The following is a 57,671-nucleotide window of genomic DNA, read 5'->3' as shown; positions in this document are numbered from 1 at the left end:
CGTTGGTTTTCGATGATCCATTGGATCATGCCCAGTACTAATGCTGAATCGGTGCCCGGTTTGATCGGTAGCCAGTTGTTGCGATCGCCCGCAGCAAGGCTTGAAGATCCAGCTGGAAGACTTGGAGTCACTATGGTGTAGCTCAGTTTTCCGTTGGTACGAGCCTCAGCCAGTTGTCTTGCTTGGCGCTTAAACGGGTTACCTGCTTGAGCCGGAGACATACCGATGAAAAGAATGAACTCTGCGTTGTTGAAGTCAGGCTTTAAGTGCGAGAACTTGTCTAGATCATTCATGATCGCACCTGAACCTGCGCGGAACGCGTAGCCACAGTAAGAACCGTGGTGACCAAAGTTGCGAGTACCGTAGCTGTTAAATGCAAAGCGCTTCAAGATGTCGTCACGGCCTTCATTACCGGCATTGGTCACAAGCAGTTGGTTGGCTTTTGGTCCGTATTCAGGGTTGTTTGGATCGAGTGGTGTTTCGATGTCGCGAATCGATCGTAAGCCTTCAACTTCACCTTCACCGAATAAGTCACCACCCTCGGTGATCTCAGAGATTAGTTGCTCGTAGCTGATCGGTTCCCACTTACCTTCACCACGTTTACCGACACGTTTGAGCGGTTGAGTGATTCGGTATGGGCTGTTTTGAATCTCTAACATGCCGTTACCTCGGGCGCAGGCTGTCGAGCGGTTATTGATACCGGATTCACCAGACAAGCCAATGTAGGCGTCTTTTACAGGTGTTTTGAACGGGATCTGTTGGTCGCTTGATAGCGGGTGGTAAGGGTTGCCCGAGATGCGCAAAATCTCGTCATTGCGATTATCGATACGCACACGCAAGCCACACAATGTCCAGCAGCCAAAACACATTGATGGTGCAACGCGTTGGTTTGGATTCGGCGAAATCTTACCTTGCTCATCCACACTGTATTCCGTCTCGAGTGAGTTACCGTGATGGATGTGATTGGTTTTCTTACCTGCGGTGCCATCAATAGCACCGTGAACCATGTGTTTTGTGGTTGTCGCATAACCTGCAGCAAAAGCTCCAACACCACCGGCAGCAAGGCCTGTTTTCAAAAATTGACGACGTTTGTTATCCATGATGATTCCTCAGACTACAAGCTATGTGAGCGGTTAAGTGGTGACGGTGTGTTTTGGTTTGGCTTAGATGCTGTCTTTGTTGCAGAGCCAGTTGTTCTTGACGATCCAGTAGCCACGATTTCAGAAGCGAACAACGCAAGCGCTAACCAAAGGCCGCACATACCAATAATGCCAAGTAACCCAGCGCTACCCATAGGCAGTTCATAAGGGAATGGGCCTACATCAAAACGTGGAATGGTTTGAACTTCCATTATGGTGACCCAACGTACCGCCCATGCTGAAATCATGGTCGCAAGTGCTACACAGATAATTCCTAGCTTGCTTTGCGATAAGCGTTGTAGGGGGAGCACTAAGATCATGCACAGCAAAATACTGGTGGTCATGATGCCTAGATTGATTCCCCAAGCGTTGTTCTCATAGAGATTGAAGTGACCATGGTTAGATGCCCAAATCGACGTGAGAATGATGGCAAGGCCACCTGTTAAGGTAATGGTTCTTTGTATTAGAGCTAGGTCTGTTGGTTTTAAGCTTGGTTTGCTTGAAGGCAGCAGAGCCCAAATCAATAGAGTTAAACCCGTTGCAGCAAAGAATGCGGTCGTGAACCAAAGTAGTGGAGAAGCCGGTTGATGCCAAAGCGGTCGGCTCGCCAAAATCGCAATCTCTGCGCCTGTGTAAAGCGCGATGCTTAGGCCCGAAATAGCCGTCACAGCAGCGAGTGCAATCATCAGCTTTGACGATATTTGCCATTGACCTAGCGTCAGCCAAGACAAACGTTTTAGAAATGGGTTTTCACTTTGTTTAAGCTGTGCGATGTCGTCACGCAGGTAAACCCAAGCAGTCGCGACAGCCAGACCAGAGAATAGAGGTAGAAACAAAGAGCCTAATGACATCCATGACCAAGGCGTGATGTGGGCGTAAAAGTGCCAAGCACGTCCCGGTTGGTGCAAATCACCGGTTAATGCTAATGGCCCAACAATCGCGCCGATGGCCATCACAAGCACAAGGGCAGAACGGAATTGATGGCTGGTTGAGTTTTTGAATATCAGTGCAATCAAAAACAGAATAGCCGCCGCATAAGCCGAACCGATGTAGAAGAAATATTGAACCGCCCACGGTAGCCAAGCGATCTCTTGAGCGGGAACTAACACCTCAGTGATATTCATGCTGTCTCTCCTTGTTTGCCTTGTGTCGCGATTGCCAATTCTTGTTTGCTAGAGGATGAGTTATCGATGGAGGCTGGATCATAAATCGTAGGTTGGCCTTCGATATGGCTAACGAATCGCTCGTTCATGCCGATATAGAAAACATGTGGGTTGGTATTCTGCTCTGGCTTGAGCACCTTGATGTCGTCTTGGTTTTCATTGAGCAGACGATTGATTTCACTGTTTGGATCTTTAAGGTCGCCAATGACACGCGCGCCACCGACACAGGTTTCTACACAAGCGGGCAGTAAGCCGTCTTCAAGGCGATGTGCGCAGAAGGTACATTTGTCGGCGGTAAGCGTATCGTTGTTAATGAAACGAGCATCGTAAGGGCAGGCTTGAACGCAATAAGCACAGGCTACGCAGCGCTCGTTATCCACCATCACAATGCCGTCTTCACGCTGGAAGGTCGCTTGAACAGGACAAACCTTGATGCAGGGTGCGTTGTCACAGTGATTACATAGGCGAGGTAACATGAATGATTTCACGTCTTGTTGAGCTGTCGAACCATCATCAAGGGAGACTTCATACTGTTTTACGGTGGTTCTGAACTGGCCAATCGGCGCTTGGTTTTCCACGCTGCAGCCAACAGTGCATGCCTGACAGCCAACGCACTTACGTAAATCAATCGCCATCGCGTAGCGTTTGCCTACTTCGCCTTTGCGGTCAGGCTGGTTGTTATTGCGAATGGCTGTGCTCGCGACTGCGGTGTTGATTCCGGTAATGGGAATGAGCGCAGCGCCGGCGGAAACTTTACCGAATTGGCTGAGAAACCGTCTTTTCAATGAGTCCATAGAGGTACCTATAAATGGGTATTCGATCTGTTAGGCTCATTGTCAGTTTTTGACCGCACACGGGGTATTGTGGATTTCCACATACCCAGATCAAAGTTGATCTAGAACAAATGTGGTTTTCGCTATCTAGCTGTTATGCTTTGTTTTAGAGGCTTATTTAAGGCGATCTAAGGCATAAGTTAAGCTTAAACATGTCGTCAGCGTGAGACGAAGTGAAATGACGACAGAATAAAATGAATAAACAGTCGGTTTGGAGAAAGAGATTTTAGTGACCGTTCGAAAACTAATGACAATCGTTAGCCTTTGCTGGTTAAGCCTAACCGCGGGTGCGTGTTTCGCGGCTCAATCTGAACAAGCGATAGCAGCTTCAAGCACAACCCCAAACCTAAAGATCACTGAACCCGACCAGATTATCGAGGTTGGCGTGTTGGCGACCCGAGGCAAACTTTCGGCACAGCAGCGTTGGCAGCCAACCATGGATTGGTTGTCTGAGCGTATTGCGGGTAAGCACTTTGTTCTCAAGCCTTTCAACTTGGAAGAGATGGCCGAAGCAGTGAAAGGAGTCACTGTCGATTTTGTTATTACTAATCCAGGACAGGCGGTTCGATTAGGACGTCAGTACGCGCTCTCTTGGATGGCGACCATGACCAGTCATAACTTTGAACAACCGGGTGCCAATAATACGCAAAGTATTGGTTCGGCCTTGGTGGTGAGAAGAATGTCGCCTTATATTTCTTTTGAACAACTGAGCGGTAAGCCGATTGCAGCGGTCTCGGAAAATGCATTTGGTGGTTACTTAACAATGCGTTACCAAGTGATGCAAGAAGGGCTTAATCCCAACCACTTTTTTTCCAATACACAGTTCTTAGGTTTCCCTATCGATGCCAGCTTGTACCAACTGCGAGAAGGACACATTGAAGCGGCTGTGGTGCCAGCTTGTTTGGTCGAGAGCATGATCAGTGAAGGCTTGCTGGTGGCGGGTCAGTATCGCGTTATCGGTAATCAAGCGCCTGAAGGCTTTCGATGCCAAGTGTCTACGCCTCTGTATTCCAACTGGTCGTTTGCCAAAACAGAGCGAGCCTCTTCGGCATTAGCTAAGCAAATGAGTCAGGTGCTGTTTTCAATGCCCAAAAGCAGTGTGCCAGCCATTGCAGCGAATGCCTCGGGTTGGACGTCACCCACAAGTTTGCTCTCAATCGACAAGCTTTATCAGCAACTCGACATGCACCCACTACAACAACCTTGGTGGAAGGAAGCGTTAATCTGGCTTAAATACAATCAACAGTGGGCTTGGGCGTTCTTTATTTTTGTAGTGTTACTGAATGCTTACCACTTCTGGTTAGAGTACAAATTCAGCCGCAGTAAAAAACAGTTAGAAGCGACGCTACACAAGCTGAAAAGTAAGAGTGAACAGCTGGAACATTCGCAACGTATCGCGGTGGTTGGTGAACTGGGAAGCAGCTTGGCACACGAGATCAATCAACCTTTGGCGGCCATACGCAACTACAGCGAAGGCGGTTTATTACGGATTGCGAAGAACAAACCATTGACCGATATTGAACCTGTGTTTGAGAAGATTCAGTCTCAAGTGGATCGTGCAGACGCGATCATCAAACGCTTAAGAAACATGATAAAGAAACGCTCATCGGAAAAATCTCAGACGGACATCGAGCAGTTACTCACAGACACCATTGAGTTGCTCCAATTTCGATTACAGAAACACAAGATAACCATTGAGCGCCACGCTGTAGGTAAGCCTATCCAACTGCATGTCGATCCTGTGGGATTGCAGCAAGTGATTGTAAACCTGATCAACAATGCGACTGACGCGTGTAACGCACAACAGCACCGCGAACAAAGCGCTGCGTCTGATATTGATAACAAAAACAGCGAACCACCAACAATTAAAGTGATTACCGAGTATCAACCGGATAAAATGATGCTGTCGGTTATCGATAACGGAACGGGTTTAGATTTAACCGAACAACAAGTCACTCAAGCCTTTGTGAGTAGCAAAGAAAATGGCTTGGGTTTAGGGCTTGCGATTTGCCAAGATGTGATTGAAGACCACAGCGGCCAAATGACCATCAAATCATTAACTCCTCATGGCTGTCACGTCGCTGTGACGTTACCTTTTTCTCTTTCAAATGATTCATAAGGAATCTTGTTATGTCTGAACTTCATCAAACGTTGCCGGTCTATGTGGTTGATGACGATGAGTCGATGCGTGACTCATTGGTGTTCCTATTGGAAGAGCATGATTTCACGGTGTCAGCCTATGAAGATGGCCCAAGCTTTCTGGATTCAGTGGATTTGAGTGCTGCTGGGTGCGTGGTGTTAGACAGCCGAATGCCTGAAATGAGAGGGCAACAAGTTCATGAATTGATGGTGAAAGCGCAGAGCCCATTGTCGGTGATTTATCTGACGGGTCACGGCGATGTGCCAATGGCGGTAGAAGCCTTACAAGCGGGCGCGGTGAACTTCTTTCAAAAACCGGTTAAAGGCAGCGAATTGGCTACGGCAATCAAGCAAGGGCTAGAGGCTTCTGAAAAGCACTTACATATGAATGTGTATCGCCAAGCGTATGCGTCGCTAACCGAGCGTGAAATAGACATACTAAAGCAGATCATAGATGGCAAACGTAACCAGAAAATTGCCGATGAATTATGTATTGCCATGAGAACGGTGGAAGTACACCGAGCGAGTTTGATGAAGAAGTTTTCGGCGAAGACGGTTGCCGAGTTGGCTTACATATACGGTCAATTGACCTAGGCATAGAGCTGTCTCTTTATCCAAACGAAACTAAAGCTGTACGGCAGTTGCACGAAATTGTTGATGAAAAAAAAATCAATTGCGTCACCAAGCTTTAGGACTTTTCTGATGAAAGGCAGCCTTCATGATTTATCTATATTGAAGCAAGATCACATCGTCTATGGACTGCATACGGATTGAACCCCCTAGGCTTCTTATCGCAATGTAATCCTGAGATACTGAACTAAGTTCATTTTAAGGCGGAACGTGTAAGTAACTGCACTTTTCCCTGTAATTCGAAACATAACATTCACTATGGGTAGAACACACTCTCAACGTCGAGTCTTGTATCTGCCGAGTTAGGTTAAAATATTTTATGAGTACAATGGGAATCGCAATTGGTGCGACGGCTCTTTCGTTAATACTTGTGGCCGTATGGTTGGTTTCTTTGTCGTTAAGAAAGCAGCGAGTGGAACAAGAACGTAAAGCTCGTGCTGTCGCTTACCGAAAGGCGATTGAAAAAGCACGCATCCAAGAGCAAAAAGAGCGTAACTTCAAAGCCGAAACTGGACATGTTCCATCGATTCTGTATTTGGCGAAAGAGGCTGAACGTAACAATATTAAAGAAGCCCTATATTGGTACGACAAAGCCGCGCATTTAGATAATGTCACCGGCATGTACGGCATTGTACGCATGAGTATGAAGCGTAAAGAAGACCTAATTTTGAGAGAAAAAGCCAACTTTTGGCAGCTCGCGATCTCAGCTTTAGATAACGATATGGGCGCGAAGTTTGAGATGGGTAAAGCACTCGTTTTTGGTCGCGGAACCGATAAGAACATTCCCAAGGGTTATACCTACATCGAAGAGTCAGCAACGGGCGGAAACACTGAGGCGATGCTGTTTATGGGTGAGTGGTGTCTAGACAAAGAAAACCCAGATTACTCAGCCGAAAGCTCATTTGAGTGGTACCAAAAGGCCGCAGATAAAAACAACTTAGACGGAAAAATCAAACTAGGTTTGAGTTATTTGAATGGTGTTGGTGTCGAGCCCAATCATGGTGAGGCTGTTTACTGTTTTGAGACTGCCGCGGAAAAGAACAGTGCAGAAGCCATGTTTAGAGCCGGTGAAGCTTGGATTGACCATGGTGAACACGGTAATGCGATTGCCTATATTTGGTTATTTTTGTCCGCTCATTTTGGTTATTCAGAAGCAAAACAGTTGAGGGATAAAGTTGGGGGTGAACTTGGAGTTGATGCTGTCGTAGGACTGCAGGCTCTCACGAAACCAATCATGACCAAATTGACTCAAGAAGCCGTCACCAAACACTCGGTTATTAAGGCGTTGAATAAACTCTACAAACGTAACATCCCGATCCCTAAAAAGGTGAAAGAGGTTACTGAAGAAGAGGAAATTGACGAGTCGAATGTGCAAGGCAGCGATGTTGAAATGAGTTTCGAGATGAAAACCCCGAACTCCAACCCAGAGCACAACCAACAATATTCTCCAGAGCAACACGCAGCGTCCCAAACGGGTTCGGCTCAAACCACAGATAATGCATCGTCACCAGCGCCTAGCAGTGCGTCTTTAGACTTTAGCCAAACCAATTGGAGTAACAAAAATTAAGTCAGTAGCTTGATGAGATGAGCGTTAGAGCGAGTTGAACTCTCATTTAGGTCAGCTCAGCTTGTTTTAGTCACACTCCATTGGAGACGGGACACTCTGAGTTAGGAATGACAGGATCAAAAAAGGGAAGCTGATGCTTCCCTTTTTATTGGCTCCTCAAAACCACCGCCTAGGGCGGTGGTGATTGTTCCTCTAGGCTATAGCCTGAAGAAGTGCCCATGTTAGAAGTAACCTCTTATTCACCACAAGTAAGAGGAAACAACCACATGGGCGATTACAGAAGTTCATCACATGTCTATTGGCGTTGCAAATACCATATAGTTTGGACTCCAAAGTATAGATATAAGATTTTGAAAGATAAGGTTGGAAAGGAGCTTTATCGTTCAATTTATATTTTGTGCAATATGAAAGACTGCGAGGTTTTAGAGTTAAATGTTCAACCAGATCATGTTCATCTTGTTGTCATTATTCCTCCCAAGTTGTCGATCTCGAGTTTGTTAGGAGTTTTAAAGGGCCGGACAGCAATTAGACTTTTCAATAAATTTCCACATATACGTAAGAAACTATGGGGAAATCACTTTTGGGCTAGAGGGTATTTTGTAGATACGGTCGGTGTGAATGAAGAAGTCATTCGACGATATGTCCGACACCAAGATAAACAGGACATAGAGTATGAACAACAACTGCAGTTATTGAAGAACTGATAGCGTGGACGCCCCCTTCTAGGGGGTTATAAAGCAAAACCGCCTTCTAAGAAGGCGGATATTTTTTTATGTGCTATTTGTTGTTAGAGCTTAGAGCTTAGAGCTAAAGGCCAAAGCTAATACCTAAAAGCTTATTAAGCTTTGTTTTGCTCAGCTTTACATACAGCCGCAGTGAACACGACGTCTGTTGAGCTGTTAAGCGCTGTTTCAGCTGAATCTTGAATCACACCGATAATGAAACCAACCGCTACAACCTGCATCGCTACATCGTTTGAGATACCGAATAGGCCACATGCTAGTGGGATAAGCAGTAGTGAACCGCCAGCAACACCTGATGCGCCACATGCAGATACAGCAGCAACAAGGCTTAGTAGGATTGCAGTGAAGATATCAATCTCAATACCCATTGTGTGTACAGCTGCAAGTGTTAACACAGTGATGGTGATTGCAGCACCCGCCATGTTGATCGTTGCGCCTAGAGGGATAGATACAGAGTAAGTATCTTCATCTAGTTCTAGCTTCTTACAAAGGTTCATGTTCACTGGGATGTTTGCAGCACTTGAACGAGTGAAGAATGCCGTTACACCAGACTCACGAATACATTGCAGTACAAGTGGGTATGGGTTCTGTTTTGTTTTCACAAAGACAAGCAGAGGGTTAACCACAAGTGCGATGATCAGCATTGAGCTTAGAAGAACTGCTAGCAGTTGACCGTAGCTTGCCAGTGCATCGAAGCCTGTTGTTGCGAAGGTAGTTGAAACAAGACCGAAGATACCAAATGGTGCAAGACGGATAATGAAGCGAACAATGTGTGAAACACTGTGGCTTAGGTCTTCGAAAACCGCTTTGGTTGTTGCAGATGCGTGGTGCAGTGCAAGGCCAAGACCGATTGCCCAAGCAAGAATACCGATGTAGTTCGCGTTCATTAGCGCGCTAACTGGGTTATCGACAAGCTTGAATAGAAGGGTATGAAGAACTTCAGCAATACCTTGAGGAGGATTAGCACCTTCAGCACCAGCAACCAGAGTCAACGTGGTTGGGAACATGAAGCTCAATACTACTGCTGTTAGTGCAGCAGAGAACGTACCAATCAGGTAAAGCACAATGATTGGACGCATATGAGTATGCTGACCTTTCTTTTGGTTTGCGATAGAAGCTGCTACAAGAATGAAGACTAAAATTGGGGCTACAGCTTTCAGCGCACCAACAAACAGACTACCTAGTAGACCTGCATCTTGAGCAGCTGATGGAGAAACCATGGCGAGAACGACACCGAAAACAATACCAGCAAGGATCTGTAGAACGAGATTTCCACGAGCGATGCGGGCGAACATGTTGTGATTTTGCATAAAATACCTGCAATTGTTAATTTATTATAGTGATGTATCTTTTTATAAAGTTGTACCAAATCCAACTATACACTAGTGGAATGGGCGGTCATATTAGCGGGATCCTACGGAGTGTCTAGGAATAGTTTAGATTTAGGGTGATTGTTTGCGCTACGTGGTGTTTTTAGAGCTAAATGTTAAATTTTTGTACTCTGATTGAGATATAAATCTGTGTGATAATACTCATTCGGGTCAATGTTCTGGTGAGAGTGGTGTCAGTGTCCAATCACGAGATCATTGTGTGCAGAAATGATCCCATCGAGTTCCTGTTAATACAAAGAAGCCCTGTTGATGCAAAGAAACCCCGCTGATACAAAAAAGCCCCAAGCCTAATGCGTTAATAAGCTAGATAAGCTAAGGCACGTTAGGGACATGGGGCTTAATTATGTGCTGTAAAACCTACTCTAAGAAACGGCTATTTAGACGATTTCTTGATATTACGGCTCTCTGATTGCACGGTTTTGTACATTTTAGAAAGCTGTTTACTGCTCGCTCTCTGTTCTGCCAATGACGCTCCATTTCTTGCTTGCTCTCTGAGTAGCTTCTCATAGTTAGAGAATCGTCTTTCAGAAAGCTCACCGCTTTCAATGGCTCTGCGTATTGCGCATCCTGGTTCTGACTCATGGCTGCAATCAGAGAAGCGACAATGCATGGCTAACTCTTCCACATCGGAAAATGTTTCACTTACACCCTCGGCACAATCGGCGAGTTGTAGCTCACGCATTCCCGGTGTATCTAACAACAAGCCTCCAGATGACAATAAATGCAATGATCGTGATGTTGTCGTGTGGCGACCTTTACTGTCGTCTTCTCGAATGCCACCAGTAGCTTGCTGAAAGTCACCAAGCAACGAGTTGACCAAGGTCGATTTACCTACACCGGATGAACCCATTAAAGCAACGGTCTTGCCTGTTTTACACCAAGGCGACAATACTTGAGTCGAGTCTTGGTCTAGGCTGTTCACCGCTTCGATCATCAACATCGAATCTAAGCTTTGCACTTGTTGTACTTTGTCTTCGTAGTCGTCACACAAGTCTTTCTTAGTGAGGACGATAACCGCTTCAACCTGCGCTTCGTTGGCGAGCGCTAGATAGCGTTCGATGCGGCTCAGATTAAAGTCATTGTTTAACGAGACCACGATAAACACGGTATCGATATTGGCTGAAATGTACTGTTCTGCTACGCGACTGCCCGCCGCTTTACGGCTGAAGATCGACTGACGTTCTAGCAAGCGGTCGAATTGTAGCTCAGCGTTTAATATCACCCAGTCTCCAACCGTCATTGCTGGCTGGTTTTGATGAACGGGTAGAACGATTTCGCCTTGTTCTGACGCCAGAGTATAGCCGCTGCGATGGTGTGCGGTAATACGAGCAATGACGGAGTTGTCATAGTCTTCGAGTGTCAGTTGTTGCTGAAATACAGGTTGCCATCCAAGCTGTTGAAGTGACATTGGATGAGAAAATGCTGTTTGTGAATTCATGTTTATTTACCCAGACGTGCGAGCTTTCTTTTCTTGTGAGAGCATTAACATCTTGTGAGACCTCTTATTTGTTGATGAGATCAAAAGAGGTAATGAGACCAAAAAGTATTGCTGAGATTAAAAAGCGTCGAGACGTCAAAAATGTTTGAGCTTGGGTCGAATTCAAATAGATAGGACCCCGGATTTAGTCATGCGCTATTGGCATGAGAGATTGATCTCTTACGGATCAATAGCAAACCGGGTAAAAGTGTGCGGTAGTCAACGGGTGACGAGATGTTGGTCGATCGATATTTAAGTTGGATTAACCAAACAAATTAACGCGTTACTTTTACTGCCAGTTTTAGTGTTTTGATTACAATCATCTTCTATTCTCCTTGGGTTATTAATGGGTTCAGGCTTCAAATAGAAAGCGAACCCAGTTTAACAAAAAGCCACGATGGCGAGAAGTCATCGTGGCTTAATTTTGTCTAATTTTTGTCTAATATTCACTTCTACTTATAATCAGTATCGTTGAACATCAAGTGGTGCCAAATTAGTGATGATCGTGATCCATCTTTTTCATGCCGCTCATTACTTTCTTCACTGGTGCATCGAATGTCTGAGTTTCACCGTTTGCGTAAGTCAGTGTCATTTCGATTTTCTCGCCTTCTTTTAAGCTGCTTGCTAGATCGAATAACATGATGTGTAGGCTGCCCGGTTTAAGTACCGCTTCACCATTTGCAGGGATCGTGATCTGCTGAACTTGGCGCATTTTCATTACATCGCCATCCATGATGACATCATGAAGTTCTACTTTACCTGCTGCAGGTGTCGTTGCCGCTACGATAGAGCGTTCTTTATCGCTGTGGTTCATTAGGGTGGTGAAAACAGCGCTGTTGACCGCTGAAGGTGGTGTTGCGCGAGCGTAAGCGTCGTGAACCATAATGTCACCTTTAGCATGAGCAAGAGGTGCAAGCAGTAAGCCTGCTAGAGCAAGAGCTTTTAACTTCATGTTGTTGTCCTTAGTTTTTATGTTTTGGTCTGGGACCTGACTTTTTTAGTTCGAACTTTATTGAGTAAGTTCTTTATTTTTACGTTTTACTGCGTCAATTTGTTGATGGCCTCAACAATTGGCGCTGGCGTTAACGTATGCGGCACTTTGGTAATCAGTGTGCCGTCGGGCTTTAAAAAATAAAAATATGAGCTGTGGTCGAGGGTGTATTCCAACTCTGAACCTTCAAGCTTTGTTTTTCTGAAAATAACACCGTAGTTATGCGCAAGCGTTGTTGTTACATCTAACGGGCCACTTAACCCTTCCATCATTGGATGGAAGTATTGCGCGTATTCGTAAGAGGCTTCTGCTGCATCACGTTCAGGATCAAGCGAAACAAACATCGGGCGAATTTTCGCTTTTGCTTCGTCAGAGACTTGGTTAAGTGCTCCGGCTAACATCGCCAAAGAAGTCGGGCAGACATCTGGGCAACGTGTGAAACCGAAGTAAACGATACGAATTCTGTCATCGGTTTGGTCAAAGATTTTCGTTGGCTGGTTGTCCTTGCCGAAAAGAGTCGTTGCGGAGAACTCTTGTTTTGCTGCGTGTTGTTCTTGAACTTCGTTTTGTCCATCAAGATAGCTTTTGACACCAAAGCCAAGTACAAAAGCGACAACCAATGCTAACGACCAATTTCTACTCATCTTGCCATCCTTATTGCAGGGTTTACAGTATCGACACCATCAGTGAGCTCACCGACCCATGTCATTTTATCTAAAGTACATACAGGTAAAATTACATCACCTTCATAGGTATTATTGCCAATGCTCTTTAATTGAAAACGCGCAGATCCCATTTCCATCTCTAAGCCAATAAGTGACAGCATTAATGTGTCAGAAGCTGCGCCTTCCCAAACTACTTTGATTTTGCTTGGAACGAGTGGCTGAGCTGTTTCACTATCGAGTGTCATCGCAACCGCATTTTGCTCACACGATGTGGTTGAAAGCATGCAGTAATCATCTAAGTTAACGTCAGCAGAGGCTTGCTCCATCGCTGATTTAAATTGCTGAATTGCTTGCGGCCCATAAAAGCCTGCCACGAGAGCGATCCCAAGAGCAGCAACCTTTAATGCAGAGTGCATGTCGTGTTCTCATCTAATTTTATAAGAGCGGCGATGTTATCACACCCCTCAATACGTGCTTGTATCAAAAAGCAATTTTGTGCGTATGGTAGAACTAAAAAAGCGAAGCCATAGGCTTCGCTTTTATTTAAATAATAGGGATGTTGAACTCAGTATTTACGGGACTCATCCATGTAACACGTTTCCCATTTGTTTTCTGAATAGCTAGTCCGCGTTGCGCTCTGCAAATTTCTCTAACCCAAGGACCAGAGCAATCGCTACAAGCATCATCACAATTGCCAACACCAACTGAGAAGGCTGAGAGGTCACTGCTTCAAAGTCGAATGGCGATAGGTTTTCTTGAATCAGAGGAACTTGTTCACCTTTTGAGTTAGTGCGCCAGCTGATGGTCTCTTTCCAAGGCCAGATCTTAGGTAGCGTGCCAATCATCAAACCGGTTAAGAACACCAATGTGAAATCGCGGAATGAGCGTAGTAGCCATGAAAGTACGTGTGAGAAGGTTAATAGCCCAAGCACACAGCCGCTAAGAAATAGCGCAAGCACATCGATTTGGAACTCTTTTACGGCACCTAACACAGGGCTGTACATGCCTATCAGTAATAGAATAAAGCTGCCGGAGATACCAGGTAAGATCATGGCACATATCGCAATCGCGCCCGCAATCAGCAGGTTTATACTCGTTGGCTCCATTTGCAGAGGCTTAAGCACAGTAATGCTATAAGCGAAGGCAACACCAAGCAGCAAAAATACGAATCGAATCATATCGCGCTTTTCTACTTGCTTAAGAATATGGAAAACCGACACCAGGATAAGGCCAAAGAAGAACGACCACAAAGGAACCGGGTGCGTGACCAATAACCAAGAAATCAGTTTTGCGAATGTCGCAATACTGGTGAAAACGCCAGCGAACAGTGAAATCAGGAAAAATCCGTTGATGTGGTTAAACGCAGCTTTGAAGCCTTCGCGTTTCCATAAGCCAAGAACGCTAGGGTTAATTCTGCGAATGCTTTCTAGCAGCGTATCGTAAATACCAGTGATGAATGCGATGGTTCCGCCCGACACGCCAGGGACAACGTCGGCTGCGCCCATTGCCATGCCTTTGAAAAAAGTACTTAAGTAGTTCATTGCTTCATAGAGTTGAGGGTGATTTTGTGCAGTATACAAACTTTAGTGTAAAAAAAGTATGAATATGCCTTTAGCGAGGCGCTTTTATTACCTTCTTAATTGTAAGGCAATAAGTTGAAGTGAACATTTGCCTAATATTTAAAATACAAGCACTTAGTGATTTGTCATTAAGGGTATTGATGAAACTGGTATCTTATCGATATTGCATCGTGGTTGCATTATGCAAATGCACTTTGCAATTCGCATGTTAAATTCGAGGGTTTTATGCGATGCAGAGCTTATAAAACGCCAAATTAAAGTTGGCACGCTAACTGCATTGTATAGATTGACCCTTCTTAAGCCGAGGGTCACCTAGCCAACTGACGTTGTTAGTGAACTTTTGATTTGTTCACATATATATAGAGCCAATCGCGATTATTGCGGTTGGCTATTTTTTTGCCTGTCATTTGGTTCTCTGCTCTCTGTTGTCTGCTATTTCCTGAATGTCCAAGCGAAAAAAAAGCCAGCCACCATTAGTGACTAGCTTCTGCTTTCTCACGAATCTCGAATCCGTTTTAGTATCCCATCAACTGCAACAAGTTTTCTGCTGTGCTGATCGCTTCTTTACGGTTGGCAATGTTAAGCTTTTGGTAAAGGTTACGGATGTGAGTCTTGATAGTCGTACCTGCTACGTCAAGTTCTTGAGCGATCTGCTCATTACTGAATCCAGAGTAGATCAGACCAAGCACCTGCCATTCCCGCTGGGTGAGTGGGCTAGTGCGCACAAGTTCTGGAATATTCGGGTGATTAACCAGATTCTCCACAAAGTCTTCGTCAAAATGAACCGAACGGCTACGTTGAGTCGTCGAGATATCTTTCATGATCTGCTGAGCACGGTGACGTTCTAAATCGCCTAGGCCTGGCTTGCTACTCAACTTATCCAATATGTGCCCGATAGTGCCACCGTCGACCAAAAAGTTACCTACCATTCCGGTTTGATTGGTCATATGAAGCGCTTCTTCAAGCAATAAACGAGCGCTGTCTTCATCGTTGATCTGTGTGCGCAGCACGGCTTCAACAATCAAGTTTCTATTGGTATCCGTGATCAGGTGTGAACGCTGTGCTTCGCTTTTCAGGAAGGTCAGCGCTTCTTCCGCTTCTTCATATTGTTCAAGAATGATGTGAGATCTTACGATGTTTCGCCACTGAAGCTGGCAGAAGTGGTTACTCGCCGATTCAGGACGAACTGCAACACTTAGCCAGTCACGGATGGCGTCTTTATCACCTTTTACCTGCCAGAATAAGATCAATGAAAGTGATGCATTCGCTGTCCAATCCACGTGGTAAGTTGATTGGCGTAACAAGTGCTGAATTTGGTCGATAAACTTAGATGCTTTATCAATTTCACCACGGCTAAGCGATATGCGAGCCAACATTGAATAGCTGTGCAGGTGCTTACTTGGTGAGTGGTGGCCAAGGATGTCTAAGCCCTTGTAACAACACTCTTCCGCTTCATCTAATCGGTTCCAGCACCAGAAGATTTGAGCTCGAACACGCAGTAAGAACTCATGCAGAGGCACGTATTGCAGCTGGTGTTCTTCAATCAATTTGAACGCGCTGTCTTGCAGCTCAAAGGCCGCTTGAACATAACCTTGAGCAATCAGGATTTCGCTCTGTTGCAGAATTGCCCACAGTGCTTGATGGTAAACCTGATACTGGCGAGCCAGTTTCTCCGTTTGTTGCATCATCGGCAGAGCACGGCTCAGGTTACCCATTACGTGGTTCACTTCACCAACAACAGAGGTCGCAACAATGCGGCTACGATAAACGGTGGTGTTCAACTGACTCAACGAAAGCTCAGCTAATTCCAATGCTTTCTCTGGCTCATTGCTGTTAATAGCAACTTGCGCACGCAGGGCGTTGTATTGACCTTGTTGCTGAGTATCCAGTTCGATGTTTCGAGCTTGATACTGCGTTTCCGCTTCTTCTAAAAGAGTGCCCACTTGATCATAGCGATGCTGACTTTGTGCCAGCCAAGCGCGCAGCATCGATAGCTTCGGCTCACTGTATAGCTGATCCGTGGTTAGCTGTTTGATCGCCATCTCTAACGAAGATAACTCACCCTGGTTGAACATCGGCCAACCGTGTTCCGTCAGGATTTGAATGATCAGTTCTGGATCTTCAGCACGTTGTGCATGTCGCAGTGCTTGATGAGGCGTTTTCTGTTTGATCCATGCTTTAGCGGCACTTCTGTGCAACTCGGCTTCTTGTTGTGGAATTCGAGCTTGGCGTTCGTGGGCAAGAAATTCACCGAACAGATTGTGGAATCGGTACCAGTTCTTCTCGCCTTCAAGAGGGTAGATGAATAAGCCAAATCGGTTGAGTGATTCGATCATACCCAGCGCGTCTTCACGTTGTGTAAGCGCGCAGACTAATTCGTCATTGAAATGATCAAGCACTGAACACTGCATCAAGAATTGTCGGGTTTCTTTGTCTAGCAGGTCGAATACTTCTTCAACCAAGTAATCCCAAAGGTGGGCATGGTTAAAGTGAGAGAAAGATTCAGCAGACTGTGCCAGCGTGCGTTTTTGATGTTGAGCTTGAAGGGCAATAAGCTGTAACGCCGAAGGCCACCCCTCAACATAAGTACAGATACTGCCAGCGGTTGTGTCATCTACGCCATCGGCGACACGTTGATTGAAGAAGCGCGTCGTCTCTTCTGTATCAAAAGCCAGAGAGTCGTTGCCAATTTCAATCATCAAATCACGAACGCGGAGGTTTGCGGTGCCAAGTGGTGGTGTCCCACGGCTAGTCACAACAAGCGTTAGATTGTCGGGCATGTGCTTGAGGAAAAAGCGCATCGCCTCGTGAATGTCATCGTTATTAACTAAGTGGTAGTCATCCAGCACAAGGAAACATTCTTGGTGGAATTCAGACATCTCGGCGAATACTTCGCTTAACAAAGAATGCAGTGATGAGAACTGTCGCTTTTCTGCCAATTTTTGGGCATTAGGACAGGCATTTTGAGTCGCTTTGTTAAGAGATTGAAGTAAGTAGTTGATATAGCGAAAGGCATCATTGTCACTATCGTCAATGCTGTACCAACCCACATTGGGTTTATCTACCAGCCATTGCGCAGCCATAGTGGTCTTGCCATACCCCGCAGGAGAGCGGAACAATACGAGCTTGTAGCAATCTGCATTCTGAAGCAGATCGAGAACTCTAGGTCGCAGGATTGCATTGTGTAAGCGGCCGGGACGAGTCAGTTTCGAAGGGATCCACATGTCGAAGTTTTACACCTATTCCGTGGCTATGTTCTGGAATATCTCAATCTATCGTTGAGTACAGTCCAATGATATTAGCCTGATTACTTAAGTCTTTACTCATATTACGTGAAGCAAAACGTTACCGACTATGATCCTCCTCAGAAACCTTGCACTCCTGCATGTTTTTAGTGTTCTACGCCCTTTATTTGTGACTTTGCTCACTTTGCGGGGTGGTTTGTGAATGTGACTTTGTCCTTACCTACACATGTTTCTCTGCAAAAGATGAGAGGCGGAAAATATTTTCGTGATCTGAAACTCAGATTTGGCAATGACTTCAATTGGGTTAAATAAAAGTCACATCATTTGAAGTTAAGTTATCGAACGGGAGCTTGTGATCCCAGTCACTCCAAGTTTTTGTTCTCATTCAGAACATGAGAGTCAGATCACTAACCCTATGTCGGTACGCCCCCTACGCCCTATCATCTACTCCTAGTTAGTCGTACGGGCGGGAGGATGTTTAGTTAATGGTGACCATGCACGATATGTCACAGATGAATTAGAACTATTAAAAGCGAGATTTCTGAAATGAAACCAACTCAGCAAAAAACTTTCGATAAAGTGTCGTTCCAAGAAAGCGTTAAGAAGCATTTATCTGCAACCTACGCAACAACGATTGAAAACGCGGATAGCCGCGCATGGTACCTAGCAATGGGTCGCGCATTAGCAGAACTCACAACATTCGACCTGCTAGAAACTGAAAATGATGAAAAAATTAAAAACGCGAAAAGCGTTAACTACCTTTCATTAGAGTTTTTGATTGGTCGCCTTACAGGTAACAACCTAATCAGCATGGGTCTATACGAAGAGATCACTCATGCAATGGAAGAGCTAGGTCAAAACCTAACAGACCTTCTAGAAGAAGAGCGCGACCCATCACTCGGTAATGGTGGTCTTGGTCGTCTTGCTGCTTGTTTCATGGATTCTTGTGCCGCTCAAGAATACCCAACAGTAGGTTACGGTCTTCACTACGAATACGGTCTATTCAAACAGTCTTTCCAAGACGGTCGCCAACAAGAAGCACCAGACGCGTGGCGCGGTGTTGAAGGTTACCCATGGGAAGTGGCTCGTCCAGAACTAGCACAACACATTGGTTTTTACGGTCATGTAGAAGTTGAATACATCGACGGTAAAGAAGTTCGTACTTGGGTTCCAGGTATGGAAGTAAAAGCAATGCCTTGGGATCTACCTATCGTAGGTTACGAGTCAAACACGGTTTACCCGCTGCGTCTTTGGGAATGTCAGGCAATTGCACCATTCTCACTAGCAAGCTTCAACAACGGTGATTACTTCGAAGCGCAACACTCGCTAATCGATGCAGGTAACATCACTAAAGTACTTTACCCGAACGACAACCACGAGAAAGGTAAGACACTGCGCCTAATGCAGCAGTACTTCCACTCAGCAGCGTCTGTTCGCGATATTCTACGTCGTCACGAAGCAGCAGGTTTCTCTCTAGAAGATCTGCCTAAACAAGAAACGATTCAGCTTAACGATACGCACCCAACGATCGCGATTCCTGAGCTAATGCGCATCCTAATTGACGAGAAAGGTCTATCTTGGGAGCAAGCATGGGAAATCAGTGCTCATACGTTCGCATACACGAACCACACGCTACTTCCAGAAGCGCTAGAGACTTGGTCTGAATCTTTGATCAACCGTCTTCTTCCGCGTCACATGGAAATCATTTTTGAAATCAACCACCGCTTCATGCAAGAAGTTCGCAAGATGTGGCCTGGTGACGGTGAGAAGCAAGCGAAGCTTTCTATCATCCAAGAAGGTTTCCACCGTATGGTTCGCATGGCAAACCTATGTGTGATTGGTTCTTACAAAGTAAACGGTGTAGCTGCACTTCACTCTCAACTGGTTAAGAAAGACTTGTTCCCTGAGTTCAACGAAATCTTCCCAGGTAAACTGACTAACGTAACGAACGGCATCACGCCACGTCGTTGGTTGAAGTTCTGTAACCCAGGTCTATCTACGCTAATCACTGGTAAGATCGGCACTGAGTGGCCAGCAAAACTTGAGCAGCTTGAAGGCATCGCTAAGTTTGCAACAGACGCGAAATTCCAAAAAGAATTCATGGCTGTTAAGAAAGAAAACAAACAGCGTCTTGCTGATTGGGTTCAAGAAAACATGGGTATCGAACTAGATACTAACGCTATCTTCGACGTACAAATCAAGCGTCTACACGAATACAAGCGTCAACACCTAGATTTGCTACACATTCTGTCTCTGTACCACCGCATTCTTAATGAACCTGGTTTCGAGTGTGAGCCACGCGTATGTTTCTTCGCAGCGAAAGCAGCACCGGGTTACCACCTAGCAAAAGAAATCATCTTCGCGGTTAACAAGATTGCAGAGAAGATCAACAACGATCCTCGCATCGGTAACAAGCTGAAAGTGGTATTTATCCCTGACTACCGTGTAAGCATGGCTGAAATCATCATCCCTGCAGCAGACGTTTCTCAGCAAATCTCACTGGCTGGTAAAGAAGCATCGGGTACGGGCAACATGAAGATGGCTCTAAACGGCGCTCTAACTATCGGTACGATGGATGGTGCAAACGTTGAGATTCGTGAAGAAGTTGGTGATGAAAACATCTACATCTTCGGCCTAGACGTTGACGGTGTTGTTGCATTGAAAGCTCAGGGTTACAACCCATACGACTACTACAATGCAGACCCACTACTGAAAGCTTCTCTGGATTTATTGACTGGCGATGAGTTCTCTCCAGGTCAACCCGGCCTTCTACGTGCAACGTTTGATAGCCTACTAGACGGCGGTGACCCTTACCTATGTCTAGCTGACTTCGCATCTTATGTGAAAGCACACGAAGACATGGGCACGCAATACAAAGACCAAGCAGGTTGGGCTAAGAAAGCGATTCTTAACACAGCATTGGTTGGTAAGTTCACATCAGATCGCTCAATCCGCGATTACGTGAACAACATCTGGAAACTAGAAGCCGTTAAACGTTAATAGTTCTAAAAGTAGCCAAGGCAGTTTCTGTCTTGGCTCAATTAGCTTGTGAGCAAACAGACGGCTTATTCAGATAGCAATGCTTACAAACTGATTGTCACAAGCTAATTGATTAGTAAAAAATTAAATAGACAACCCTACAAAAATTGAAAGCGTTAGAACGTTTTCGGAGAGAGCGATGAAAGAACAGACCGTATTAAAACAAGTCGCAGAAATGGCAAATATTGCCGACAGTTACGTTAGTGCGTGGGGCGATGAAGCACAGGTATCAGACGAAACGATTACGTCTCTATTGGCTTCATTGGGCTACGATACAAGCAGCGATGATGCTCTGCTTAAATCAGCAGAAAGAAAACACAAAAAAGATGTACTAGACCCAGTTCTTGTCTTGCGTGATGGTGAGCCAGTAGAAGTGGCGTTGAATTTAGGTGTTAGTGCTCGTGAAAGTGAGTTCAGCTGGCGCTTAGAGACCGAGCAAGGAGAGGTACTTGAAGGCTATCTTCAATCTCAAGTCGTTCGTGATGAGCGTGCCGAGGGTGGCCCTTTAGTGTTTGCACTGCCAAGTGATTTGGCATGGGGTTATCACAAGCTAATTGTGAGTCGTAAGCGCCGTAAAAAGCCTTACGAGATGACACTGATTATTACGCCAAAAGCGTGTTTTAAGCAGGCGCCAATCGAGCAAGGTAAAAAACTTTGGGGTCCAAGTGTTCAGCTTTACACGCTAAGAACTCAGCACAACTGGGGTATTGGTGATTTTGGCGATCTAAAACAGCTTGTTGCGGATATCTCGTCTCGCGGTGGTGATTTCGTTGGCCTAAACCCAATTCACTCATTGTTCCCAGCGAACCCTGAAGGCGCAAGCCCATACAGCCCGTCTTCACGTCGTTGGTTAAACATCCTTTACATTGATGTGAGCTCAGTACCTGAATTTGCATTAAGTGCAGAAGCACAACAAACCGTAGGCAGCGCAGAGTTCCAACAGCGCCTGCAGAAAGCTCGTGAAGCGCACTGGGTGAATTACACTGAAGTGTCTGAGCTGAAGATGAGCATCTTACCTCTGCTATTCGCAGAATTTAAGACTCGTCATCTAGACAAAAACAGCGACCGCGCACAAGCGTTCTTAGCGTTCGTTGAAGAGGGCGGTGAAAGCCTAATGCATCAAGCGGCGTTTGATGCATTGCACGGTGAATTACATGCTGAAGATTCAGGTATGTGGGGATGGCCAGTATTTCCTGAGAAATACCGTACATTCGATAGCCCAGCAACACAGAAATACATCAAAGAGAACCTAGAGCAAGTACATCTTTACATGTACCTGCAATGGATAGCGGATTGCCAGATCAACGATGCACAGTCTCTTGCAGAAGAGAAAGGCATGGCGGTTGGCCTGTACCGTGACTTAGCGGTAGGCGTTGCAGATTCTGGCAGCGAGACATGGGCTGATGAAGGCAACCTAGTGATGGATGCGAGCATTGGTGCTCCACCGGATATTCTTGGTCCTCTGGGTCAGAATTGGGGTCTACCTCCACTAAACCCAGAAGTACTTCAAGAAACCAGCTACGACGCTTACATCAAGCTACTTCGCGCCAACATGAAGCACTGTGGTGCACTTCGTATTGACCATGTTTTAGGTCTGCTGCGTTTATGGTGGATTCCAAAAGGTGAGAACGCAACGAAAGGCGCGTACATCTACTACCCAGTACAAGATATGCTGTCGATTCTGGCGCTTGAGTCTCATCGTTACCAATGTAGCGTTATCGGTGAAGATTTAGGAACGGTACCGGATGAGATTGTCGATATTCTAGCGGATGCGGGCGTACATTCTTACAAAGTGTTCTTCTTCGAAACTTCTGAAGACGATGGTGGTTTCATCTCACCAAAACACTATGCATCACAATCGATGGCAGCACTGTGTACTCACGATATGCCAACGCTACGTGGCTTCTGGCACTGTGATGACTTGAAGATGGGTCAAGAGATTGGTTTATACCCAGATGCAGAACAGTTAGAAACTCTGTTCGATGACCGTCTTGAGTGTAAGCAAGGTATCTTAGATTCAGTAGCATGGCATGGTTTCCTACCTGAAGGTGTTGGCCGCGATGCAAGCCAAGTACCGATGGACTCTTATCTTGCTGAAGCACTTCAGTTGCACGTGGCGGCTGGTGGTTCAACACTACTCAGCGTTCAACTGGAAGATTGGCTAGAGATGGACAAGCCAGTAAATATTCCTGGCACAGTGGATGAGTACCCTAACTGGCGTCGTAAACTCTCGATGAACTTAGACGAAATCTTCGCGCACGAAGGGGTAAATCGTATCGCTTCTAAGCTGACAGACGTTCGAGAAAAAGCAGGTAAGTAATGATTATGAGTGGCCTGAATTTACGTGGTTTTTTGCTTACGCCGTACGAAACTACAACCTCGGTCACTCAATAATGAATGCTCATCTGGTAGAATAAACCGTCGTTATATTGCCCGCACTAATAGCGGGCATTTTTGTATTATATTTTTTGGATGTTTGGTTAGGGAGAAACGTTTTGGAACTAAGTTCGATTTCAAAGCAAAAACAAATATATACCCAACTATCTCAGGCTTGTTTTACTGACCCTTTTGCTTTTCTAGGGCCATACTTACCTTCTGATCAAGGTGCATTGCGCGTATGGATTCCAGGGGCGGATAAAGTCGAGTTGATTGTTGGAAAGGAACCTCGTATTGAGTTAGCGCGAGAGGGTGAAAGTGGCTTCATTCTTAAGCAAGAAAGAGACTTACGTTTTACCCACTACAAGTTAGCAGTAGATTGGGCTGGGGAAGAGCAGATCATTGATGATCCGTATCAGTACCATGAGCTCTATGCTAGCTACGAAGATCTTCATACACCGAAAGATATGTATCATCACATGGGGGCTCAATTTGTTACTTTAGAGCGTGATGGTCAGGTTATTTCGGGTACTCGATTTTTAGTCTATGCACCGCATGCAACTGCGGCAAGTTTGGTGGGTAACTTCAACGCTTGGGATGGTCGTCGCCACCCAATGCAACGCTTAGATTACGGTATGTGGGGCCTATTCATTCCTGAACTGGAAGAAGGCGCTCAATACAAGTTTGAACTAAAAGGACCCAATGGCGAAGGCTTACCACATAAAGCTGACCCATGGGGTTTCTACTCAGAGCAATACCCATCATTTTCATCGGTTACTTACGATCACGCTCGCTACGAGTGGCAAGATACTCAATGGCAGAATCGCCCAATAACGCAAAAGCGTAAAGAGGCACTTTCGTTCTATGAACTGCACGCCGGTTCTTGGAAGCGTAACGCTGAAGGTGAATTTTTAAACTACCGTGAGCTAGCGGCAGAGCTAATCCCATACCTAACGGATCTCGGCTACACACACGTCGAGTTGATGCCAGTTTCAGAGCATCCGTTTTACGGTTCTTGGGGCTATCAGCCAATAGGCTTGTTCGCACCAACGAGTCGTTTTGGGTCTCCAGATGATTTCAAATTCTTCGTCGATCAATGTCACCAAGCTGGTTTGGGTGTGGTTCTCGATTGGGTTCCTGCTCACTTCCCAAGTGATGATCACGGTTTAGCAAACTTCGATGGTACGCCATTGTTCCACGATCCCGATCCACGTCGTGGTTGGCACCAAGATTGGAACTCGTACATTTACGATTTAGGCAAAGAGCATGTTCGTCGCTTCTTGGTGGCAAACGCTCTGTACTGGTTCGAACAATTCCATATCGATGGCATTCGTGTTGATGCGGTTGCTTCGATGTTGTACCTCGATTATTCGCGTAGCCATGACCAATGGATCCCGAATGCTGACGGCGGCAATGAAAACTACGACGCTATCGCAATCCTTAAGTGGATGAACGAAGAAGTGTACAAACACTTCCCGAATGCGATGACGATTGCTGAAGAATCAACGGCTTTCCCTGGTGTTTCAGCACCGACCTTTATGGGTGGCTTAGGCTTTGGCTTTAAGTGGAACATGGGTTGGATGCACGATAGCTTGTCTTACATTCAAGAAGATCCAATCAATCGTAAATATCACCACGATACGATTACCTTCCCACTGGTTTATGCACACAGTGAGAACTATGTATTGTCTCTGTCTCACGACGAGGTGGTTTACGGTAAAGGTTCTATCCATGACAAGATGCCTGGTGATGAATGGCAACAAACAGCGAACTTGCGTGCTTACATGGGTTACATGTATGCGCAGCCGGGTAAGAAGCTGAACTTTATGGGCGCTGAGTTTGGTCAGACGGCAGAATGGAATCATGACGATCAACTGCAATGGTTCTTGCTAGATTATGAACGCCATCAAGGTGTACAGCGTTTAACCAAAGACTTAAACAATTTGTATCGTTCTGAGGCTGCTATGCACGATCTTGATTTCGATCCAAAAGGCTTCGAATGGCGTCTTCAAGACTCTGCTGAAGCAAGTGTTCTAGCGCATGAGCGTATTAGTGAGTCTGGCGAGCGCGTGTTGGTAGTCTCTAACTTTACGCCTGTTCCTCATGAGCACTTCCGTTTAGGTGTTCCAGCACAAGGTAAGTACTCACTGTTGCTGAATACTGACTCGGCTGACTATGCAGGCAGTGGCTTTGAAGTGAAGCAGACGGCTGAGATTGAATCAGTAGAAAGCGAAGGCTTAGATACATCGATTGAGTTGCGTTTACCGCCGTTATCGACCGTCTTCTATAAGCTGAACTAGTTGAAAAATAGAAATGAAAAGGGAGCCTTTGGGCTCCCTTTTTTTATGTTTTAAATATTCAACTTAATGCTGCTTAAAGTTCGTTAAATAGAACATTGAACGTCCTACAACTGTTTCAAGGATACGAACCGAGTCTGCACCAAAGCTCTTAAACATTTTTTCACGAAATTCACCGTTTGAACTGAGATCAAATTGTTCTGGGTTCTTGACCTGTGATGCATGGAAAAACATTAATTTGATAACGTATCTGAATTGTTCATCATCTAGAGCACTTTGCCAAGATTGAATAAATCTATCTTCTGCAGAGAAGTCTAAACTCTCGATAACAATCGATAGCATATGTTGGTGTAACACTGAGCGGATAGCGCGGGTCGATGAATAATAGCCCTGAAGCGTCGTTAAACTAATGCCAATTTCTTGCGCAATCCTTGCATAAGTTAGTGCTTCATGTCCTTCAGCCAGAAAAAGGTTTAGTACGATTTCATCGTAGTTCTTTTGGTTTTCTAATTTCTGTACTTGAGTAATTCGAGCCATTACAAATCTCTATTGAGTGTAGCATTCTGTAAACGAGGATAATAAGAGTTTACTCATTAGAACTCAAACCAAAAATGCAAAGAAATGGTCAATTTTCCGTCAGGAATAGCCAGCATTGAATTTTTGGCTCAAGTTTTAATCAATTTTAATACATGTTAAAACACCGCCCTATTGAGCAGTGTGTTATTTAAAGTTGTTGTTTATATTTGTTAATTTAGACAGCTAGAATGGGTACCAAAACAATTGTGGTTCTAGAACGCGTTTAGCGATGGCCAACACAACGATAAAAACGATAACACTCAAACAAACAAAGTCGACACGTTTTAAAGGTGCATAGCTGTACCAAGTCCGTGCTTTGTGTCGTCCAAAACCTCGTAATGTCATTGCGTTTGAAATCTCGTCTGCTCGGTCCAAGCTCGAGAAAATCAATGGGCCTAACACTTTGGCGACGTTTTTGATGCGCGTGATAAGTGGTGCTTTCTTTGATAGTTCGACACCACGAGCCTGTTGTGCGTGCATGATGTTGATGAAGTCTTTTTTAACTTCAGGTAAATAGCGCAGTGTTAAGCTTACCGCATAGGCGATCTTGTATGGAACGCCTATACGGTTGAGGCTGGCCGCAAACTCTGTAGGGTGCGTTGTGAAGACAAAGATTAGCGCTATTGGGAACATACTCATGTACTTCAGGGTAACAGTTACCAAGTAAAACAGTGTCTCTTGGCTCAATGAGTAATTGCCAGGAAGCGTTAGCAATATGGTTTCGCTACCGATGAGTTCAGTGCCTTGCTGTGGAGCAAGCAGGTACATGAACAATGCGTTTAAGCTCAGCACGCTTGCGGTCCCCAATAATAAAGGCTTATAGACACGTAAAGGTACGTTGGTGAGCTTTAGTAGGTATAAACCGGTCACGATAAGCAGCGTAATCAACCTAAGGTCAAACGTAGTCAATACTACGGTTACCCAAGCTAAGAAGAGTGCAAATTTCGTGATGCCATTGAGGGCGTGCAGCGGCGATTTCGTATCAATGTAGTTGATGCCGAATTTTACTTTTGATGCATTCATTGAGCGCTTCTCTCGTAGTCGATGAAGTACTGCATAAATGCATTGGTGTCGTCGATTTTCATCATGGTCGCGAGTTCATAAATACTGGTGGTACAAAGATTTGCGCGTTCTAACAGCGGAGGCTGACTGAATACTTCTGTCATCGCGGCATTGGCAATCAGCTTACTGTCTGCAATCACGATTGAACGTGTGGTGTACTCTAGAACGAGGTGCATGTCGTGTGAGATGATCACAACGGTGATACCTAGGTCGCGGTTGAGTTTTTGAATAAACGCCAGCATCGATGTGTAGTTACGGTAGTCTTGTCCTGCTGTTGGTTCATCTAAGATCAGAAGCTCAGGCTCCAACACCAAGATAGAGGCGATCGTCACGCGCTTTTTCTGACCGTAGCTCAATGCTTCAATAGGCCAGTGGCGGAACTTGCTCAACCCACATAACTCAAGAACGTTCTCAACTTTTTCTGTGATCAGTTCTTCTTCAACACTACGGTTACGAAGGCCAAAAGCAATTTCATCAAAAATCATATGATGCGAGATCATATGATTCGGGTTTTGCATGACCACGCCGACTTTTTGGCTTCTTTCAAAGATTGAAAGCTCAGACAGGTCTTCACCATTGAGGTATGAAGAGCCTGAATCTGCGTCAATCACACCCATAATAATCTTGGTGATGGTGGACTTACCCGATCCGTTTTTACCCAATATTGAAACAAACTCACCCTTGCCAATCTTAAAGCTGACATCTTCGAGTGCATTCTTTTCGCCGTCGTAAGAATAAGTTAGGCCATGTACTTCGAGTAAAGGTGTGTACTGCTTCTCTGCTACCGGGGCAGGGCGCTCGGCAAACCAAGTTTGCATAGCAGGGCGGAATCTTTTGTAATCCAACGCTTTGAGGTTTGACAGCTTATCTTCGTTAGTCAAAGGAGCTTTTGCTGCTTTAAGCGCTGATAGATAAAGAGGTTCACGAATACCGTGCGTCTCAAGTAATTTTGAAGCTAAGATTTCATCGGGTGTCGTGTCTGCAACGATTTCGCCGCGCTCCATTAAGATCACACGATCAATACCTCGATGCAAAACATCCTCAAGACGGTGCTCGATAATTACAATCGTCTTGTTGGTCTCTTTATGCAGCTGGTCGATGATCTCAATCGTTGCCTTGCCAGTTTTAGGGTCAAGGCTTGCTAGAGGTTCATCAAACAGCAAGATATCAACATCATCGACTAAGATGCCAGCTAATGATACACGCTGTTTCTGGCCACCAGATAGATCATGAGGAGATCGATCAAGCATACCCGCTAGGTCGACCATTTTTGCGGTCGATTTAACTAATGGGTACATATCAATGTTCGATATCAACTGGTTTTCCAATGCGAACGCAATATCTTCGCCGATACTTAACCCCACAAATTGGCTGTCAGTATCTTGCAATACTGTGCCTACTTGCTCGGTATAGTCGTGCATTGAAAACTCAGAGATATTCTTACCGTTGATCTCTAAAGTGCCCGTTACCTCACCTTTAATGGCATGAGGTATCAGGCCATTGAGGCATTGACCTAGGGTAGATTTACCACTGCCACTTGGTCCAATAATGACGATTTTCTCTCCTTTCTCTATCCTTAGATTGATATTTTTTAGCGTCGGTTTATCCAGCGACTCATATCTAAAAGAGAAGTTCGAAAATGCTATAGTCATTAGCGCTTATGCCTCAGTTAGGTTGCGGCTTTGTTTGTTACGCTTAGCGACTGATTTGAGGATCAGGAAGCCTACAACAGCGATCAGAACGGTGTTACCCGCTGCGATGATAGACAGTTGTGTGAAGACTTTAGTAAACGGTTCTGCGTATAGGATGGTGTCTAGGAACGCAGAGCAGCCGTACCCCACGACGTTACCCGCGAGGGCAAGTATCACGAACAGTGCAAAATCTTTCATTGGTAGTTCGCCTTGTTGAAGGCGGTTTTTAGTCATCATTGGGAATAAGCCGATAACCATACCCACGATGCCAGAGCCTAACACCCAAGTTAACCATACGCCCCAACCTGCGAACAGGTCAGTTACCCAGTGGCCGATAAAGCCAACTAAGAAGCCAACAATCGGGCCAAACAGAACAGAAAACAGTGCTAGAACTGCCATTGCTGGTTTTAATGTCGTGTTAGCAAACACTGGCACACCAAACATAGGTAAACCACCAATGCCATACAGTGCCGCGCCAATAGCGATAACGACGACTGTTTTAGCTGAAAAGTTCATAGATAACCTCGAATACTGAAAGATAAAGCATAATAAAGAACCAATACTCGCCACTATTAATATGTGTCTCAATGAGATCGTTTTTTGGGCAAATATAAAAAATAAGGCGCGCATTATATAGCAGAACCCTTCCATAAGGGAAGATAAGTGTCTAGATGTCTAAAATTCCATCTGAACACTCAAATCTCATGTAATAAGCGCACTTTTACGGTTAATCAAGCAACAAAAAAAGCCAGAACAGGTCTGGCTTTTTTATTCGTCTTAACAATGCGTTAAGCGTGCTCGTTGTATATCTACGACCATTTAGTGATCTAGGTATAGATAGTTTTGCCAGCTCTTCATACGAATAAGTACCTTACGCATGATAGATACGTGAGTGAAGCTGTCTGAATATACCGCTACTTCAACCGCGGTACCCATAGGTAAATGGTAGTCAGACAGGTCATCTGTGATGGTCAACTTAACGAACACACGGCCACTAGTACGCAGTGCATCTGTACCAAGTAACGCACCACGCGCTTGGAATTGACTCTCACCAATCGCTGGAATCACTTCATCAATTCTGCCTTTAAACACTTTCCCAGGTAGCGCTCTAAATAAGAACTCTGCTTCAAACCCGGTTTGCAGGCGCTGCAATGAATTTTGTCTAAACGCAGCCGTATAATACTGAGCTTCAGTGTGAACAAAAGTCATCACCGGTGCGAGAGGAAGAGGAACAGCCATCACACCTGGACGCAGAGCTAGTTGAGTTACATAGCCGTCGGTTGGTGCTCTTACTACGGTTTGTTCTAAGTCGAACTGAGCTTTACGCAATTCAGCTAATAAACTTAAAACAGCGGTATTTTCGCCACCTATTTCTGAGTCCAAAGAAATTTTTGCTTGATCTAGATTAGCGTCTGCAACTTTCACTGCGGCTTCTGATGCCTTGTAAGCTTGTCTGCGAGTATCTAATTGTTGTTCGGTAAAGGCTCCGCTGTCATAACCGCGCTTGTAACGAGAAAACTCACGTTGGGCTTTATCTCTTTCTGCGATGGCTTTGATTTTTGCAGCTTCCGCTTCGGCTACTTCTGATTCCATTCCAAGCGCACCTTGGCTTGCTTCTTTTACCTTAGCTTCTAACCTTGCGACTTCAGCTTCGAATGGAACGGGGTCGATTTTGAAAAGAATATCCCCTTGCTTCAGAGGTTTGTTTGCTTCTACAGGCACTTCGATAACTTTACCCCTAACGCCTGAAACGACTGGCGTGGTTGAGTAAACTTGGTTACCAATTTGCGTGAAAGGGTGGTTATAGTTCATCAGCAGGATGAGTGTACCTACGATGATCACGCCACCAAGAACGGCAGTGGGTACTGTCCATTTGTTTAGCGGGATATTGAATACTTTGAAAATCGTAATGCAAAGCGCCGCATAGGTCATTATCAGCAGTAAATCCATTACTTAACCTCCTGATCTTGAGCGTTATTCTGATCTTGTTGAGTGTTGGTCTGCGCAGGTGTCGTTTGTTTAAGCTGTGCGATTTCTTCCTGAAGCACACTGACTTGGTCGATTAGGGTGTCTACACGGTGATGAATGTCGTGTTGCTCTTCTTCAAGCTTAGCGAAGCCCCAACCACGATCTTTGCGCCATAATGTTGCCCAAATCCATAGAAATGGCCAAATAGTGTGTAAGGTGAATAGGCTAACCCAGCCTGAGACGTGAATAGCATCTTGATGAGGGTGATTGCGTTCTTTCGCAATTTCATAGGGAATATCGTGAATAACGATGATGCCGTAAAAGATTACTAATGCTACGAAAATAAGTAAGCCGAGCGCAAAGTAGTCTAAAAACATAACAGATCCTTGTAATGTTAGATATTAGTTATAAATATACTACGCTATCATCCAAGTAATTGTTATAAAAATGATTTACCGAATTGAAAATAATGTGTTGTCGCTTCTAATGCGAATAAATGCATGGATGGATCTTATAAAATTCTAATCACACTTAAAGGAACGGTTTCGGAAATCTTGTTGGAAATTCAGTTGAACTGATGACAATGATGATTCTAAATGACGTGCACAATCACAAAGGATAAATGCGGATGTATATAGGTGAACTTGCTGCAATTGGTGCCGCGATTGTGTGGGCTTGTGCGACATGGATTTACGGACAGTTTGGGCATCGTTTTTCAGCTATGCAGTTGAATATTGTTAAAGGCGTAGTTGCTTCTGGAATGATGTTGCTTGTGATGCCTCTTATTCCGATGCCGGAGTTTGAACTCAGTGCCAACCATTTTTGGATCTTGGCCATTTCAGGTGTCATTGGGATAGCGATTGGTGACAGTGCTTATTTCGCTGCATTGAAAAGAATTGGTGCCAATAAAACCTTGTTACTCGAATCTTTAGCGCCCCCTCTTTCCGGTGTATTAGCTTTAATGTTTCTTGGCGCAGCGCTAACGTTGCAAAGCTGGTTAGGAGTGGTGATAACGACGTTAGCGGTAACCTTCGTCGTGTTTCAACCGTCTAAATCGGCGAGTGGTGATTCTAGTGACAAAGCACAATGGAGCGGCATTGGATATGGGCTTGTGGCGAGTGTGTGTCAGGCTTCGGGCGTGGTCATTTCCCATTACGCTTTAGTAGCAGGTGATATTCCGCCGTTGTTAGGTGCTTTGGTTCGCCTGACGATTGGTGTGCTTGCTGTGATGCTTGTTATTCCGTTTGTTGAGAAAAAGCCCTATGCATCAATAAAAAGAGATTTGTGGGCGATGACCAAACTCGACAAGCTTTGGCTGTTAGGGGCGATATTTTTCGGAACGTTTCTCGCGTTGTGGCTTCAGCAGGTTGCGTTGAAAAATGCCAACCCTGCGATTGCTCAAACATTGATAGCGACCAGTCCAGTCTTTATCTTGGTGATTTATGCGCTCAAAGGAGAGAAGGTTTCAAAACAAAGCGTAATAGGGACGCTTGTCGCCTTGGGTGGGATTTCTCTGTTCTTCTATCAATAGTTCTGTTTTGTGAGTATCAGTTGCTCTATTCAGAGCGACTGATTATTGAGAGGGGGGAGGCAGAATACGAATGATTCTGCACGCTCATTCCTGTCATTTGTACTATTCAGTGCACACTTGGTTTCGGCCGTTGGCTTTAGCTCGGTATAGCGCTTTATCTGCACGATAGAAAGTACGTTGAGTATTCTCTCCTTCACGATGCAACGTGATACCAATACTAACGGTTAAACCGCGTTCACCCAGTATCTCATGCCAACCAAATTGGAAGATTCGCTCGCGGTAATTTTCTGAGTGCATCTCTGCTTTGGCAAGGTTGGTGTTCTCAAGGATAACCAAGAACTCTTCTCCGCCAAATCGAACGCAAGATGCCCCTCTAAACTTGAAGTAAGCACGCAGCTCTTGAGAGACGCTGACAATCGCTTTATCACCCACCAAATGACTAAGCTCATCATTGATCGACTTAAAGTGGTCAATATCGACAACCATTAATGCAAAAGGTGTTTCGTGTAGCAGCATGTCCTTAAGTTTTACATCCAACCAGCGGCGGTTGTGTAAGCCAGTCAAAGGGTCGGTAAATACATCTTGTTGGAGTTGCGCCACCGCGTTTTTATGCTGCTCTGTTGTTTCTTTCAGCTCTCTGTTTTCTTGCTCAGAGAGAATGAGTTTTAGCTGTAATTCGAAGCGAGATAGGCGGCGCAATTGGTTAGATCCAAGTTCACTGATTGGGATCTGCTTCATGAGATCCGTTTCAATTCGATAGCCTTTTTTCTCATAGCTTAGCGCTTCATGGAAACGGCCTTGATTCATGCACACATCGCTTAGCGAGTCGTAGAATCGTTTTGCTAAAACAGGTGAAGAGTAGTCCTTCACACGCTTGTCTGTACTCAGCAAGATCATGCTTGCGTACTCTTGCTTACCCGTTGCATTCAAGCAATGTGCTAACTCAAGTCGAGTCATGGTTGAAAGCCAGCTAGCTTGGGTATTATTGGCAGAGTAGTGAACCTTGGATAAGCAGCGCAGTGCCTCATGGTATTTTTTCTTTGCTCGAAGCACTTTCGCTTGATAAAGCAGGATTTGGGCGGTCAGCAGTTTGTCACTGACCAGAATACTCAGTTCTTCGCATTCATTGAGCAGATCACTAGCGGCAGTAATTCGGTTGAGCAGAAGAAGGCTCGCGACCATATGCAGCTTGAACTTAAGGCGAAGTGAACGACTGCTTATTGCATGATCAATGCTATTGATCTTTTGATAGTAGCGTAGTGCTCGGCTGTGATCTCCATAGGCATCGCACAGGTTACCCATGCCTAAAATAGCTAACACGTACTCATCGATGTGGCCGTGTTCAACAGCGATTGAAGATGAACTGACAAATTCATTCAGTGCTGAAGTGTAATCCCCAATTTCGACAAGACGATCACTTAGGCTGGTTTTGACGGTAAGAATGTCTTCTATGTCGTTAGGCAAATCGAGTAGGTCGAGTGCTAACCTGAGCTCATCAATGCTGGCTTGATTTTGTTGCAGCTCAGCACGGTATTCCGAACTAATGATGTAACAGTGTGCCTGTTCTGTTTTGGTCGTAGATACGTGTTGGCGAATATGATCCCAGAATATGATCGCTTCTTCACCCGATACCGATGATGGATCTAAGCCAGCATCTGTGATTTTACTTAATAGCGTTTCCATCAATCTCTTACCTCGGCATCATCTTCTTCTAGCTGTTCAAGAGTGAACGGGAACGTCAAAATGTCATTGAGGCTGACGGTAGGGTTTGAACCTTTTAATCCTTTTCGGTGCCAAGGGTAGATATCGAGCATGGTAGTCAGCGTTTTGAAGGTTTGTTCTGCCGCATCGCCTTTTTCGGAAAGCATAAGAGCCACACGCTCTGAGCTTAGCCTTGAAATGAAATCGTTTTGATTACATAGGGTATGAGCGATTTCGGTACAGACATCTAAGTAGTCGGGGTCGACATGCTGAAACATGATGATGCTGTGATTCGAACGTTTGAGCTCTGTTTTGAAGAGAACCAGTTGTTCCCACCAAAACGTCTCAGAGACAACAAAAGAAAAGTGCTTTTCTGGATCGTATTCATGTTGACCACGAATGCGGTTTATAAGCTTTCGAGCTCTTTGTTCAAGTTGGCGTTTGGAGCTGCGCGCTTTATCTAGGCCAACTCGTGTAGTTTGTTCGCGAAGCATACCGATAGAATATTGACGGTATTTCTTGAATGCGATTAACGCGGCTTTAAAATCTTGGTTTTCTTCTGCAACCAAAGATTGTTGATAGCAGATTTGGCTCAGTAATTCACCGTTGTCGAACTCGTTTGCAGATTGTTCAGCTAATTTGAGTAATTCAGCGGCGTGTTCAGGTCTTTTTCGCAAAAGTTCTAATCGAGCTCGGCTGATATAAGAGTGCGCCTTCATCCAAATTAGGTTGTGTTCTACTGCAAGGCTGTGCGCTTTTGCGGTGGCTTTTTCTGCATCATCTAAACGCTCTAAGCCAAGTAAAGCAAGGCCTCTGAAGTCCCACACTTCTGCGTGCCACGTATTATCTTTGTGTTCTCTAAGTGCTTCTTCTGCCCCATCTAGCACCGATAACATCTCAACGTAATTGTTGAGTAGGTAGTAATCCCAAGCGAGTAGTATCCTCGCTTTGCCCTCTAGCCAGCCTATGCGGCTAATATTCGCCACTTTTACAGCGAGCTGGTGGGTAGAGCGTGCTAATTTGTACTCGTGGGTCATTCGCCAAATGTTGCCGAGGCCAATCAAGCTCTCAATTTGTATCTCAACTTCATCAACCAGCGCAGATTGCTCTAAGGCATTGATCCAAAACTGTTGAGCTGAATAATATTTGGCTTGCCCCCAGAATTGGAGCGCGTGTAGGTGAAGGATTTCAGGAAGGAAAACGTCGGTGTCTAAGCGGTTCTGCCGCTTGTAAGCTTCTTTGATGTGCTTTAAACCAGTCTGATAATCCATCAGGTTCCAGCTGCACTTTGCCATTAACATCAGTGACTGGATCGCTCCCTCTTCAAACAGAACTTGCTCAGATCTGACGAGGCACTGTTGTGCAATCTCAAGGATCACCAACGGTTCAGAGTCGACACGAGTTTTGAGTTGTTCTAGTTCTGTTTCAAGAAGATACTGATTTTTGTCCAAGGCTTAGGTCCATAATTATCGAACATATTGATAACACAATCATTATAAGAGTGTGATTTAGGATAAGCACTAATTATCTTTCGTAGAGCATGTTAGGAACATGTATCTTTTCCATTTATGGGTGTTACCTCATGTTGTTGCTTTTAAATCAATGAGTTCCCAAGTAAATGTCTGGTTTATAGGTATCTATGAAAGTAGTTGCTTTAGGGTTAATGGCTGCTCAGTTACACCTAAACGCTGTGCTGCAGTTAGCCCTTGCTTATCTTGGTAGCACAGATTGTGCCAAGCCCTGAATATGTCGAGTAACGGAAGAATGCCGCCAGGACGAAGTTTACGTCTTGGTTCATTAATGAAGCTATCAAACAGAACTTGGAAGCGTTGTTGATAGAATTTAGTCTGTTGAATAGATGCAGTGTTAAACCACTGTTTTGGTTCTGGATTGTTACCCGTTAGATAACAAATGCCTTTTTGTTGATCGCCTTGGTTTGCGATAGCCCAGCGATCGCGCCACCAACTCATGTGCACAATGTCGATCTTTTCAAAACTTTGATCGTCTTGCCAGCTAGGATCTTCCTCTACATACATAAGGTCAATATTTTGACTCTGTATGCGCGGCAAGCAAACGCTTAGGGCGGCAGATCTTAGTAATGGATCTTGTGGCATATAAATAGCGACATGCTTATTCTCATCACACATATCCAAAACATGTAAGAAGTGTGCGTAAGAAGTGTAAGGCGGTCGAATGAGTGCCCCTTTAGACGGGTAGCTAAACGTTGTGAGGTTACCCATAGGATCTTCAACGTTACCTCTCGCCAGAATCACTTGGTATTGCTGTTCAATACGCTCTTTTAGTTTGTCTGACGGTTGAGGAAGCTCAAGGTTTGCCTCTGAAGAGTGCTCTTTGGATACAAAGCGCGCGACATCATCATAAGGGTTGTGATCTACATTCCCTGATGGCTCTTCATTTTGTGAGTAATTTACGTGTTGGCAAAGGATATATCCAGAATGCGCTTCGCCTGTCGCTATCCAGACCACACCGTTGTTACTTTGTGGTTGTAAGCGCTGATAATGGGAAGCGAATTGATAGTCCTTAGCATGATTAACCCATCGAGCGTCGATCATCGCTAATTTGCGACGGCATCGGCTGGCGATATGGTCAACATGGTCATAGAAAGTCTTTGGGTTGATCTCTAATTTTCTGCAGATTTCACGTACGGAATAACCCATGAACAATAAGCCCATGAGGTTCTCTTGAAAATGAAGTTTTTTATTGGATCCAGACCACTTATCAACGAAGGTCGATTGGCAGTCTTTGCATCGATAACGTTGCCTGTCACCGCTGTAACCGAAGGCATGGTAAAGATGTTTGTGGGTATGAACCGATAGGCCAAAGTTATCGCAATCATCATTGCGGCAAGCAGGAAGGCCATCGCTGTGAAGTTGTCGCAGGCGATGAAGTTCGCTTAACACTTCACGATTGTTAAGTAAGGGGGGGAAAGCTCCACATTCACGACAAACCATCGCTGGACGCTTAGGGTTCGCGTGTTGCAAAACATACCGTTTTGCATCGCTCAAGCCAAAGTTGTCACACGCCAATGTTTTACAAAAGTTGAGTTGCAAACCATCCGCATCTTTTGGCAGCTTGTCGTTAGACACGATCTCCCCCTCGGGATTATTTGAGCAGCCAAGTGAACTCGGCTGCGAGGTAACGCTTTTCAATGTATCTTTTATCAAACTGTTAGATGTTGATTGCAGTCTCTAGAGCAACTTTCATCATGTCGTTGAAAGATTTTTGACGGTCTTCTGAGCTTAGTTTCTCGCCACGGATGATGTGGTCAGAAACTGTTAGGATAGTTAGGGCTTTAGCACCAAGATCCGCAGCAACACCGTAGATACCAGCTGCTTCCATATCAACACCAAGGATGCCTAGCTTTTCCATTTTTTCGAAAAGGTCAGCTTCTGGAGTGTAGAAAAGGTCTGCAGAGAATACATTACCAACTTTAACTGGAACTTCTTGTGCACGTGCTTGGTTAACAGCTTCTTCTAGAAGACCGAAATCAGCGATAGCAGCGAAATCATGGTTGTTGAAACGAATACGGTTCACTTTTGAGTCAGTAGAAGCACCCATACCGATAACAACGTCCATCAGTTTAACGTCGTCACGTACTGCACCACAGCTACCTACACGAATAACGTTTTTTACACCGTACTCAGCGATAAGTTCGTGTACGTAGATGCAGCATGATGGGATACCCATACCGTGGCCCATTACAGAAACTTTCTTACCTTTGTAAGTGCCTGTGTAACCAAACATGTTGCGAACGTCACAAACTTGCTTCACGTCATCAAGGAATGTTTCAGCAATGTATTTTGCGCGAAGCGGGTCGCCCGGCATAAGTACTGTTTCTGCGAAATCACCAGCTTGAGCATTAATATGAGGTGTAGCCATGGTCGTTCTCCAAAGTTTAAACGGTAATTATAGGAACAGGATTTAATCAATTACCGATTCTGTTGAATTGAATTCGTTTTGTTGAGGCAATATTAGCGAGTTAAAACGAGGCTCCATGAGACTTTAGTCACAAAATGGATCCAACATTATAGTTTTATTAATATTGATAACCAAATATGTTGAAAGCTTAAAGGCAATCGATTTTGTATGGGTAATTTGCAAGCTAACTACAGACAAATCTCTAGATATAAACCTATTGCATATTAGTTTAGAGACAACAATACATTGTAGAGACGTTTGATCAGCGATAATCTAAACTTTGATAAAAGACAAACCAAGGAATTGTATGTCGTATTGCGCTAACTTGATGCCTTTGCTCGTTATGAAAACAAAACTGCGCAAGATCGCCTTGCTTACTGTGAGAACGACTTTGTTCCCTCTGGTAACAACTCTGCTTGCCGGCGCGATGACTTCGTCGTGGGTGTCTGCTGCAACTTTTGAGTTGCCGCCAAAAGAAAGTCGTATCGTGGGTAGAATCCAGCAACATGAAGTTGCGGCGGGTGAAACGTTGGCTATTATTGCAAAGCAATATGATATTGGCTTTCTCTCTTTGATGGCGGCAAACAAAGGGGTCGATCCTTTTCTTCCTGCTGAAGGCTATGTGTTAAGCATTCCTAGCCGTTTAATTCTGCCGGATACTCCGAGAAAAGGCATTGTGATTAACCTTGCTGAGTTGAGGTTGTACTACTTTGAGCCTGAGAAAAATCAGGTGCATGTCTTCCCTGTCGGTATTGGTCGAGTAGGGCGTGATACTCCTGAGATGATCACAAAGATAAGCCAAAAACGTCCAAACCCGACTTGGACTCCTCCAAACTCAATCCGCAAAGAGTACTTAGAGAAAGGCATAGAGTTACCAAGAGTGGTTCCTGCTGGGCCTGAAAACCCTTTGGGTGAGTATGCATTGCGACTTGCTTATGGTGCCGGTGATTACCTGATACACGGCACCAATAAAGACTTTGGGATTGGTTTGCGAGTCAGCTCCGGGTGTATTCGTATGGAACCTAAAGATATTGAGTGGCTTTTTGAACAGGTTAGTCGTGGTGAACAAGTCACGATAATCGATGAGCCTATTAAAGTGTCTTTAGAGCCTGATAGAAGCGTGTTTGTTGAAGCGCACGAACCATTGACGCGAAGTGACGGCTCTAAGAAATTACTGCAAATCCCTGTTGAATTGAAATGGTGGCTTGAAGATGCAGACCTTCCTAACTCAAAGGCAAAAGCAGTTATCTTTGCTCAAAATGGTGTGCCTGTTGAAATCGCATCGCCTGTGATTGAGTTCTAATTTGATAGGTTGTGAATAAAGCCTTAAAGCTTTCTTTCTCTTCTCCCTAAATAAAAAACACCACCTCGAAAGAGGTGGTGTTGTCAATTTACTGCATGTATATACGTCTTTTGAAATCTACAGCTTAATTGAGCTTCTATCTCAATTACTTAGTGTAAGACTCAGCAATGTTATCGATACGGTCGTTAGCACGATCCGCTTCTTCTTTTGCTGCCATAGCCGCAGCGGATGCTTCTTGAGCTTTCATTTCAGCAGCAGCTTTGTCACTCTTAAGTGCTTCTACTTCGCTGGTTAGCTCAGCAACTTGGTTAGTTAGTTGGTCCATTTCTGATACCGCTGCTTCTTCAGGCTCTGAAGAACAACCAGCTAAAATAAATACTGAGGCTGCAGCTGCGATTAACGTCTTATTCATAAGAACTCCTTGCTTAATTATCATCAAAAGATGCGCTATACATTCTTTATCATATAGTCGCTTCATTAATGATTGTAGCGACTAATTTTTTAACTGCAAAAACAATAACTAAAGAAATTGCTAAATTTTTGAGGTAATTAGCTCGGTATCACAATCTGTCTCATTTTTGAGATGAAGTGTTTGGCGCGGCAATAAGGCAGTGAAGGGGGGAGTCACCCCTTTGCTCGCGGTGCATACAATATTCTGGCTAACATTAGATAAAAGGATAAATTTACTGTGATCTCTATCCTTATAAAGTACTTTCGCGGTATCATGTCACGTTAAATTAATTTTATTCAATACCATCATGACTGGAGAGTCCTTTGCACTTTAAAGATTTAGGCTTAGATAACCGCTTACTGAAGAACTTAAAACATTACGACTTCAAGAAGGCGACAGAGATCCAATCAAAAGCGATCCCTGTTGCTATTGCTGGTAAGGATCTATTGGCTTCATCAAAAACGGGATCAGGTAAAACATTGGCGTTTGTGTTGCCGATGATACATAAAGCATTAAAAACAAAAGCGTTTTCTGCTAAAGATCCCCGTGGTGTAATTTTGGCTCCTACTCGTGAGCTAGCAAAACAAGTTTACGGCGAGCTGCGTAGCATGCTTGGTGGTCTGTCTTACGAAGCGACACTTATCTTGGGTGGCGAAAACTTTAACGACCAAGTTAAAGCTCTGCGTAAGTACCCTCGTTTTATTGTTGCGACTCCAGGCCGTCTTGCTGATCACCTTGAGCACCGCTCACTGTTTTTAGATGGTGTTGAAACGCTAATTCTTGATGAAGCTGACCGTATGTTGGATTTAGGTTTCGCACCTGAATTACGTCGCATTGCGAATGCAGCTAAGCACCGTCGTCGTCAAACGTTGATGTTCTCTGCGACGCTTGACCACGCGGAAGTGAATGGCATTGCAAATGAAATGCTAGACGCACCTAAGCGTATCTCTGTTGGTGTTTCTAACGAACAGCACCTTGATATCACTCAGAAGTTCTATCTGTGTGACCATCTAGATCATAAAGAAGCGATTTTAGATCGAGTTATTGAAGAAGCTGAATACCGTCAGGTGATGATCTTCACTGCAACTCGTGCCGATACTGATCGTTTAACGGATAAGTTGAACGAGAAGAAGCTTAAAGCAGTGGCATTGAGCGGCAACCTAAACCAAACGCAACGTAATGCCATCATGAGCCAATTTGAGCGTGCGGTTTACAAGATCTTGGTAACAACCGATGTTGCTTCACGTGGTATCGATATTCCAAACGTAAGCCACGTGATCAACTTTGATATGCCTAAACATACAGAAGAGTACGTGCACCGCGTTGGTCGTACTGGCCGTGCAGGTAACAAAGGCGATGCGATTTCTTTGGTTGGTCCAAAAGACTGGGACAGCTTTAAGCGTGTTGAGCTTTACCTTCAACAAGATCTTACTTTCTCTGTGCTTGAAGGCTTGAAAGGTAAATTCAAAGGCATTAAGCCTCGTAAACCTGCTTTTGCTAAAGGCGGACCTGCGAAGAAGAAGACCAACACTCAAGTTAAGAAAACACCGAAGAAACCGGTTAAGCGTGATAAGAGCTTCCACCAAAATGTGGCTGTGGGTGATACCGTGTTTATCCCTAAGAAGAAAGTCGCACCAAAAGTGGACGACGAGTAATCAACTTGCGTGACCTAAAAGCTTAGCTTTGAAAGGTTGATGCAAATAAAAAACCGCCGATAATGGCGGTTTTTTTGTATCTGTACTTTGTGTAAGCCTTAGCTTGCGGTACTTACAGGCGGTAACTGATGATACTCGCTGGGCTCTTCCTAGCTAGAAATTAAACGTCGAGAACGAGTACGCCAAGATATGGTCTGCGATGTATTTGTGAGTAGCAGTGGTTGGGTGTGTCACGCCCCAAAATACATAGCTGTCTGAGCCATAGGTCGCGCAATCATTAGTCAAGCTGTGGCTTCGCAAATAGTCTGAAGCTGAGCTTCTATTGATATTAAGACAGGCATCACTCGCGTTTCGAAAGCCATGCTGCTCTGGATTCTCGGTAATGCTGGCGAACAGTGCACTCGCATCAAACAACACCACGTTTTTCCCCAAGCTTTGGTAATACTCGGCCTGCGCCTTGATGAATTGGTTGAACTCTAAAATCTTGCCACGAACTTTAATGATCTCTTGTTCGGTAGAGTATTTGAACTGCGGCGCTTTGGTCGCATCGGGCAATGTGAACAGTAGGATATTACTTGCACCAGATTCCGTTAATCGGATCAGAGCGCTGCTGAAGTCGGCCTTTACATCGGCCACTTCTCGGTCGTAATTCATAAAGTCATTGAGCCCAAACTCTAGAGTAAACAAGGAGTTTTCAGGGCGATAATTTTTGGCGACTTTCATGTAGGTTAGGTAAGAGGTGACTTGATCATAGACGCCAGTCAGTGCGACGTATTGATTAGTACCTGCTGCACCACCTACGGCCCAGTTATATAGGGGAAGATCTTTCGCTTTTGCTAAGTACTCAGTCCAAACTAAACCATTCGAAAAGTGCCCTAAAAACCACGAGTCAGCGTTCGGAAAAACCCATTGAGAGCCGTTAAATAGGTTCCCAGTATCAGAGAGGCTATCACCAAAGGTGACAATGCGATTAATAGTGTTGGATTGGACAGCGTTATCGTTGGTCCAGATCGAGTGATTATAAGAGAAGCGATTGTTTGCGGCAAAATAGGTGATGTCGGCGGCATCATGTTGGATGCCGAGAGTCTGTTCACAACGCTGTTTGATTTCAGATTGTGGGGCATCACTGTAGAACATGTTTTTGAAAGAAACGGAAGACCACCAATATCCGTTGATCGTGTAATTGTCGCCGTTTTCTTTTTTCGCCCACTTCCAATCTGTGGCTGGAGAGTCGTGTGACGCATCGGTTCGATACCAACATCGAACGTAAGAATAGGTTTCGGAACCTTGTGTGCTGAACACTTGTGCGGATGTAATAGATTCTGGTGTTGGTACTGAGTCTTCTGCAGCATAAGCCCCAAACGGTATGGTTAACGCGAGTATTAAAGCCGTATTTTTCATCACTGTATTCTCTTTTAATTTAGATGAGCCAAACAAAAACGTTGTTGCTTGTTACCTATTGTTTATTGCCTCTTGTTTGTTGATAGTTGGATAAGTAAATAACTGGTACGACCTATATCTAAGATCAATAATTCTCGTCAATACATTCAGGTTGTTGGCGTTTCATAACTGGCAGAAGTATCAAATTTCCAACGACTTTCTGATTGAGAAATAATCGATTCGAAGCGAGTGATTTATCATTTAATATTCAATTTTGATGAACTATGACTCGCCAATTCGTTGTCGTAGATTTAAACGAGATTCATTGTTTTGTGGATGCTGGATTTATAATTGGGTCGACATAATTGAAAGCGTAACTTTATGGTTTTTGATTAAATGTTAATTCAATCAATTGGTTATGCTATTGATATTTTGGTCTGATTTTGTTTGTCTAATGTTCATCACAACTGTTTAATTCAAGTTCAATATCACAAATATCGAGTTGCTATTTTATGTTTTATAAAATAGCAACTACGGTTCTTTTACTCATCAGAGGTCTGATCTGTTTAAGGAAAGAGCATTGAAAAAGATAATAATTTGGACGATAGCCTGCCTATTCAGTTTTGGCGCTTATGCCGGAACAAGCGCATCGGCATTAGAAGTCAGTGGATACACACAAACGAAATACCCCATTATGTTGGTACATGGTTTGTTTGGTTTCGATACATTAGCGGGTGTCGATTACTTCTATGGCGTACCTGAATCCCTAACCAAAGATGGTGCGAGCGTCTATGTAGCGCAAGTATCAGCGACCAACAGCTCTGAAGTGCGTGGAGAGCAGTTGTTGGCTCAAGTTGAAACACTGTTAGCCGCGACCGGGGCAAGTAAGGTGAACCTAGTTGGTCATAGCCACGGCGGACCAACAGCGCGCTATGTGGCTTCAGTTCGTCCTGATTTAGTTGCTTCGGTGACAAGCATTGGTGGTGTTCATAAAGGCTCGAAAGTAGCCGACCTCGTACGTGGAACCGTATCAGAAGGTTCAGCCGCGGAAGGTATTGCGGTTAAGTTGGCTGGTGGATTGACGACGCTCATCAACCTGTTATCTGGTGGAACGGATCTTGACCAAGATGGCCTTGCATCTCTTGAAGCGTTGACCACTGAAGGTTCACTTGCATTCAATCAGTTTTACCCTGAAGGCGTTCCGACGTCTGCGTGTGGTGATGGTGAATGGCAAGCAAACAACGGTGTTTATTACTATTCATGGACAGGATCTTCCACTTTTACCAACCTTCTTGATCCTACCGACGGAGCGATGACAATCCTTAGTTTAGCTTTTAATGAACCTAATGACGGGTTAGTGGGAGCATGTAGCGCGCATTTGGGCAAAGTGATTGGTGATGATTACAAAATGAACCACCTAGACGAGATTAACGGGTTGTTGGGTATTCATCATCTCTTTGAGACTGATCCCGTGACGCTATATCGCCAACACGCGAATCGATTGAAGTTGGCTGGCCTGTAAGTCGCGCTGCCCAAAGTTAAGATCATAAGGAAAATGTAATGAAAAAGACCGCCATTTTGTCGATAACCACGATAGCCCTGATGAGCACAGCGGCGGTCTTTTTATATCTAAAGAAGGAAGAGACAAGTTCATATAATAACAACGCACAAAGCGCTTCTTCATTGAAGGTTAGCTCTCAACAAGATACGGAAATCGATAGTGCGTCAGCCAAAGACATGATGGAATATTTCGTGTCAGGCAATACAGAATTAACCCTCGAAGAGATTCGTGACAATGTGGCAAAACACCACGAGCAATCACAAGCCGCAGTGGTCGATGAAGCATTGTTCGCAAAGTATCTTGAGTACAAGTCGGCACTGACAACATTGGATGTTCAATTCGACACCACCTCAATATCCGCAGAGGACTTACGCGCACTGAATCAAGCTCTGCTTGACCTTCAAACTCAATTTTTCAGTGAGAGCGAGATAAGTATTCTGTTTACCCATGACAATAAAATGAGGGAAATCGCTTTAGAAAAGTTACTTCTGAAACAAGAAGGGCTAGAAGAACGAGAATATCAGCAAAGGCTTGAATCCTATCTATCTGAACAACCTGATTATGTTCAGTCCAGTCATCAAAATCAGGTGTTATTACAGCAACTATCCAGTTCACAAGGTCTAGACGAACAAGGTAAATACTTGAAGAGAAATGAACTGGTTGGCGAAGAAGCGACACAGAGGCTTGAAGCGCTTGATCAACAAAGGGCGGACTTTGAAAATTCGTTAGATGTTTACTTTTCAGAACGAAATGACATTTTGAATGACTCAGCACTCTCAGAAATTGAACAAAAAGAAACGATTGCCCAGCTTAGAGAAGCTCATTTTCAGCCACAACAGCTGAGAAGGGTAGAAGCGATTGAGAGAATCAAAGCCGCGGAGAACGGTCAGTAAGGTTTGCTGAGTTGGTAACCTGCTATCAAAAATAAAAAACCAGTCACGAGTGACTGGTTTTTTGGTTCTGAGGTTAGTTGCAAGATAAATAAAGCTAAGTGTCGTTATTTCTTAAACCTCGAATTTTACGCGCTGAACCCTGTACCTGTACCTGTACCTGTACCTTGACGTTAGACCTTACACCTTAAAATAATCTAACTGCTGCTTTTGCTGCTCGGCTAGGTTAGATAGCTCGTGGCTCGCTGCTGCGGCTTGAGTAATACCGGTTACGTTTTGGCTTACTAGGCTGTAGATGTTTGAGATATTACGGTTGATGTCTGCAGTCACTTGGCTTTGTTCTTCTGCGGCAGAGGCAACTTGAGTGTTAATTTCTGTCATGTCGGTTACTGAGTTAGCAATACCAGAAAGTGCTGCGCTCACCTCGTCTGAGAGTGTTTGGTTGTGCTCTAACATAGACAGTGAACTGCTCATGCTCTCATTGGCGTTACCCGATTGAACCTGCAAACCTTCGATAATTGCTTGGATCTCTTTGGTTGAATCTTGGGTACGTGCCGCCAGCATTCGAACTTCATCGGCAACAACTGCGAAACCACGGCCACTTTCACCAGCACGAGCCGCTTCAATTGCTGCATTAAGCGCAAGAAGGTTCGTTTGTTCAGATATGCTTTGAATTACTTCAATCACCTTCCCAATCTGCTCTGAGTGCTCTTTTAGCGTGCCTACAACGTTTGCTGCTTCACTCAGCTGAATCGCCATCTGTTCGTTAGCTTTGTTGCTTTCATTAAACAAGCTCATGCTGTGTGTCGCCATTTCGTCAGCTTGCTTAGACGCTGAGTCGGCTTGTACTGCATTCTCGTTTACGTGCGATGCTGTGCTCTCAAGTTGGTTCACGGCAGAAGCAACTTGCTCCACTTCTTGCTTCTCTTGATCAGAGTTAGCACTTGATTGCGTCATTACTGCCGCCAACTCTGTTGATGCAGACGCCACTTCAATACTGATTCGAGATAGCGAACTTACTGTGTCGCGCAATTGTTCAACGGATTTGTTTACGTCTTGGGCAAGGCGAGATATTTCGTTGTCGCCATGCTCTTCCGCTTTTACTAGCAGGTTACCTTTTGCTACTTCGCGCATGGTTTCTTGGATATTGCTAAGCGGCTTAACAATGATGCCAGCCAGCGTCCAGCTGATGACTAATGCGATTGAAAGAATCACTAACAGTGCGATGGTTGCGGTATTGAGTGTGCTGGTGTGTTGCTGGCCATTGATGTCCACTTCTTGAGTGGCAATACGGTTCAGTTGCTTTGAGAGGAGGTTGATAGCTTGCACCATTTCGTTACCCGCGTGACGATATTGGTCGATTGCGATCTGATAGCGGTTATCAAAGTCAGAAGGTAGCGCTGCGCTGCCATGTTTTGCTCTTAATAGAGGAAGCATAGTGGTGCGAGAAAAGTCGACGTAGTGATTCATCGCTTTGCTCATTGCGGCCACTTCATCTTGCATGCCTGGTACGGTATCAAGCGAGCTTAGTAGGCGAGTATTTTGGTCACGTTTTTGATTTAGCGTTTCGACAAGCGTTTTGACGTCATCAGGATTAAATAAGCTATAGATTGCTTTGATGCGCATGCCGTAGCTGTTGTCGACGATTTCGCTAAGTTCTTCTTTATGTAGAATGAGTTGATCTGTTGCTGTTGATACATCTTTAAAAGCATTTTCCAGTTTGTCACCACCGATAATGACACCCGTCAAAAGTAGTACGACAGAAAAGAGTACTGGAATAAGAATTTGTATTTTTATAGATAAGCCACTGAGAAGTTGTCGCATGTATTGTCCTTCTTTGAATAAGTAAATGAGCAGAAGCAATTGTTATTATTGTTATTAGCCAGTGATTCTAACTTCTGAGAATGACAATTCAATCAGTAATAGATTCGATTTTGATATATGCGATAGGTATTTCATAAATTCTGATTATTTATCGTACAAACAAGGCTTTAGCCATTTTTTAGGTGGGGTTATTTAACACAGAACCTTGTGTGGTATTAGGTAATAAAAGGGATGGCGAGATATTGAGCGGTTTGGCTTAAATAGGTTGGAATGAATATTCAGTGCCTATGAGTGAGGCTCATTTATTACTTCAAGGTTACTTGGTAGGGGGAAAACAAGAAAATAAATTGTAGTTGTCATATAGGCTTCAATTAAGTGAAACACAACTGTCACATTCGGATTCTAAAGTAGGCCTCGTTCAAGCAAAACAACATTACGGCAATAACGCCACTAAAGGAAATTTGTGATGAAAAAGACAGTTATCGGTGCAATCGCACTACTAGGCGCTCTAACAGTGAATACAGCTTCAGCTAAAGAAACTATCTCTGTAGTTGGCTCTAACAGTGCTTCTCCACTGGTTGAAGTTTTTGCAGAAACCTACATGAATAAAGGCGAACCAGTGTTCATCGAAATTCAAGCACCGGGTTCTTCTGCAGGCATCAAAGCAGCAAAAAATGGAAGTGCTGACCTTGGTATCTCTTCTCGTGACCTAAAAGAAGAAGAGAAAACAGCTGACCTGAAAGAGCTCGTTATCGCTCGTGACGGTATCGCAGTTGTTGTTAACCCAAATAACGAAGTATCTGCTCTTACAGCTGAGCAAATCACTTCAATCTACAAAGGCGATATCACTAACTGGAAAGATGTTGGTGGTGCAGACAAGCCAATCGTAGCAATCACTCGTGATACTGCATCTGGTACACGTGGTGCATTCGAAGACATCATGAAACTTAAGAAGAAGATTGGCGACAAGAAAGTATCGGCTATCTCTCAACGTGCTCAAGTTGCAAACGGTAATGGCGCACTTAAAGTTTCTGTAGCAAGCAACCCATACGCTATCGGCTTCATCTCTCTTGGTACTGTAGATAACACAGTTCAAGCTCTAACTATCGACGGCGCAGCAGCATCAGTTGATAACGTTAAGAACGGCTCTTACAAAGTTGCTCGTCCTTTCCTAGTTCTTTACAAAGCAGGCGCTCCAACAGCTGAAACTCAACAATTCCTAGACTGGATGGTTGCAGACGAAGCTCAAGCTATCGCTGGTAAGAAAGGCTACATCACAGTTAACTAATCTTAACTGACCAACACTTAATTATTGCTCAGCCTAACTTAGGCTGAGCCTTTTCTTTCAACTTTGTCTATTTCGAGCTCTTATTGAGCCACAAAGTTTGAGATTTTATATATGACCATCGCAAATAGTGAAAAGCTTATGAATACTGAAGCGACTCAAATCAATAAGCCAAGTCTACGCGCTAAGAAGCGCATTGACTGGAGAGAAAGAATCTTTCATGGCTTGTTCTTATCGAGTGCTGTAATCGGCATCGTATCACTAGCCGTTATCGCTTACTTTATCGTTGCAGAGAGTATCCCTGCATTCCAAGAGGCTGGTGTTTCTGGCATCGTTCTGGGTGTGGATTGGTTACCTCCAGCTCTATTCGGTGTTGCAACAATGATTGTTGCTTCGATTGTCTCGACGCTTGGTGCTGTCGTTGTTGGTGTACCAGTCGGTGTATTAACCGCCATTTTTATTGCTGAGATTGCTCCTAAGCGTCTTGCCGATATTATTCGACCAGCAGTTGAGCTTCTAGCGGGTATCCCGTCGGTAGTTTACGGCTTCTTCGGTCTGGTAATCATTGTTCCTATGATTCAGAACATCTTCCAAGTACCAGCGGGTAACACTATCTTCGCGGGTATCATTGTTCTGGGTATAATGATTCTTCCTACCGTTATTACGGTTTCTGAAACTTCGATCCGCGCTGTACCTCGTACGTACAAAGAAGGCTCACTTGCTCTGGGTGCTTCGAAAATCTACACGATTTTTAAGTTACTCGTTCCTGCTGCACGTTCAGGCATTATGACGGGTGTGATTTTGGGCATCGGTCGTGCACTGGGTGAAACGATGGCAATCATCATGGTGATGGGTAATGCGCCAGCAATGCCAGAAGGTATTTTGGATTCGGCTCGTACGCTAACCGCAAACATTGCTATTGAAATGTCTTACGCAAGTGGTATTCACGCGAGTGCACTGTACGCAACCGGCGTTGTGCTTCTGGTATTCATCATGATGTTGAATGGTGCTCTGCTTTATCTTAATCGTGAAAAAACGAAGTAGGCGAGGATAAGTAATATGGATCGCGTAAAACTAAAACAAGCACGTCAAATGAAAGATAATGTCTTGAAAGGCTTTATCTGGGCGGCGGCGGCAGTCACCGTTGGTTTCTTATTCTGGATCATTTGGTACATCCTATCGAATGGCCTGCAATACGTAGACTGGAACTTCATCACCGACGACTACACTCGTACCGGTGAAGAACGTGGTATTTTCCCAATGATCATTGCCACGATCTACATGGTTATCGCATCGATTGCAGTGGCAGCGCCACTCGGCATTATGACAGCGATATACCTAACCGAATACGCTAAAGTGGGCAGTAAACTGGTTAAAGTGATTCGTTTCTGTACCGAATCTTTAGCTGGTATTCCGTCGATTATCTTTGGTCTGTTCGGTATGACCTTCTTTGTTTCGATTCTTGGTCTTGGCTTCTCGATTCTGTCGGGTGCACTAACACTAAGTATCCTGATTCTTCCTGTAATCATTCGTACTACAGAAGAAGCATTGATGTCAGTACCACAAACTTATCGTGAAGGCTCATACGGCCTTGGCGCTTCAAAAATCTACACTATCTGGCGTTTGATCTTACCAAGCGCAATGCCAGGTATCTTAACTTCGGTCATTCTTAGTATTGGTCGTGTAATTGGCGAATCAGCCCCTGTGTTCTTAACAGCAGGTATGGTGGCACGTGTTCCTGAATCGGTATTTGATTCTGGCCGTACACTAACGGTTCACCTATATAAGCTGACAACAGAGCTATTTACTATCGATGAGTGGAACCAAGCCTACGGCACGGCAACAGTCCTAATCGTATTGGTTCTCTTGATCAACATGGTTACAAAACTGATTGCGAGACGCTTCAACACGGCAACTTACTAAGCTCATTAGCTGGCTCAACAATAAAAAGAGCCCCCGTGATAAAGAAAGCATCAAGTTAGACACGAATTTAAGAATTTAGAGAATACGAAAATGAACAAATTTGATATTGAGAACCTAGATCTGTTTTACGGTGACAACCAAGCGCTTAAGTCTATTAACCTGCCAATTCCAACGCGTCAGGTAACGGCTCTGATTGGCCCATCTGGTTGTGGTAAATCGACACTGCTACGTTGTTTGAACCGCATGAATGACCTAATTGAAGGCGTTACCATTAAAGGTAAGCTAGATATGGATGGCACTAACATCTACGGTAACATTGATGTGGCTGACCTACGTATTCGCGTAGGCATGGTATTCCAAAAGCCAAACCCATTCCCAATGAGCATCTACGAGAACGTTGCTTACGGCTTACGTGCTCAAGGTATCAAAGACAAGAAACACATTGATGAAGTAGTAGAAAGCTCACTACGCAGTGCGGCACTTTGGGACGAAGTGAAAGACCGTCTTAAAGCACACGCGTTTGGTTTGTCTGGTGGTCAACAACAGCGTCTATGTATCGCTCGTACGATTGCAATGGAGCCGGATGTAATCCTGATGGATGAGCCTACATCGGCACTTGATCCAATCGCGACACACAAGATTGAAGAATTGATGGAAGATCTGAAGAAAGACTTCACTATCGTTATCGTAACGCACTCAATGCAGCAAGCGCGTCGTATATCAGACCGTACAGCTTTCTTCCTAATGGGAGAGCTTGTAGAACACAACGAAACGAGTGTTATCTTCAGCGAACCAAAAGATGATCGTACTAAAGGTTACGTAAACGGTGACTTTGGTTAATCGATTAGTTATGTGCTGTGTTTGGCCTTTTAGCAAAACCAGCACGCTAGCTGATACGCAGGTTAGATAATCGAATAGATCGACAGAATTATCACTATAACTATAAGCGATGGAAGTTTTGCCCCACTTTAGGTGGGGCTTTTTTATGTCTCTAAAAAAGTCCTAATGTCGATGAAATTTTGGGCAGAAAATCCCATTTTTGTCGTTCTTCTCATGCTTGTGATAATGTAAAAATTGAAATTGCGACCCGCTTAACATCTCATTTTTAGTTACATTGATTGCATATCAATGCTTCGGTATTTTTGCTTCACTCTCATTCGCCAATGGACGGAAGCTGTGCCTGTTAAAGCCTTTGCAAAACAAATATCTGCTACTCGTGACCACCGTCTGTTGGCAGAATCTCTATTTGATTACCTTGTTGAGGTGCTTACTCCGAAAGGAATAGGAATATTTGCTGAGCCGATACCGGAAAGTGAGTCGTTGCCGCTATTTTCTTTTGGTGAGGTGACGTCTCTTTCAAGCTATCCCACGACCTTCTGGCCTTGGGTGTCGCAGTTCGACACGGCTGATGGTGTCTTGCCAATGGCCATCAATACCTGTAAGTGGGAGCACATGGAGGTGTTGGGTGGTGAGTCGTTTATCATGATGCTAGACAACGCGCCTGCCTGTAGAACTTATTTAATTGTCCAAAATTGCAATGCAGAAAAGATCAGCCAAACCTTCGATCAAGGACTCGATGTTCTTCAATTAGCGGCAGCACGTTGGCAATGCATTCGTGCAGAAAAGAACGCTGCGCTGGAGATCAAATACAGAGACACACGTGAAGCGCAGTATCTTGATGAGATAAAGCTACGTGAGCTATTTGTAGAGAACATGAAGTTGGTTCATCAGGTTGCGTTAGAGCTTTCTAATCCTGAGTCGTTGGATGCATTGTATAAAGCGTCAGTAGAAGCCGTGCGCGACCGTCTAGGCTTTGACCGTGCGATCTTCATGTTACTTGATATGAAAAAGCGCTGTTTTAGCGGCACTTATGGTACTGATGAGACCGGTAGAACCAACAGCGAACATCATACCCAGTACGACTTGCATCAACTCGAAGCGGAATACATCGAAGCGTTATCAGACAATCACACCAACTTGGTTATTATCGAACAGGCACCTCTCTACACCGAAGGAAAAGTAGTAGGGCAGGGCTGGAATGGAATGTTGATCTTACGTGAAGGCGATAAACCCGTGGGTTGGATTGCAATGGATAACTACATTCATCGTTCACCAATTACCAATTACCAAAAGCAGATGCTTGAATCCTTTGGTTCCCTGCTTTCTCAAATCTACATCCGCAAACGGCAAGAACAGAACATCCGCATGTTGCACTCAAGTATGGTGGAACTGTCTCGCTGCGATAGCGTAAGCGAAGTCTGTAAATCTGCGGTTAGCTTTGCTATTCAGCACTTAGGGATAGACCGATTAGCGGTTTTTTTAACAGATAAAGGCTGCAATTACATGCAAGGCACGTGGGGCACGGATATAAAAGGCGACATTGTTGATGAGTCCTATTACCGCTCAGAGCTGGTGGAACGTGACATTGTTGCAGCAGCTCGCGCTTGTCCTAATCAAGTCGCCTTTGAAGAATCAGTGCCTATCTATCACGATTTCAATATTGTGGGAGTCGGTTGGACGGCAATGACGATGCTAACCACCAATACGGGTGAGCCGATTGCGTTTATAGCCGCGGATAATTTGTTAACTCGCAGCCCTTTAACGTCACAACTGCGTGAAGTGATACGTATCTTCGCTTCTAGTTTAGCTGAGGTGCTACAGAGAACCATGGCGCAAGAGGAGCTCAAAAAGCTTAATGAGACGCTCGAGCAAGAGGTCAGTAAGCGCACTCAAGAGCTTGAACGAGCCAATGAGCAGTTGGATATCATCTCTAAATTAGACCCGCTGACACGTCTTGGAAATCGGCGTATGTTGTCGCAGGTGTTAGATGATCTAAATTGCGATGATCGAGGGGCGTTTGCCATACAAGATGAAGTCACATTCGGATTGATACTCGTCGACCTTGATCATTTTGGTTTGTACAACACGGTTTATGGACATACAGAAGGTGACGCTGCTCTGCGCACCATCGGCAAGATACTCAATGCCCATGTTCATAGCGATAAGGAAACCTTTTGCCGTATTGGTGGTGAGGAGTTTATGTTGTTGATGATCGGCACTCATCACTCTGAAACTAAACAGCGTGCAGAGTCGATCAGAAAATGTATTGAAGAGGCGAAGATCCTTCATTGTGAAAGCAGCACTAGCCAATACTTAACCGCATCTGTCGGTTATGCTTCAATCACCTCTGATCAACGCCAATTCGACTTCGATCTACTGTATGGCAAGGCAGACAAAGCTTTGTATCAAGCCAAAGATTCAGGGCGAAATCGAATTGTCTCTGCTCTAAAGCGAAGAAAGGTCGCGACGCCACTGATTTAGTTTGGCGTTTATTCTTTTGCTCTCAAAAACGACTGAAGCCGTGATGTTCACAATGTGGTCATCACGGCTTCGTTCTTTTTTTACTTAGATTTTCTGCTTACTTAGAACGCTGGCTAATTAAAGCCTTTCTAATGTGCTCTTGTGTGCTTTGTTCGAGATGCGTTTTGGTTTCTTAACCGCTTTGATTGCCTCAGAAGGCTCCCATGACTGACTTGGTGAGCCAGCTTCAGCATAGAGGCTCTGATTTAGCTTGGTGAACTCAGCTTCGATCACTTCTATTGTCTCGTCACTCAAGTCTGGATTTTCTGCTTTCCATTGCTCAAACAAGGTTCTCGTCTTCACACCGTCTTTCATTTTCAGAGCGGCAATAAGCGCTTCTGCCGTATCGGATTGACGTTCATCTTTTTGCTTTGGTTTTACTACTGTACCGCGGCGTGACCAGAAGTAGAAAGCAAACGCTGAGCTGATTAACCATAATGCTGCAAACAGCGCGGTTAGATAAGGCCACACTCCTGGTTTTTCAACGGTAACAATTGTCGGGCTAGCTTGTTGGGTTGGCGGTGCTGTGACTGGTGATGTGCTAGATGTCGCACGGTCACTTGCCTGAACCGACAACTCAAGACCAAGAGCTTTACTGATTTCTTGTGATTGTGAGTCAGTGTTAAACCAAGCTTGAGAAACATCAGGAAGCGAGATATTTCCAGCCTCTTTCGGAATCAAGACTTGCTTGTAAACAACGACAGCATCACCGGATTGAGTGGTGCCAAATTGCGGTTTTTCTTCATAAACACGTACCGTTTTAGGGTAGGTGATATTCAGTTTCGGCAGTTGGTGCTGCGTTAAGTTGCTAGCCGTCATAGTAATGGTACGAGTTAACGAATCACCGGCTTCCATTTCAATCTTCTGTTTGTCGTCACCTAAAGCATTACCATCCGTCAGTTCATTGCCTTGGCTATCTGACCATTTCTGAATCAACTTGAAGTTCGATGTTGGTAACCACTCACCTTGATAGCCTTTTGGTACCGGATTCACTGTGACATCTAAGGTTTCAACAGGCGTATCGAGCTGGAAAAGGCGCGTCGTGCTTGAGTTATTGGTTGAGTAAACAACGGCACCGGTTAACTTTGGCCCTTGAAGCTGAAATTGTCCTGCTTGCTGTGACGATATATGGAAAGATTGCTGAACAACCGTGACTTCTTGTCCGTTGATAACATCTTGAAATTGCTTAGACTCTCCAATCGGTTCTACGTCTAATTGCGCTGAACTTGGTGGTGCAATTTTAGGATCTTGCAGTCTTCTAGGATCAGCCTTAATGATGAGTTTTACATCAAGCTCCGCGACCTCTTGAGGGTATAGCGAGTCTTTACTCAGATTAAGTTGAAACTCGGCCATATCACTCTGCTTTGGAGCGGCTTTATTAACCGCAACGTTGATGGTGATCGGTTGGGTTTTTGCGCCTTCAATATCAAAGCTAGGAATCTCTAATCGGCCTAATCGAAGTGGGGCAAGGGTAATATTCCACTCGCTAGACACAGTGCGGCTACCATTGACGATTCGCATCGATGACCCAAAGCTTGGGGTGCCGACGTAGAAATTCTTCTGAAGGGAGGTTAGATCTAAAGCACCTGACGATACTTTTTCATCGGTTGCCACTCTAAGTAGAAAGACTTCATCTTTGGTAACACTGTTTTGCGAAACACTCGCCACAGCGGTCGCTGCGAATACAGAATGTGACGAGAAAACACCGATTAGCAGTGTCAGCAGCATTGATAAAAATGGCTTGTTTAAAAATCGCATGGTTACCACTTTTTGTTTTGGTTGTTAGGAGCACTTTTTTGTCGTGCTTGTAGAATCATTTGCGCTTTAAGCAATTGGCTCGGATCACGAGCGCTTTCTACTTGCTCAAGTTTTCGCATATCAGGATCGCTCGACATAGGTTGACCTGATACTTGTGCTGCAGCTTGTTGAGCGTTGTTATCAGTGTCTTCCTTAGCATCCTCTTGTGCTTGGGCTGCCTGAGATACTGAGTCACCCTTGTCCTGTGGCTGTTTATCTGCTTGATCCGCTTTGTTTTGTTGCACAGCTTGCTTGTCGTTTTCTTCATCCGCCTTGGAATCAGGGCGGCTATCAGCTTGGCTCTGGTCAGTATTCTGATCTTGGTTTTCACTTTGATCTTGTTTATTGCTTTGATCTTGGTTGCCGCTTTGACTTTGTGACTTCCCATTGTCAGTAGAGCTTTGTTGTTGATCCTGCGAGCTTTGCGAAGAATCATTTTGCTGACCTTGCTGACCTTGCTGACCTTGCTGACCTTGCTGACCTTGCTGACCTTGCTGACCTTGCTGACCTTGCTGACCTTGCTGACCTTGCTGACCTTGCTGACCTTGCTGACCTTGCTGACCTTGCTGACCTTGCTGGTCTTGTTCATTTTGGTCTTTGGACTCAGAATCGTCTTGCTGTTGCTGTTGCTGTTGCTGTTGCTGTTGCTGTTGCTGTTGCTGTTGCTGTTGCTGTTGCTGTTGCTTCTGAGCCTGTTCGACAATCTCAAGGTTCTTCTTCGCATAAGCATGTTCAGGGTTGCTTTCGAGAATACGTTGATACTCTTTTATCGCTTGGTCGTACTTACCTTGCTTTGCTTGTGCATTGGCGAGGTTGTAGCGAGCATCTTCGCCGGAAAGGCTTTGTAGCGTCTGTTCGGCTGCTTCGAAATCACCGGCTTTGTATTGCGCGATGCCTTTCCATTCTTGCTGTTCGAACTGTTCTGCGGCTTGTTGAAAGTCCTCATCTTGATACAACTGATAACCTACTTGGTCATCGGTTTTCCAAGGATTTGCAAACGCAGTATTCGGTTGGCTGAACGAGACAAGTACAGCTAGACCACACCAAATGACCCCTTTTCGAAATAGCCCAAGTGCAGGAAGTAACAGAAACGGTAATAACCAGAAACCGTTGTTCACTCTGGTGTTGAGCGAGTTATTGGTTTTAGTCACTTCTGATGTCGTTGCAACTCGGTCGAGGTAACTTGCGATGTGTTCAACGTCTGAGTTATCCAATTGCAATTCAGTGAATGTGCCGCCAGAGCGACGAGTCAGGTCGCGCATATTGCCTACGTTGGTTTTCGCAACCACGGTTTGTCCTGAGTCGGTCTGTAACATCGAACCTGTAGGTAACGAGATCGGCGCGCCACTTTCCGTACCTACAGCCAAGACTGATAACGTCCAATTACTACCAGAGAGTAGCGAGTCGATATCTTTCTTCTCTTGACCATCAATATCATCAGCAATCAGTACTAGATCGCCTTTATAGATATGAGCACGAGTCATCATCTCAATCGCAAGCTTAACTGCCGATGCTGCATTGCCGCCTTGGAAGGGCATGATATCTGGTGATAGGTTGGGTACGAGGTTCTTGATGGTGTTGATGTCAGACGTTAGCGGACTAATGGTGTAAGCATCTCCGGCGTATGCCACCATTCCCGTTAGGCCTTCTTTCCATAACGAAAGCAGATCCAGAGCCTTGTATCGCGCCTGTGTTAAACGGTTCGGCTTAATATCAGTGGCATACATAGACATCGACATATCCATGATCACAACTCGCGCCTGTGTTTTTTCAAAGCTTGGCTGTTCATTTTTTTCAAAGCTTGGACCGGCCAATGCGATGACACCGACCAACCACCAAACACCGAAATAAGTGCTGCGGTTTTTTGAGGGTTTGCTCGATTCAGGAGCTAAATAACGGGCGATGTGTGACGCTAATAACCCTTGCTTGGATTGTCTCTTGCTAAGCCACCAAATAGCGGGCAGCACGGCAAGAGCCAAGAACCAATATGGGTAGATAAAAGTAAAGTTAGACATTGTTTCTCCTAATGGCTAACAGCATAAATGCAAAGAACATTGCCGCCGACAGTGACCAGACAAACCATTCTTGTTGTGGTCGCCAGATCTTAGTGGCGTTCGTCACGGGTTCTAATTGGTTGATGGTGTCGTAAATCGTTGCCAGCTCTTTGCTGTCACGCGCTCGGAAGTACTGACCGCCAGTGCGTTTGGCGATTTCCATTAGAGTACGTTCATCCAAGTCTTGAGCAGTATTGACCTTACGAGTCATGAAGAACTCTTTGACCATCATTTCACCCGCACCGACACCCACGGTGTAAATTGTGGCGTTGTATTTCTTTGCAATATCCGCCGCTTCAAGTGGATCTAATACGCCCGCGGTATTACTGCCGTCACTGAGTAGAATCATTACACGCTGAGGAGCGTCGCTGTCGACAAAGGTTTTGGTGGCAAGGCCGATACCATCACCGATCGCAGTTTGAGTACCAATCAGCTTTAGCACTGC

The 57,671-nt window shown here is 44.7% G+C and carries 43 protein-coding genes (2 of these 43 only partly in view); 17 read left to right on the top strand and 26 right to left on the bottom strand.

Annotated features, from left to right (window positions below):
• The 3 genes in view from QWZ07_RS04270 to dsrO are tightly spaced (at most 14 nt apart) and all read right to left on the bottom strand, a layout consistent with a single transcriptional unit that may run on beyond the window.
• On the bottom strand, window positions 1-1,100 hold the 5' portion of the coding sequence (locus QWZ07_RS04270) for a tetrathionate reductase subunit A (RefSeq protein WP_192853661.1). Its footprint begins 1,993 nt before the window's first position; 1,100 of the gene's 3,093 nt are visible here — the first part of the coding sequence; its start codon is at window positions 1,098-1,100; its stop codon lies beyond the left edge, outside the window.
• A 14-nt stretch (window positions 1,101-1,114) separates the two neighbouring features.
• A complete protein-coding gene (gene nrfD, locus QWZ07_RS04265) occupies window positions 1,115-2,263 on the bottom strand; it encodes an NrfD/PsrC family molybdoenzyme membrane anchor subunit (protein WP_192853662.1) in 1,149 nt (382 codons plus the stop codon).
• Window positions 2,260-3,096 (bottom strand): sulfate reduction electron transfer complex DsrMKJOP subunit DsrO, encoded by an 837-nt coding sequence (gene dsrO / locus QWZ07_RS04260; protein WP_192853663.1) that lies wholly within the window; start codon window positions 3,094-3,096, stop codon window positions 2,260-2,262. The genes nrfD and dsrO overlap by 4 nt, the downstream gene beginning before the upstream one ends.
• A 268-nt stretch (window positions 3,097-3,364) precedes the next feature.
• Here dsrO and QWZ07_RS04255 point away from each other — a divergent pair, with 268 nt between their 5' ends.
• From QWZ07_RS04255 to tnpA, 4 genes are all read left to right on the top strand, one after another.
• A complete protein-coding gene (locus tag QWZ07_RS04255; RefSeq protein WP_192853664.1) occupies window positions 3,365-5,254 on the top strand; it encodes a sensor histidine kinase in 1,890 nt (629 codons plus the stop codon).
• 11 nt (window positions 5,255-5,265) lie between these two features.
• Window positions 5,266-5,868: a response regulator transcription factor gene (locus tag QWZ07_RS04250; RefSeq protein ID WP_076668421.1), complete on the top strand. Its 603-nt coding sequence runs from the start codon at window positions 5,266-5,268 to the stop codon at window positions 5,866-5,868.
• A 364-nt stretch (window positions 5,869-6,232) separates the two neighbouring features.
• A complete protein-coding gene (locus QWZ07_RS04245) occupies window positions 6,233-7,471 on the top strand; it encodes a tetratricopeptide repeat protein (protein ID WP_102339958.1) in 1,239 nt (412 codons plus the stop codon).
• A 266-nt stretch (window positions 7,472-7,737) separates the two neighbouring features.
• Window positions 7,738-8,175, top strand: coding sequence for an IS200/IS605 family transposase (gene tnpA, locus QWZ07_RS04240; protein ID WP_192854770.1), 438 nt, complete (start codon window positions 7,738-7,740; stop codon window positions 8,173-8,175).
• Between the two features lie 134 nt (window positions 8,176-8,309).
• Here tnpA and sstT read toward each other — a convergent pair whose 3' ends face one another.
• From sstT to malT, 7 genes are all read right to left on the bottom strand, one after another.
• Window positions 8,310-9,524: a serine/threonine transporter SstT gene (gene sstT, locus QWZ07_RS04235; protein ID WP_017108934.1), complete on the bottom strand. Its 1,215-nt coding sequence runs from the start codon at window positions 9,522-9,524 to the stop codon at window positions 8,310-8,312.
• Window positions 9,525-9,978: 454 nt separating this feature from the next.
• A complete protein-coding gene (rsgA, locus tag QWZ07_RS04230) occupies window positions 9,979-11,043 on the bottom strand; it encodes a ribosome small subunit-dependent GTPase A (protein WP_192853470.1) in 1,065 nt (354 codons plus the stop codon).
• A 532-nt stretch (window positions 11,044-11,575) separates the two neighbouring features.
• Window positions 11,576-12,034 (bottom strand): copper chaperone PCu(A)C, encoded by a 459-nt coding sequence (locus tag QWZ07_RS04225; protein WP_017108936.1) that lies wholly within the window; start codon window positions 12,032-12,034, stop codon window positions 11,576-11,578.
• 86 nt (window positions 12,035-12,120) lie between these two features.
• Complete coding sequence (locus QWZ07_RS04220) at window positions 12,121-12,717, bottom strand: SCO family protein (RefSeq protein WP_192853471.1); 597 nt, start codon at window positions 12,715-12,717, stop codon at window positions 12,121-12,123.
• Window positions 12,714-13,154: a hypothetical protein gene (locus QWZ07_RS04215; protein ID WP_065104445.1), complete on the bottom strand. Its 441-nt coding sequence runs from the start codon at window positions 13,152-13,154 to the stop codon at window positions 12,714-12,716. The genes QWZ07_RS04220 and QWZ07_RS04215 overlap by 4 nt, the downstream gene beginning before the upstream one ends.
• A gap of 204 nt (window positions 13,155-13,358) precedes the next feature.
• Entirely contained in the window at window positions 13,359-14,279 is a 921-nt protein-coding gene (locus tag QWZ07_RS04210; protein ID WP_076668414.1) for a polyprenyl-phosphate transporter, read from the bottom strand.
• A 554-nt stretch (window positions 14,280-14,833) separates the two neighbouring features.
• Window positions 14,834-17,542 (bottom strand): HTH-type transcriptional regulator MalT, encoded by a 2,709-nt coding sequence (malT, locus tag QWZ07_RS04205; RefSeq protein WP_192853472.1) that lies wholly within the window; start codon window positions 17,540-17,542, stop codon window positions 14,834-14,836.
• Window positions 17,543-18,109: 567 nt separating this feature from the next.
• On the opposite strand from malT, the gene QWZ07_RS04200 reads away from it, so the two are divergent.
• The 3 genes from QWZ07_RS04200 (at window position 18,110) to glgB (ending at window position 25,278) form a co-directional block, all read left to right on the top strand.
• Window positions 18,110-20,563, top strand: coding sequence for a glycogen/starch/alpha-glucan phosphorylase (locus QWZ07_RS04200; protein WP_102307600.1), 2,454 nt, complete (start codon window positions 18,110-18,112; stop codon window positions 20,561-20,563).
• A gap of 178 nt (window positions 20,564-20,741) precedes the next feature.
• Complete coding sequence (malQ, locus tag QWZ07_RS04195) at window positions 20,742-22,922, top strand: 4-alpha-glucanotransferase (protein WP_065104447.1); 2,181 nt, start codon at window positions 20,742-20,744, stop codon at window positions 22,920-22,922.
• A 175-nt stretch (window positions 22,923-23,097) separates the two neighbouring features.
• Window positions 23,098-25,278, top strand: a complete 2,181-nt coding sequence (gene glgB / locus QWZ07_RS04190) for a 1,4-alpha-glucan branching protein GlgB (protein ID WP_192853473.1) — start codon at window positions 23,098-23,100, stop codon at window positions 25,276-25,278.
• Between the two features lie 63 nt (window positions 25,279-25,341).
• Here glgB and QWZ07_RS04185 read toward each other — a convergent pair whose 3' ends face one another.
• The 6 genes from QWZ07_RS04185 to QWZ07_RS04160 all read right to left on the bottom strand — a co-directional run bounded on the left by QWZ07_RS04185 (window position 25,342) and on the right by QWZ07_RS04160 (window position 30,949).
• Window positions 25,342-25,812, bottom strand: a complete 471-nt coding sequence (locus QWZ07_RS04185) for a TetR/AcrR family transcriptional regulator (RefSeq protein ID WP_192853474.1) — start codon at window positions 25,810-25,812, stop codon at window positions 25,342-25,344.
• A 222-nt stretch (window positions 25,813-26,034) separates the two neighbouring features.
• Entirely contained in the window at window positions 26,035-26,874 is an 840-nt protein-coding gene (locus QWZ07_RS04180; RefSeq protein WP_017108944.1) for an energy-coupling factor transporter transmembrane component T family protein, read from the bottom strand.
• Window positions 26,871-28,565, bottom strand: a complete 1,695-nt coding sequence (locus tag QWZ07_RS04175; RefSeq protein ID WP_192853475.1) for an ABC transporter ATP-binding protein — start codon at window positions 28,563-28,565, stop codon at window positions 26,871-26,873. The genes QWZ07_RS04180 and QWZ07_RS04175 overlap by 4 nt, the downstream gene beginning before the upstream one ends.
• 6 nt (window positions 28,566-28,571) lie before the next feature.
• Window positions 28,572-29,120: an ECF-type riboflavin transporter substrate-binding protein gene (locus QWZ07_RS04170; protein WP_029223272.1), complete on the bottom strand. Its 549-nt coding sequence runs from the start codon at window positions 29,118-29,120 to the stop codon at window positions 28,572-28,574.
• A gap of 303 nt (window positions 29,121-29,423) precedes the next feature.
• Window positions 29,424-30,554 carry an HlyD family secretion protein gene (locus QWZ07_RS04165; protein WP_065104452.1) on the bottom strand — a complete coding sequence of 377 codons (1,131 nt, stop codon included), beginning with the start codon at window positions 30,552-30,554 and terminating at the stop codon, window positions 29,424-29,426.
• Window positions 30,554-30,949 (bottom strand): DUF3302 domain-containing protein, encoded by a 396-nt coding sequence (locus tag QWZ07_RS04160; RefSeq protein WP_017104556.1) that lies wholly within the window; start codon window positions 30,947-30,949, stop codon window positions 30,554-30,556. The genes QWZ07_RS04165 and QWZ07_RS04160 overlap by 1 nt, the downstream gene beginning before the upstream one ends.
• A 251-nt stretch (window positions 30,950-31,200) precedes the next feature.
• Here QWZ07_RS04160 and QWZ07_RS04155 point away from each other — a divergent pair, with 251 nt between their 5' ends.
• The gene (locus tag QWZ07_RS04155) at window positions 31,201-32,103 is read left to right on the top strand and encodes a DMT family transporter (protein WP_192853476.1); all 903 of its coding nucleotides are present in this window, start codon (window positions 31,201-31,203) and stop codon (window positions 32,101-32,103) included.
• Window positions 32,104-32,205: 102 nt separating this feature from the next.
• Here the strand turns inward: QWZ07_RS04155 and QWZ07_RS04150 are convergent, their stop codons facing one another.
• The 4 genes from QWZ07_RS04150 to deoD form a co-directional block, all read right to left on the bottom strand.
• Window positions 32,206-33,786, bottom strand: a complete 1,581-nt coding sequence (locus tag QWZ07_RS04150; RefSeq protein ID WP_076667097.1) for a GGDEF domain-containing protein — start codon at window positions 33,784-33,786, stop codon at window positions 32,206-32,208.
• On the bottom strand, window positions 33,786-35,255 hold the full coding sequence (locus QWZ07_RS04145) for a tetratricopeptide repeat protein (protein ID WP_065104455.1): 1,470 nt from the start codon (window positions 35,253-35,255) through the stop codon (window positions 33,786-33,788). The genes QWZ07_RS04150 and QWZ07_RS04145 overlap by 1 nt, the downstream gene beginning before the upstream one ends.
• Window positions 35,256-35,441: 186 nt before the next feature.
• Window positions 35,442-36,911 carry an IS1 family transposase gene (locus QWZ07_RS04140; RefSeq protein ID WP_192853477.1) on the bottom strand — a complete coding sequence of 490 codons (1,470 nt, stop codon included), beginning with the start codon at window positions 36,909-36,911 and terminating at the stop codon, window positions 35,442-35,444.
• An 82-nt stretch (window positions 36,912-36,993) separates the two neighbouring features.
• A complete protein-coding gene (gene deoD, locus QWZ07_RS04135) occupies window positions 36,994-37,704 on the bottom strand; it encodes a purine-nucleoside phosphorylase (RefSeq protein WP_004732072.1) in 711 nt (236 codons plus the stop codon).
• Window positions 37,705-38,050: 346 nt separating this feature from the next.
• Between deoD and QWZ07_RS04130 the strand changes: the two genes are divergently transcribed.
• Window positions 38,051-39,046, top strand: a complete 996-nt coding sequence (locus tag QWZ07_RS04130) for a L,D-transpeptidase family protein (protein WP_192853478.1) — start codon at window positions 38,051-38,053, stop codon at window positions 39,044-39,046.
• A gap of 145 nt (window positions 39,047-39,191) precedes the next feature.
• Here the strand turns inward: QWZ07_RS04130 and QWZ07_RS04125 are convergent, their stop codons facing one another.
• Complete coding sequence (locus QWZ07_RS04125) at window positions 39,192-39,458, bottom strand: Lpp/OprI family alanine-zipper lipoprotein (RefSeq protein WP_029223276.1); 267 nt, start codon at window positions 39,456-39,458, stop codon at window positions 39,192-39,194.
• Window positions 39,459-39,820: 362 nt separating this feature from the next.
• On the opposite strand from QWZ07_RS04125, the gene QWZ07_RS04120 reads away from it, so the two are divergent.
• Window positions 39,821-41,152 (top strand): DEAD/DEAH box helicase, encoded by a 1,332-nt coding sequence (locus QWZ07_RS04120; protein WP_017104563.1) that lies wholly within the window; start codon window positions 39,821-39,823, stop codon window positions 41,150-41,152.
• 153 nt (window positions 41,153-41,305) lie between these two features.
• Here QWZ07_RS04120 and QWZ07_RS04115 read toward each other — a convergent pair whose 3' ends face one another.
• Window positions 41,306-42,553 (bottom strand): SGNH/GDSL hydrolase family protein, encoded by a 1,248-nt coding sequence (locus tag QWZ07_RS04115; RefSeq protein ID WP_192853521.1) that lies wholly within the window; start codon window positions 42,551-42,553, stop codon window positions 41,306-41,308.
• 559 nt (window positions 42,554-43,112) lie between these two features.
• Between QWZ07_RS04115 and QWZ07_RS04110 the strand changes: the two genes are divergently transcribed.
• Together QWZ07_RS04110 and QWZ07_RS04105 are read left to right on the top strand one after the other, a co-directional pair.
• A complete protein-coding gene (locus QWZ07_RS04110) occupies window positions 43,113-44,054 on the top strand; it encodes a lipase family alpha/beta hydrolase (protein ID WP_225998485.1) in 942 nt (313 codons plus the stop codon).
• A gap of 38 nt (window positions 44,055-44,092) precedes the next feature.
• Complete coding sequence (locus QWZ07_RS04105; protein WP_192853479.1) at window positions 44,093-44,986, top strand: lipase secretion chaperone; 894 nt, start codon at window positions 44,093-44,095, stop codon at window positions 44,984-44,986.
• 177 nt (window positions 44,987-45,163) lie between these two features.
• Here QWZ07_RS04105 and QWZ07_RS04100 read toward each other — a convergent pair whose 3' ends face one another.
• Window positions 45,164-46,807 carry a methyl-accepting chemotaxis protein gene (locus QWZ07_RS04100; RefSeq protein ID WP_192853480.1) on the bottom strand — a complete coding sequence of 548 codons (1,644 nt, stop codon included), beginning with the start codon at window positions 46,805-46,807 and terminating at the stop codon, window positions 45,164-45,166.
• A 466-nt stretch (window positions 46,808-47,273) separates the two neighbouring features.
• Between QWZ07_RS04100 and QWZ07_RS04095 the strand changes: the two genes are divergently transcribed.
• The 5 genes from QWZ07_RS04095 to QWZ07_RS04075 all read left to right on the top strand — a co-directional run bounded on the left by QWZ07_RS04095 (window position 47,274) and on the right by QWZ07_RS04075 (window position 53,336).
• Window positions 47,274-48,095, top strand: coding sequence for a phosphate ABC transporter substrate-binding protein (locus tag QWZ07_RS04095; RefSeq protein WP_017104886.1), 822 nt, complete (start codon window positions 47,274-47,276; stop codon window positions 48,093-48,095).
• Window positions 48,096-48,206: 111 nt separating this feature from the next.
• The gene (gene pstC / locus QWZ07_RS04090) at window positions 48,207-49,136 is read left to right on the top strand and encodes a phosphate ABC transporter permease subunit PstC (protein WP_004732040.1); all 930 of its coding nucleotides are present in this window, start codon (window positions 48,207-48,209) and stop codon (window positions 49,134-49,136) included.
• Window positions 49,137-49,151: 15 nt separating this feature from the next.
• Window positions 49,152-50,015, top strand: coding sequence for a phosphate ABC transporter permease PstA (gene pstA / locus QWZ07_RS04085; protein ID WP_004732038.1), 864 nt, complete (start codon window positions 49,152-49,154; stop codon window positions 50,013-50,015).
• 90 nt (window positions 50,016-50,105) lie between these two features.
• Window positions 50,106-50,855: a phosphate ABC transporter ATP-binding protein PstB gene (gene pstB, locus QWZ07_RS04080; protein WP_004732036.1), complete on the top strand. Its 750-nt coding sequence runs from the start codon at window positions 50,106-50,108 to the stop codon at window positions 50,853-50,855.
• Between the two features lie 336 nt (window positions 50,856-51,191).
• Window positions 51,192-53,336, top strand: a complete 2,145-nt coding sequence (locus QWZ07_RS04075) for a sensor domain-containing diguanylate cyclase (RefSeq protein WP_192853481.1) — start codon at window positions 51,192-51,194, stop codon at window positions 53,334-53,336.
• A gap of 117 nt (window positions 53,337-53,453) precedes the next feature.
• Here QWZ07_RS04075 and QWZ07_RS04070 read toward each other — a convergent pair whose 3' ends face one another.
• The 3 genes in view from QWZ07_RS04070 to QWZ07_RS04060 are tightly spaced (at most 2 nt apart) and all read right to left on the bottom strand, a layout consistent with a single transcriptional unit that may run on beyond the window.
• On the bottom strand, window positions 53,454-55,133 hold the full coding sequence (locus QWZ07_RS04070) for a BatD family protein (protein ID WP_192853482.1): 1,680 nt from the start codon (window positions 55,131-55,133) through the stop codon (window positions 53,454-53,456).
• A gap of 2 nt (window positions 55,134-55,135) precedes the next feature.
• Window positions 55,136-57,187: a vWA domain-containing protein gene (locus tag QWZ07_RS04065; RefSeq protein WP_290253864.1), complete on the bottom strand. Its 2,052-nt coding sequence runs from the start codon at window positions 57,185-57,187 to the stop codon at window positions 55,136-55,138.
• Window positions 57,180-57,671: the end of a vWA domain-containing protein gene (locus QWZ07_RS04060; RefSeq protein WP_290253862.1), read on the bottom strand. Its footprint extends 501 nt past the window's final position; the window shows 492 of its 993 coding nt (coding positions 502-993); its start codon lies beyond the right edge, outside the window; the stop codon is at window positions 57,180-57,182. The genes QWZ07_RS04065 and QWZ07_RS04060 overlap by 8 nt, the downstream gene beginning before the upstream one ends.

It is taken from the genome of Vibrio lentus (genome assembly GCF_030409755.1).
GTDB lineage: Bacteria > Pseudomonadota > Gammaproteobacteria > Enterobacterales > Vibrionaceae > Vibrio > Vibrio lentus.
This window is presented reverse-complemented; position numbering and strand designations above follow the sequence as displayed.

Coding starts and splice junctions, on each gene's coding strand:
- QWZ07_RS04165 (WP_065104452.1), bottom strand. CDS start 30,554: ATGGATTTACTGCTGATAATGACCTATGCGGCGCTTTGCATTACGATT.
- pstB (WP_004732036.1), top strand. CDS start 50,106: ATGAACAAATTTGATATTGAGAACCTAGATCTGTTTTACGGTGACAAC.
- QWZ07_RS04150 (WP_076667097.1), bottom strand. CDS start 33,786: ATGGAAACGCTATTAAGTAAAATCACAGATGCTGGCTTAGATCCATCA.
- QWZ07_RS04250 (WP_076668421.1), top strand. CDS start 5,266: ATGTCTGAACTTCATCAAACGTTGCCGGTCTATGTGGTTGATGACGAT.
- dsrO (WP_192853663.1), bottom strand. CDS start 3,096: ATGGACTCATTGAAAAGACGGTTTCTCAGCCAATTCGGTAAAGTTTCC.
- QWZ07_RS04245 (WP_102339958.1), top strand. CDS start 6,233: ATGGGAATCGCAATTGGTGCGACGGCTCTTTCGTTAATACTTGTGGCC.
- pstA (WP_004732038.1), top strand. CDS start 49,152: ATGGATCGCGTAAAACTAAAACAAGCACGTCAAATGAAAGATAATGTC.
- QWZ07_RS04070 (WP_192853482.1), bottom strand. CDS start 55,133: ATGCGATTTTTAAACAAGCCATTTTTATCAATGCTGCTGACACTGCTA.
- QWZ07_RS04170 (WP_029223272.1), bottom strand. CDS start 29,120: ATGAACTTTTCAGCTAAAACAGTCGTCGTTATCGCTATTGGCGCGGCA.
- rsgA (WP_192853470.1), bottom strand. CDS start 11,043: ATGAATTCACAAACAGCATTTTCTCATCCAATGTCACTTCAACAGCTT.
- QWZ07_RS04095 (WP_017104886.1), top strand. CDS start 47,274: ATGAAAAAGACAGTTATCGGTGCAATCGCACTACTAGGCGCTCTAACA.
- QWZ07_RS04065 (WP_290253864.1), bottom strand. CDS start 57,187: ATGTCTAACTTTACTTTTATCTACCCATATTGGTTCTTGGCTCTTGCC.
- QWZ07_RS04210 (WP_076668414.1), bottom strand. CDS start 14,279: ATGAACTACTTAAGTACTTTTTTCAAAGGCATGGCAATGGGCGCAGCC.
- QWZ07_RS04175 (WP_192853475.1), bottom strand. CDS start 28,565: ATGACTATAGCATTTTCGAACTTCTCTTTTAGATATGAGTCGCTGGAT.
- QWZ07_RS04100 (WP_192853480.1), bottom strand. CDS start 46,807: ATGCGACAACTTCTCAGTGGCTTATCTATAAAAATACAAATTCTTATT.
- QWZ07_RS04105 (WP_192853479.1), top strand. CDS start 44,093: ATGAAAAAGACCGCCATTTTGTCGATAACCACGATAGCCCTGATGAGC.
- malT (WP_192853472.1), bottom strand. CDS start 17,542: ATGTGGATCCCTTCGAAACTGACTCGTCCCGGCCGCTTACACAATGCA.
- deoD (WP_004732072.1), bottom strand. CDS start 37,704: ATGGCTACACCTCATATTAATGCTCAAGCTGGTGATTTCGCAGAAACA.
- malQ (WP_065104447.1), top strand. CDS start 20,742: ATGAAAGAACAGACCGTATTAAAACAAGTCGCAGAAATGGCAAATATT.
- QWZ07_RS04225 (WP_017108936.1), bottom strand. CDS start 12,034: ATGAAGTTAAAAGCTCTTGCTCTAGCAGGCTTACTGCTTGCACCTCTT.
- QWZ07_RS04125 (WP_029223276.1), bottom strand. CDS start 39,458: ATGAATAAGACGTTAATCGCAGCTGCAGCCTCAGTATTTATTTTAGCT.
- QWZ07_RS04115 (WP_192853521.1), bottom strand. CDS start 42,553: ATGAAAAATACGGCTTTAATACTCGCGTTAACCATACCGTTTGGGGCT.
- QWZ07_RS04160 (WP_017104556.1), bottom strand. CDS start 30,949: ATGTTTTTAGACTACTTTGCGCTCGGCTTACTTATTTTCGTAGCATTA.
- sstT (WP_017108934.1), bottom strand. CDS start 9,524: ATGCAAAATCACAACATGTTCGCCCGCATCGCTCGTGGAAATCTCGTT.
- QWZ07_RS04130 (WP_192853478.1), top strand. CDS start 38,051: ATGTCGTATTGCGCTAACTTGATGCCTTTGCTCGTTATGAAAACAAAA.
- tnpA (WP_192854770.1), top strand. CDS start 7,738: ATGGGCGATTACAGAAGTTCATCACATGTCTATTGGCGTTGCAAATAC.
- QWZ07_RS04220 (WP_192853471.1), bottom strand. CDS start 12,717: ATGAGTAGAAATTGGTCGTTAGCATTGGTTGTCGCTTTTGTACTTGGC.
- QWZ07_RS04155 (WP_192853476.1), top strand. CDS start 31,201: ATGTATATAGGTGAACTTGCTGCAATTGGTGCCGCGATTGTGTGGGCT.
- nrfD (WP_192853662.1), bottom strand. CDS start 2,263: ATGAATATCACTGAGGTGTTAGTTCCCGCTCAAGAGATCGCTTGGCTA.
- QWZ07_RS04215 (WP_065104445.1), bottom strand. CDS start 13,154: ATGCACTCTGCATTAAAGGTTGCTGCTCTTGGGATCGCTCTCGTGGCA.
- pstC (WP_004732040.1), top strand. CDS start 48,207: ATGACCATCGCAAATAGTGAAAAGCTTATGAATACTGAAGCGACTCAA.
- QWZ07_RS04200 (WP_102307600.1), top strand. CDS start 18,110: ATGAAACCAACTCAGCAAAAAACTTTCGATAAAGTGTCGTTCCAAGAA.
- QWZ07_RS04185 (WP_192853474.1), bottom strand. CDS start 25,812: ATGGCTCGAATTACTCAAGTACAGAAATTAGAAAACCAAAAGAACTAC.
- QWZ07_RS04180 (WP_017108944.1), bottom strand. CDS start 26,874: ATGAATGCATCAAAAGTAAAATTCGGCATCAACTACATTGATACGAAA.